Consider the following 57671-nt stretch of genomic DNA (forward strand, 5'->3'; position numbering starts at 1 on the left):
AGGAGATTATTAAATAATAATGGCTAAAAATAATAATAGTGGCGTTCATTGTTCATTCTGTGGAATGAGTAAAAATGATGCCCAAATGCTTATCGCTGGAGATGGAGCTCACATCTGTGACCGCTGTATCAATCAAGCAGGCGAAATTCTAGCGGAAGAATTGAAACAACGTAAGAGTAAAACATTACAAACTGCGTTAAAACTCATTCGTCCTTTAGAGATAAAAGAACATTTAGATCAGTATGTTATCGGGCAGGATGACGCAAAAAAAGTGATCTCTGTTGCTGTATACAATCATTACAAACGTCTAAATCAAAAAGTTGATCAAGATGAAATTGAAATTGAGAAGTCAAATTTAATTGTTGTAGGTGAAACCGGTACTGGTAAAACCTTACTAGCCAAAACGGTAGCAAAGATTTTAAATGTACCTTTCAGTATCGTAGATGCTACGGTATTAACGGAGGCCGGTTATGTCGGTGAAGATGTTGAAAGTATATTAACTCGTTTATTACAGGCGGCAGATTACGATGTTGCTGCAGCTGAACGCGGTATCATCTATATCGATGAAATTGATAAAGTAGCACGTAAAAGTGATAACCCTTCTATTACCAGAGATGTATCTGGAGAAGGTGTTCAGCAAGCATTGTTGAAAATCTTAGAAGGAACAGTTGTTAACGTACCACCTCAAGGTGGCCGTAAGCACCCTGATCAAAAAATGATTGCTGTCAATACAAGCAACATTTTATTTATCTGTGGTGGCGCATTCGATGGCATTCAAAAGAAAATTGCTAATCGTCTTCGTACACAGACAGTAGGTTACAGAATGAATGAGGATGATGCAGAAATTGATTTAAAAAATCTTTATAAATACATCACACCTCAGGATTTAAAAAGTTTTGGTTTAATACCGGAATTAATCGGAAGATTACCTGTATTAACGTATTTGAACCCATTGGATAAAGAGACACTATTAAGTATCTTGACAGAGCCTAAGAATGCGTTAATCAAACAGTACAGAAAATTATTTGAATACGAAGGAATTGAATTAAAATTTGATACCGAAGTCTACAACTTTATCGTAGACAAGGCTGATGAATTTAAACTTGGAGCTCGTGGTTTAAGAAGTATTTGTGAGGCTATTATGCTCGACGCAATGTTTGAAATTCCTACGTCAAAGGAAAAGACGAATCAAAAAGAACTGCATATTACGTTAGAATATGCGACGAAAAAATTTGAAAAGTCGGACATCAAAAAATTGCAAGTCGCTTAAATAAGAAATCCCTCGCTTACCGCGGGGGATTTTTTTTGACCGCACAAATTTCTTCCCATCGGCCCTCCTTCAAATAGGTTAAATTATTAAATTGATGAATTATGGCAAAAAGTAAAAAAAACGTAGATAGCCCTATCACACCAGGTCTGAAATCAAAAGAAGAAATTGTTCACAACTGGTTACCACGTTATACAGGAAGACCTTTAGAAGAGTTTGGTAATTATATTTTATTAACAAACTTCTCAAAATACGTCACTATTTTTTCTGAAATGCATGACAATGCACCTATTTATGGTGAAGATAAACCCATGCAAAGTGTTACGGCAGGCGGAATCACTATTATCAATTTTGGTATGGGGAGTCCGATGGCCGCAACCGTCATGGATCTATTGTCTGCTATTGCACCGAAAGCAGTCTTATTCTTAGGAAAAACAGGGGGATTGAAGAAAAAAATTGGTGTAGGAGAACTCATCTTACCAATTGCAGCCATCAGAGGAGAAGGTACATCCAATGACTATTTCCCCGCTGAAGTGCCTTCATTACCGTCATTTGCATTGCAAAAAGCAATATCAACTACTATTCGCGATCACTCCAGAGATTACTGGACCGGAACAGTCTATACAACCAACAGACGGGTATGGGAGCATGATAAAGACTTTAAAAAATATTTAAAAACGATACGTGCTATGGCTGTTGATATGGAGACAGCCACTATTTTCAGTGTCGGGTTTGCAAACAAAATTCCTACGGGTGCTTTATTACTTGTTTCCGACCAACCTATGATTCCAGAAGGCGTAAAGACTGCTAATAGTGATGTAAGTGTAACAGCGAAATATGTAGATGCTCATATCAGTATTGGCATTGATGCGCTTAAGCAACTTAAAAATAATGGGTTGACTGTGAAACATTTGAAATTCTAGGAAACAGACATTTTTTGGTATTTTTGCATAAACAAACAGTAAATTTATGTGGTATAATAACATTTTAGAAACAATAGGAAATACTCCTCTTGTTAAGCTAAACAAAATCACCAAAGATTTAAAAGGAACCATCCTAGCGAAGATCGAGACCAGTAACCCTGGCAATTCGATTAAGGACAGAATGGCACTTAAAATGATTGAAGATGCAGAGCAAGCTGGCTTATTAAAACCAGGAGGAACAATCATTGAAGGAACTTCTGGAAATACAGGTATGGGATTAGCCATGGCTGCTGTTGTCAAGGGCTATAAATGTATTTTTACCACAACAGATAAACAATCCAAAGAGAAAGTCGATGCTTTACGTGCCTTTGGCGCAGAAGTGATCGTTTGTCCCACAAATGTGGACCCTGAAGATCCACGCTCCTATTATTCAGTATCGAGTCGTCTGGAACGCGAAGTTCCCAATAGCTGGAAAGCCAATCAATACGACAATCCTTCAAATGCGCTGGCACATTATGAACAAACTGGTCCTGAAATATGGGAACAAACTGAAGGGAAAATCACCCACCTTGTCGTGGGAGTTGGTACTGGTGGTACCATTTCAGGTACAGCCAAATATTTGAGAGAGCAAAATCCTAATATTAAAGTATGGGGAATAGACACGTATGGGTCGGTATTTAAAAAATATAAGGAAACCGGTATTTTCGATAAAAATGAAATATACCCTTACATAACAGAAGGTATCGGTGAAGATTTTTTACCGCAAAATGTTGATTTTAGTTTAATTGATCTTTTTGAAAAAGTTACCGATAAAGATGCTGCATTAATGACGAGAGAACTGGCTCGTAAGGAAGGAATTTTTGCCGGAAATTCAGCTGGATCAGCATTAGCAGGTCTTATTCAATTAAAAGATCGCTTAAAAGAAAATGATGTTGTTGTCGTTATCTTCCATGATCACGGTTCGCGTTATATGGGGAAAATGTATAATGAAGATTGGTTAAGAGAACGTGGCTTTCTAGAAGATGAGAAACTCAACGCAAAAAGTATCTTAAAAAGAAGAGGTGAGCAAGCAATTGTAACAGCAGATGTTGAACAAACCGTCTTTGAAGCGTTCAACTTCATGAAAACACTGAATATTTCTCAAATACCTGTAACACAGCAGGGAATGGTGGTCGGAAAAATAACAGAGTCTGATATTTTGAATGCTCTTTTAGAAAATCCATCTCTGAAATCCTCGTCAGTACAAGAAGTGATGACAAAACCCTTTCCCTTTGTTGACTTAAATACATCGATTGATAAAATATCGGCTTTGATCAATAAAGATACTCAAGCTGTATTGGTAGAAGATGAATTCGGAAAAATTAATATCATCACACAGTATGATATTATCAATGCAATATCTGAAGCATAATTAAATAAAATTGTATAAAAAAAGCCTTATTGTTAATAACAATAAGGCTTTTTTTATGATAAGCAATTAAACTATGCTCCCATTGCATTCGCACTTTTGCGGAATGTATATGAGTTGAAAATTTGTCTTCTACCAAATCTTGGACGAGACTCAGCATTAATGAATTTCGTGTACACTGTTTTTGGAACACCAAAATACTCATAAGTACTTTTATCCTGAAATGTAACGCGTAATGTCTGACCCTTAAATTCAAAATCTTCAATAAAAAAGTTATTGATCGTATTGTTATACTCTTCTAAATTTGCTTCATGTGTCTCAGGAGAAATACTAACTAAGAAGTGGTAAGCCTCAATAATTTCTGTACTTTTTAACTCAGCTTCCTCTTTTTGTACTTCATCTTGAAATTTATCCGGATGCCAAGCTTTGATTAAGTCACGATATATCTTTTTTAACGTCGCTAAATCTTCATTTTTTGTAATACCAAAAATCTTTTTGGATTCACCTATTCTTTTCATAATATTTATTTTTCCCTATTCCAACCAAACCATATTGATTTTAGGATTTGCAAAAATACGTCAATTATATTTTAGAATGAACAATTGTATGTTAATTTTTTGTAATTTCATATTTTACATACATAAATTATGTATTTAACTTAGCAATACTGCCGAAAAGTCAAGTATAATCACCGCCCCTATGAGCTCATAACGAGCTTAATCTGTCACAAAAAGATTTCCGTTGTGCATAAATGCGTGTACATAAGACATTCTAGAGACTGCTTCGGCTGAGCAGGTCGCATCTACAAAAACAAGGTTAGCATCATCATTCGCTTTTGGCCATTGTTGTTTTCCTTCATCGTCTAAAGGCAAGAGTTGCTGTGTTGCAAAGCGTAGCGTACGTGAAAGCTGCAATTCGGTCGCATATCCGTATAGCTCTGCTATAAGGTTTGCTTTTTGCAGCATATTACCCGTACCAAATGTGCTCCAATAATCCTGTACATTATCATTTCCGATCAGCACATTTACTCCATGTTTTTTTAATGCTGGAATAGGCATCGGACGTCCTTTAAATGGCACAGAAGAAGCAATACCCACTTTTGCAAAAGCCAATTTCTCAGCAATCTCTTCAACCTCCTTTGCATTCAGTTGTGCTAAAGCAAAGGCATGGCTGATAAATGTTTTCCCCTGTAACTGAGGATTTTCAACTGCTTTATCGATCAGATATTGAATTGTTTTCATTCCCGAAGGACCTGCTTCATGAAGATGAATATCTATTCCTTTATTATTATCCAATGCCAACTGTACAGTAAATTCCATAGGCTTCTCTATGCTTCCATCAATACTGAGTGGGTCAAGTCCGCCTATAAAATCAACCCGATCAGACTTCGCTACTTCTTTCATAATAGGAGCAGAATCTGTATAATAAAGCCCGTGTTGCGGAAAAGCAACAAGCTCCGCTTGAAAGGAATCTTTTTGATGTTCGAGCGCTAGCAAAAGATTTTCAAAAGATTGAAGCCCAGAGGTCGGATCTACATTAAAATGGGTTCTCGCATAAGTTGTACCATATCCCTGCAATAAAGCAATGAGTTGCTCGGCACGTGCTGTGGAGGTTGTCAACAATCTGGGAATGATCTCTTGCTCATAAGCAATCATATCTGCAACCGTTTTTCTTTTTGGAGATAGTGCTTGCCATGGTAAACCAAATAAAGTTTTATCGATATGAATATGCATGTCTTTAAAAGCAGGCAACATCAGCCTTCCTTTCATGTCTACAGCTTCTTCAGCTGCATTATTAGCTTTTATAGCTATTATCTTTCCGTTTGCAATTTCAATACAGAAGAGATCAGTAAGAGTACCGATTACCTCTTGGTTTTCATATTCGAATCCGGTCTCTAAACGAACATTTTTTAGTGTGTAATGCCCTTTGGCAATTAATTTATGAGATGGCAACATAAGATAAATGATTATATAACAAATATAAAAATCAACTACTGACCGATTAGGTACAGATTATGCCAACTGTTGTCAAAATTATCCTTGTTCTTTAAATTGAGATGGTGTCATTCCGGTATGACTTTTAAAAAACTTCGAAAAACTGGCGTGATCATAAAATCCTAAATCATATACAATATCCTTAACACTCATTTCCGATATTTTAAGCAAACGTTTTGCTTCTAATAAAATACGGTCATGAATCAATGTCGATGCGGCGGTATTAATCACTTTTTTACTAACTATATTGAGATAATTAGCGGAGATATGTAATTTTTCTGCATAAAAAGCTACCGACCGATTTGATTTAAAATGAAGATCGATGAGCTGTACAAATTTTGAAATAATCGGATTTGAATGATATTTCTCAAAATCATTGAATGTAATCTCAAAAGACTTGCGCAATAACAAACCGATCAATTTGCTACGTGTCTGAATAATTTCCCAAAGAATATTTGTTTCTTGCAATTCCTGTTCTATAGCTCGAAATTCATAAAACAATGCTGTATAAAGCGATCTAGAAATTTGAAAAACAGGATGTTGCTGGTAATAAAGAGAGGAAAATCGAAGATCGGGGAGAAAACTTTCAAACCATTCACGGCTAATCATCAATTGATAACAGACCGTATCTTCATCAAATTGCCATTGATGAACCTGTCCTGGGAATAAAAAATGAACCTGCTGAGATTCGATCACATAATTTTTAAAGTCAATGCTGTGGGTACCACTCCCCTTCTCAAATAGCAGAATAATTAAAAAATCATGCTTATGTGGTTCAACAATATGACGAGCACCTCTGATCTCATGAAACAATAAATTTGTAAATCCTGAGGGTGCTTCAGTAAATTCTTGAATATTTAAAACTGGAAAATAATCGTGCTGGTTATCCATTTCTCCTCAAATTTAGTAATTCAATTTACTAAAAACAGAGGAGAATGGATTATAATCAACCATTTTTTTAATCTTGGGATATCTTCACCAATTCACCTTTATGTACCAAAGTCTCCACATCAGAGATCCGTGATACTGCTTCTGCAGAACAACTCGCCTTGATCAACACAAAATCGGCCTGATCTCCAACATTTGGCCATTGTTTTACACCCTTATCATTTAGAGGTAAAGTTCCTCCCGTTGCTATCTTTAAACTTCTTGACAATAAAAACTCTGACGAATATCCATACAACTGTGCCATCAGATTAGCTTTTTGCAGAACACTTCCCGTTCCAAAAGTATTCCAATGATCCACAATACTGTCATTTCCGGTCATTACCGTAACGTTATGTTTATATAAAGTAGGGATCGGCATAATTAAACCTCCAAAAGGAATAGTAGAAACAATACCGATTTGAGCAGCTCCTAATTTTTCAGCAATCTCCTCTTGTTTTACTTTATCAATCTTTCCTAATACAAAACAATGACTTAAAAATGTTTTACCCTTCAATGTAGGATTCTCATTAACCTTATCAATCAGATACTCCACTGTTTTCAATCCCGATTCTCCAGACTCATGCAAATGAATATCTATTCCTTTTTGGTTATCCAATGCCAACTGAACTGTAAAATCCATTGTTTTTTCAATTTGTCCATCAATAGAATACGGATCTACGCCACCTATAAAGTCAATATCCATTTGAGCAGCTTCCTTTAAATAAGGAACACTATCTGTATAATATACGCCGTGTTGCGGAAAAGCGACGATCTCAGCACTAAAACTTTTATGTTTGTTCTCAAGCGCTTTTTGTAGATTTTTTAGCGACTGCAACTTCGAAGTAGGTTCAATATTAACATGACTGCGTGCAAATCCTGTACCTTTCGACTGTAATAATTCGATCAGTTTCTCAGCTTTGAAAGTTGAATTCTTCAATAAATCGGGAAGTATTTTTTGTTCTAAAGCAATCATGCCCTTCACGCCGCCAGCTCCACGTCTTATTGCTTGCCACTTGTCACCATAGAAAGTTTTATCCAAATGGATGTGCATATCTCTGAAAGAAGGCAACATTAATAATCCTTTTGCATCAATAGCATCTGCGTTGGCTTGATTGGAACCGATTTTTGATATTTTACCATTTTCAACTTCAACATAAAACAAATCCGTTTTAGTACCAATTACATCAGCTTCATCATAAATAAAACCAGTTTCCAAACGTACATTCTTAAATTTCAGCATTTTACTTTTTATTTCTATATGCATTGGATTGATAGATTTAGCGCTCAATGTGCTTAACGGAAGAGATGCGCCAGCAACAGCTATAGCGGCATTTTGTATGAATTGTTTACGGGATAAATGGTTCAAATTATTCACTTTCTTTTTTTTGTTATAAAATTACAAGTAAACTAAATCAAAATAGAGGTACGTTTTATAACAATACTTGTCTGATTTATTCCAATTGATCTCGTAAGATTTCCATCGTAAAGTAACCATTAGTAATATCATCTTCCTTTAAGAAATCATGTTGCTCTTCACGAATCTTAACATAATATTTCCCTTTAAATAATGCCGGTAAAAGCTCTTCAATTTCATATACATCATCGACATCGATACCATATTTATCATCAATATGCGGAGAAATATGATGTTTAAAGAAAACCGTTTCTTTTGCGACTTCCTTTGCTTCCTCCAAGTTATAAGCAACAACCATTTCCTTATAATGATACTCTTCCATATCATTGGGTTTATACCCTCCCATATTAACAAAATAGAGTTTCAAGCTTCCATTGTTTACAGGCTCTTCCGAGATTGAAATTTGATAAGATCCGACTTTTGTCACTGCTCGCCAGGCATCAACATGAATCTCCCCTTTTGCCTCGGGCCAATAGGCTTCTATAGATGGAGCCAGTTCTCCCAAACGTTCCGCAATACCAAAATAGATATCATGCTGTTCAACATGTCTTCCAGATGGCTTACATCCTAATAATAACATAAAAAGATTCATATACTTCCTTCGATTAATTATACTTTTATTATCATTACTTTTATAAGGTACAATTAAAATCTAATGAGAACAAAAAATTTATTCCTTCTACTCATCATTGCTATCCTATTTCCTTATAGCACCAGTGCTCAGCATATTGACAAAAAATTAGACCGTCAATTAAGAGCCTTAACACAAGACTTTCATGGAGATATCGGTATCTATGTAAAAAATCTCAAAACCCAAAAAGAGGTACTTATCCAGGCTGACTCCATTTTTCCAACAGCCAGTATCGTAAAAGTTCCTATACTAGCAGGTATATTTGATAAAATCGAAAAAGGAGAATTGGCACTGGATCAAAAATTTACATACCGATCATCACAGCAATATGGCGGTTCAGGTCTGATGCAATTTTTTAAAGACAGCAGTGAAACAGATCTTGCCACTATGATAGGTCTCATGATTTCTTACAGTGATAATGTCACCTCTATTTGGAATCAGCAACTAGCAGGAGGAGGTTCGAACATAAACCAACTCATGGACCAGTTAGGTTTAGTCAATACAAAAGTTAATTCCCGTACCGAAGGTCGCAATGAGATCTGGAAAAAATATGGTTGGGGACAGACTACCCCCAGAGAAATGGCAACCTTAGTAGCGCTGATTTTCCAAGGTAAAGTTGTCAGCACAAAAGCATCGGATAAAATGTACCGTTATTTAGGAAATATCTTTTACAACGAACGATCCCTTTCTCAGATACCGGCATATGTAAAGACCGCATCTAAAACAGGCTCTGTTGATGAAGCCCGCGGTGAAGTTGTACTTGTAAATGCCCCTAGTGGTGATTATGTATTTTGTGTATTGACAAACAACATTAAAGATCAAAGCTGGACTAAAAATAATGAAGCTGAGGAACTCACCAGAAAGATCTCACATTTATTATGGAATTATTTTGAACCAAAAAAAACCTATACACCTTAAACTATAAGCTAAAGAATGAATAAAGCGAATTTTCAATTTTGAATATCATCTCGCTGTCGTAATTTTGATTTTTCTACATAGGTTCAAAATATTCTACTAAATTTACTTTATGAGTATCTTAACACAACATTTTGAGACGGTTCATAATACCGCACCATTTTCTAAAATAAATAACGAAGACTATATACCTGCATTTGATCAAGCTATTGCTAGCACTAGAACTGAAATTGATGCCATAGCAAATACCGTTGAACCTGCTACTTTCGACAATACGATTGTTGCATTGGCATTTTCGGGAATGTCTTTAGATCGTTTATCAACTATTTTTTTCAATCTACATTCAGCGGAAACCAACGACGAATTAGAACAGATCGCTCAAGATGTTGCTCCAAAACTTGCAGCACTTGGCAATGATATCACGCTTAATTTTGATCTGTTCAAAAGAATAAAGCAGGTTTATGATCAAAAAGAACAGTTGGATTTAACATTAGAGCAAACAACTTTATTAGAGAAAAACTATAAAGATTTTGTTCGCAATGGGGCGCTTCTGTCTGATGATAAAAAAGAGCAGCTTCGCGCTATTGATACCGAACTCTCGCTACTTAAATTAAAGTACGGGGAACACGTATTGGCCGATACCAATGCTTATGAACTTCATATTACAGATGAAGCTGAGCTTGCTGGTTTGCCAGACGGAGTCAAAGAAGCTGCAGCCGGATTAGCGAGATCTCAAGAAAAAACAGGTTGGATCTTTACCCTAGACTATCCAAGCTATATCCCGTTTGTCACCTATGCCGAAAATCGTGAATTGCGTAAAATAATCACTATTGCCGCCGGTAAAAAAGCATATCAGGATAATGAAAATAATAACGAAGAGATTGTATTAAAAATTGCGAAACTTCGATTTCAACGCGCACAACTTCTAGGCTATCAAACGCACGCCCACTTTGTATTAGAAGAACGTATGGCACAGAATCCAGATAAGGTAAACGCATTCTTAGATGATTTATTGACCAAAGCAAAACCAGCGGCAAAAGATGAATTTCACGAATTAAGCTCTTTTGCCAATGAAACTGATGGTATTGCTATTTTAGAAAAATGGGACGGAGCTTACTATGCTGAAAAATTGAAGCAAAAGAAGTTTCAGCTTGATGATGAGCAATTAAAACCTTATTTCAAATTAGAAAACGTACTGCAAGGAGCATTTGAAATTGCAGGAAAATTATTTGGTTTATACTTCAATGAAGTGCAAACTATTGACAAGTACCATAAAGATGTACAAACATTTGAAGTAAAAGATGATTTGGGGAATTTCATTGCAGTTTTTTATGCTGACTTTTTTCCAAGAAAAGGTAAACGCAATGGTGCCTGGATGACTTCATTTAAACCACAATATAAAAAAGATGGTAAAAATGAACGTCCACATGTTTCAATCGTGTGTAATTTCACTCCTGCTACTGAAACCAAACCGTCGCTTTTAACATTTAATGAGGTAACAACTTTATTTCATGAATTTGGTCATGCTTTACATGGTATGCTAGCAGATACCGTTTACCCTACGCTTTCAGGAACTGCGGTGTTTTGGGATTTTGTCGAACTGCCTAGTCAGATCATGGAAAACTGGTGTTATGAACAAGAAGCATTGGCGCTATTTGCTAAGCATTATGAAACTGGAGAACCTATCCCAATGGATCTTGTTACAAAAATTCGTGAGAGTGCTTCCTTTTTAGAAGGTATGGCTACACTTCGCCAACTCAGCTTTGGAAAATTAGATATGGGCTGGCATGGTCAAGATCCTACAGCGATCGATAACCTCAAAAATTTTGAGAATAAACAGTTTGCATCGACGCAACTCTATCCTGATGTTACTGAAAATGCAATGAGCACATCTTTTTCCCATATATTTAATGGCGGTTATTCTTCAGGTTACTACAGTTACAAATGGGCTGAGGTTTTAGATGCAGATGCGTTTGATTACTTTAAACAAAATGGCATTTTTAACAAAGAGATTGCAACTAAGTTTAAAAATACCGTTTTATCCAAAGGTGGCACTGAACATCCAATGAGTTTGTACAAACAATTTAGAGGCCAAGAACCGAAGGTAGAAGCTTTATTGAAACGTGCTGGTTTAATAAAGTAAATATTTGCCAATGCATAAAAAAAGGATGCTCTATGATCGTAAGGCATCCTTTTTTTATTATTCTTTTTTTTAAATAGTCCCTATTTTGTAGGCTCAGCTTTTTCGTCACCTGCCGTATTTTTATCGGTATTTTCTTTTGCAGCACTGACCGTTTTTGCATTATTATCGGGAGCAAGGCTTGGGTGTGTCACCGGACTTCCTTTAGCTTCAGAAGGTGATACAACAGGTTTAGCTGCTTCCCCTGATTTTGTGCTATCAGTAGCCTTTGGCGCTGCCTTTGTAGTAGCAGGTTTAGCTACTGGCTTTGATGCTGTTGCTGGTTTCGAAACATTAGTTGCTTTTGTAGCTACTTTTACAGGAGCTGGTTTTGATGCTGTTGTAGCAGGCTTACTTGCAGTTGCGACTTTTGGAGCTTCCCCTACCTTTGGCGCAGTTTTCGCAGGAGCTGGTTTTGATGCTGTTGCTGTAGGCTTACTTGCAGTTGCGACTTTTGAAGCTTCCGCTACCTTTGGTGTTGCTTTCGCAGGAGCTGGTTTTGCTGCTGGCTTCGATGCTGTTGCTACAGGTTTACTTGCAGTTGTGGCTTTCGGAGCTTCAGCTGCCTTTGGTGTTGCTTTCGCAGGAGCAGGTTTTGCTGCTGGCTTCGATGCTGTTGCTGCCGGTTTACTTGCAGTTGTGGCTTTCGGAGCTTCCGCTACCTTTGGTGCTGCTTTCGCAGGAGCAGGTTTTGCTACCGGCTTCGATGCTGTTGCTGCAGGTTTACTTGCAGTTGTGGCTTTCGGAGCTTCAGCTACCTTTGGTGTTGCTTTCGCAGGAGCAGGTTTTGCTGCCGACTTTGATGCTGTTGCTACAGGTTTACTTACAGTTGTAGACTTAGGGGCCTCAGTAACCTTTGGTGCTACTTTTGGAGGATCAAGTTTAGCGACTGGTTTTGATGCTGTTGCTACAGGTTTACTTGCGGTTACTGGTTTAGTAGCTTTTGGCTTATCATCGTCTTTTTTTACTTCGATATTTTTTTCTGCTACGGCTTTAATATCCTTTTTCTTACTTTTAGAGACTTCACCTTTTTTTAAAGACTTACTATCCTTTAATTTCTTCTTTTTATTCTTATCAGATTTAATTGCATCATCATTCTTATTAGAAGTAACTCGTTTGATCGTTTCATCTACATGAAAAAAAGGCAATTTTTCCTGAATCTCCGAAAGTGTTTCTTTCACTTTTTTATTCAGCTTTTTATATGCCTTTACTAATTTAGATTCCTCTTTTGAAGTCACTTTCTTAGATGATTTCTTTAGTTTGCGCGGTGTTTTCGATTTTTCTGCAATTGTTTTTACATTGCTTACATCAGCTGCGAACTTCTTTTTAGCAACTGGAGTAGACGCCTTTTTATTTGTCTTTTTCGAATTTTTAGATTTTATTTCCTTAGCCATGTAGATTTATTTTTTGATTCAATGAATATTTCATCCTTATAACAATTCTGATTAACAATTGTTTGTATATCAATATATGTAAGATACAAAATATATTGTATTCCAAGCGTGTATATTCCTTCATAATTGAAATAATATTTGTATTTTTGTAATCTACATAATTGGGGTCGACCGGAATTGACAGGATGGAGACGGTTATGTAAGCATGCAGTGCGTTGTTAGTAGAGCACTTTAATCGGAACTTTCACAATTACAACTGGCGAAGAAAACTACGCCTTAGCTGCTTAAGTTAGACTTAACATAGCTATTTGTCCCGTTAGATCCTGTTCTTTGGTTTAACATTCGGGGCATCGAACAATAGAACTGGCAGGTGTGATTTTGCTAATCACTTGTAAGACTCAGCAAATACGGCGTACGGTATAGGTCAGCAACTCACCTTCCCTCGCTCGACAATTAAAGAGAAGCTAAGCATGTAGAAAGCGTACACAGTACCATGACTGGACGAGAGTTCGAATCTCTCCGGCTCCACAAATAAAACCGCACTCAGTTTAACTGAATGCGGTTTTATTATTTTATGAGAAATTACAGCAAAAAAATGTACGACGTCGGGATCTAAACAAAATTGATTAATGAGAATGCTTACGAAGTAATCTCATACCCAGCACAATAGAACCACATATACATAAGTTGTACGAATTTATTATCTTTATTAAATGCAAACCGAATTTGAAAAACTTCTAATTGACTCCTTACTGCAGGGCAAAACACAGCCTGAAATTGCTCGCGAACTCAAAGAAAAGGGGCATAACCCTTACAGTTTATCATCAATTGAAAAAACACTAAATGATCTTAAGCGTAAGCATAATGCACATACCTTATTTCAATTAGGCGCAATCATTACCCTAAAAAGGTATATAAATAAAAAAGAGTAGGTATTAGCCTACTCTTTTATAATTTGATGCCTCTAATTCAATAAGACGTTCAATACCTTTTCTTGTAATATCATAGCATTCATAAGGACTTTGCCCAATTTCAGGCTTAAAACTTCTAATAAAACCAGTCCTTTCTAAGATTGCCAATTCATCTTGAAAAGATTCATTTACCATCAAGGGCTGAAGATCTTTGTCTTCTTTTACCAACTGTAATATTTTAACTGCTAACTGTCTCATATTTTTAGAATATTGGGAAAGCTGAATTACTTTTATCTAAATATACCAGTTTGCCCGTTCAAAAACAACAGTTTTAAAGTACTGTAAATCAAAAATAACATTTTAATAATCCATAAATTACAATCCGTTAATATCTAAAAAAGATTTCTTTAAAACTTTGTATCACGCCTAACTTTATTAAATGACACAGTTCCTATCAGTTGCTTATGTAATACTTGAACCATTGAAGAAGTACTAAACAAAAGAGATCTTTAGTGGCAATGATGTAATCATAAAAAAATGGTGTTGAAATATGGGAAACTATTCGAGTTTCCCATATTTCAACACTTTAACAAACAATAGTAAATACCCTGTTAGATATTAATAAATTACATTTTTTATACTCCACAAGTGTAAACTAAAAAGCGGACAAGACTAGCTGTCCACTTATTATCAGTATAAAACAATAGTAATCTGCTTCGATACTTATTCGCACGCAGTTCGGGAAAGCTTCGGGAAATATCAACTGTGCCTCTACTGTTCCTATTCTGTTTGTATACTGTGCCTCTACAAAAACAGTAGAGGCACAGTATAGGCAAGGTGGAAAAACAGTAGAGGCTTTCCGAAGAAAGGGCGAAATAGACCCGAATAAAGGCTGAAAGTGCATCGTCCTATTATAGCTATACAGATTTATAAATTATTATTGATATTATGATCCACGTTGTTTTATAAATACCGCTTCTGCTACACATAATTTATTTTTATTTTTGCAACGTTGCTTTTCCGGAATTTCCGCAGTTTTCCGGAGTATTTTCCAACCTGTTTTGGCGTTAGAAAATTTATGCTGCATATGTCAACTACGCAATTAAATAGAAATTTTAATTCAATTCAATAATTGATACCCCATTAAATAGATAACTTAATTATTTCCTTTCGGTAAATCGTGTAAATGCATGCTACATAATAACCCCGGCTCAAAAAAGAAAAGCTCAACAAAAGTTGAGCTTTTCTTTTTTGAGAGAAATTAAACCTTAAACAAGGTTCAAATAATCGCCGTATCGGTAATTAATCTGAATAACTATTGCTTTTTTCTTTTATATTCCCTGAAATACAAAAGGCTTAGCATCTAAAAATTTGTCTGATGTTTCTCCTGCATAAATTTGATTTTTATCCAATGCCAGTTTTTTTATTTTTCCATTCTTGCTAAAATCCAATTTTTTCAAATCTACCCAGATCGCATTCGGACTTAGTGCATCTTCAAAATAATAAACCAGATTCTTTTGGTCTGAAACTGTTCTCCATCTAGTTGTTGATAAATTAGGAAAACCCTCAGTAGAAATACCATAAGGTACGGAACATTGCCTAATTACACTAAACGCACTCGCTACAGCAATTCTGGTATTATCTGTTTGCGGGACAGCTTTAATATAATATGACGCTCTAACATAGCGATCCGCAGCGCGGTTTGTTCCAGGGAGAAATATATTTCCAGGAATACCTTTCCAATATTCATTTATCGCAAGTTGTTCTTCAAAAATCGGATCATTAGTCATTACAGTATAAGCAGGATCATGGTGTATGACTAATTTTCCGTTAATGTATTCAAGAATAGCATTGTCTCCACTAGCATCTGACATAGAAAGATGGACAGTAGTAAACTTATCTGTTCCTGGGATAAAGTCTGTAACAACAACAAATTCTTCTTTCTTAAAATGTTCGACAGCTTCAGCTACTGTCGCGAAGTTATCTAGCGCATATTGCGCCCATAGTGAAACAGCCAAGCCATTTTTCCCGGCAATATCTTTGGAAAATTCGGGATATTTAGAGCTTACTAGCCAAAGCATATTAGCAACCAGCCCCTTTTCATTCATCCCATCCGATATTGCAATGTCCCAAGAACTAGTCGTCATGCTCCCATATTTTGAAGTCCATTTAATCGTATTCTTTCCAGTACTTCCATCGCGCTCGATTCCTCTTGGGAATAGCCATAAGTTAGAAGGAATCGGAATGGAAAAATCCATACTTCGCGCTGTAATAATTGTGCTGTTTGGACCTTTATAAACCACTCTTGTACAACCTTCTGCTTCTATTGATGAGGCGATTAAAGTTGCGGTTAAAATCAAAGTGCTTCCAATTTGTTTAATACATGTTTTCATGACTACTAATTTTATTAAGATAAAAATGTTTAGTTCTTAGACTACAAAAGAAAAATAGATATGACACCTTCGTCATATATAATGACTCATCACTGCAATTTAAAAATATTTTTTCGATTAAAAAGAAATTACATATAAATTAAAAAAAATATCCTATAACAGTTGTTTTAAATCTACTTTATAGATGATAAAAATTAAATATTCGGTAGCAACTATCGTTCAATGTTACATAAAATGCTTATTTAAGTAAAACGAAGTAACTGACCTTGCGAAGGTCTTTTATTAAAACTAACACATATAAATAAAAAGGAATCTCTATTTTAACAAAAATGAAGCTTTGTTTCAAATTTTACAGATATTTACGACATTAAGGACCTATTCGTACCTTAAATTGAATAAAACTTATTACAGAAAGAATTACAAATACAATTTAAACCGAAATTTCAAAATATGAAAAAGTATTTATTGCTTTTGTTTACTGTCCTATCATTTGCAAACGTGATGGCGCAAAAGAACACAGATGTTTCCTTTCAATTACAGGGAATAGTCAACATACCAACTTATGATTCTACCAACCGAATGATTTATTTGACTTATCAAAGTAAAGGACAGGCAGTATTAGACAGTACAGTTATTAAAAACAACAAATTTCATTTTAAAAGTACTGCCGATGTAGATGTTCGTGCCACATTACAATTTACAAAGCCCAATACTTCACCCAATGCTTTAGCAGATCCTAATTCCTTATACTTATATCTTTCACAAAGCATCGTAAATATTAATGCAAAAGGCTACCTAAGAAAGGCAATAATTACAGGTTCAACCACCAACGATGATTATATGGTTTTCAAAAAACCTTATCTAAAGATTGACACTGCTTTAAGATTACTAGGATGGGAGAAGAGAAGAGTGAAACCAGAAGATACGAATCAAAGTAAAATTGTTGATGCAAAAATTGACAGTGTAAAAAACCACAAGCTTGCACAGCTTTCAGAGTTTTTATCAGCAGATATTACCAAACCATATGCGGCTGAAGCATTGCAAATGTATGTAAGCACTGATGGGTCTGCTTTTGACCTCGATAAAGCACAGCTATTTTTCGATCAGCTACCTAAGAAACAAAAAATAACTGTATTAGGTAAGGATATAACAGCCAGTTTAATAAAACTAAAACAAAAAATCGTAACCATCAATATTTTAAAGAATGTTGATTTTTTTGATGGCTATGCCCAAACTGTTAACAATTCTGTTCCTAGAGGTGTAACCCGCATCACTAATTCCGAATACCTATACCAGCTAAATCCGAGCGAAATAAAGCAAATCGGCAATAACCTTAAGGTTAAAGTTACAATCAAAGCGGGCTGTGATAATTACGATAGAATTGGCCGAGTGACTTTAGTCGTTATGCCAAAAGGTGAGAAATTTGACAAGGAAAAGGGAGAACAGTTTGAAATACTACGTATTATGACACCATTCATGTACCGAAGTCGTCATCCAGACCATATACCTTACGAAGCTCAAATAGATCAGATGATCAGTACGATCAAACAAACCGATAAAGAAATGTATCTCGTAACAGAAGTATTTGGAACTACCGGAGCAGGTCAAAGAGAAGTAATCGGATGCGATGGTTCATTATTAACGTTCAACGTATCTGTTGATTTAATAAGCGACAAAAAAACAACCTTATCTTCGGAAAAAGCAATTTCCCTATTAAGCTACTACAGTTTAGATGGAAAGGACAAAACAGCTGGAAAAAATAGTAAAGAGATAGAATTTGAATTATCTGAAGACACCAAGACGACTGTTCTTTATCTTATTTCATCTGGACATGGTGCAGCTGAAGGTGGAGAAGAATACAATTGGAGACAGCACATTATTGATCTGGATGCTAAAGAATATATACGTATAGATATGAACCAGGACTGTACACCTTACGAAATCTATAATACGCAACCTAATGGCATATATTTCGGAAACATCAGTAAAGAACGTCGTTCTTGGTGCCCAGGAGGCCCAGTTCCTACTCGTGTTATCAATTTAGGACCACAAAGAAAAGGTAAGCATAGCATAAAGATAGCAATACCAGATGCCGAATTTGAGAAAACAGACAGTAAATATTTAGTATCTGCTTATTTGATAACCCAATAATATCAATAATAAGCATTATTGATATGCAAAGGCTGTCTCTCAAGATAAGAGACAGCCTTTGTACTTAAATCGTAATATTACTTCAGCACTTTCAACAACTTCTACCTGTTTAAATTCTCCTTATAACTTTAGACAATTATTCTACCGCTTTATAGCTCTTAGCAGTAATATATGTGACAATAGTGCTATAGGAACGATAATTGTTGGCAGCAATGCATAGGGAAAACAAAGAACGGCAACATTGGGCTGATCAAAACTAAATTGCTGTATCGGTACCGGGGAGGAAAATATCCCTATAAGGACAACGGAAATCAGCGAAACAATACCAGCATAATTCCACAGTGTAAATACCCAATTATTCAAGATAGATTTCCTGAATAAGGAAATAACCAGAAACACAACACTGAATATCCCTATTATAATATCAAAATTAAAACCTTTAAAAGTCATAATCTGAGGAATTAGTTTTTCGAGATATAACTGATAAAGATAATACTCAATCACGATCCTAAGGGATTGAATTATCAATAATAACGTGACGTTTACCCGAGCACTCTTCACTTTTCGATATATAGCAAAATGCAACAAAATGCTACCGATTAAAGCCATTATAAATAATGGTGGATAAACCCTAAAAATACCTGAAAAAGACAGGCCACCAATGATCGTTGTCAAGATCCCATTCAGGATCAACATCGGCTTATTTCGCCCAATTGCAAAATAAAAAATAACAATGAAAAGAAACGCCAGTCCTAAAAAAAGAAAACCGAACATATTTTATGATAATATCTATATTTAAAATTTTAAATTATTACTATAAATTTAGTGATACCTTTTTAATAATTCTACTGCTTCAGAATAACGAAATTAAATAAATTTTAAAAAAACTTATCAAATACCGCTTAAGGCATTCAATAATGAATAAAAAATGCATGTTTTTGATTATATAGTACATTCTTCTAAAAATATCACGTGTTAAATTTGTTACTGGAATGTCTTGCCCTTATGGAGCAAGTTGTAATGTTTGTACATAAATCATACTGATATGATCACCAAGTTTTGCGATTATCACGCGCATTAAGTGCAAACACAAATTATAAACTTTAAAAATATTGAAATGAAAAAAATAGCATTTCTATTTACATTACTCTTTTATGTAACAATTGTTTGTGGTCAGCAAATCGACTTAAAAGGAGTCTGGAAATTCCAACTAGACCCTGAAGATGTGGGTGTAACAAAAAAATGGCAGTTAATAGACTTCACAGAAACACTAATCTTACCAGGTACCTTAGCCTCCAATAATCAAGGTTATACAATAGATAAGGATACAAAATGGACAGGACGCATTATTGATTCCACCTGGTTTAAATCAGATCGTTATGCAAAATTCCGTGAAAAAGATAATTATAAAACTATATTTTGGTTACAACCCAATAAAAACTATGTAGGTCCAGCATGGTATAACCGTGCTTTTACGATTTCCAAGGCTATGAGCGATCAGGAACTTGTATTGCATCTGGAGCGCGCTCATTGGGAAACCACATTGTGGATCGATGGCAAACAGATCGGTATGCAGAATGCATTGGGAATACCCCATGAATATAATTTGGGTAAACTAAAAGCTGGGAATCATCACATTAGCATACGGGTTGACAATCGCATTAAAAATATTGATGTCGGTATGAACGCCCACAGCATTTCCGATCATACCCAAACAAACTGGAACGGTATTGTGGGACAATTACACATACGTGCTATTCCAAAAATAGCAGTTACGCAAATTGCAGTGTATCCTGATATAGAAAAGAAAGAAGTACGTATCGTACTTCAAACAGATAATAAATCTCAATCTTCTAAAAATATAAACTTTATATTACAGGCATCTTCCAAATTCACGCCAAAAGTCCACAAACCTGCAAGTATTGAGGTTCGGGAGGTAATAGCTCCGGGGAAAAATAAAACGGAGATGGTCTATCCAATGGGAAATGATTTTTACAAATGGGATGAATTTACTCCATTTTTGTACCAACTTTCTGTAAAAATGCAAGATGAACACAATACGAAAGAGTACCAGACCTCGTTTGGAATGCGAAAACTAGAGATATCAGGGACACAATTTAAAATTAATGATCGATTGACATTCCTCAGGGGTACTTTAGACTGTGCTGTATTTCCACTAACTGGCTATCCGCCTACTGAAATAGCCGAATGGAAACGCATATACAATGTAGTCAAAAGTCATGGATTAAATCACGTCCGGTTTCACTCTTGGTGTCCTCCAAAAGCTGCTTTTGAAGCAGCAGATGAACTGGGTATATATATACAGGTAGAAGGTGGCGGATGGACTTTAGTGGGTGGAGGAAACGGTTTTGACAAATGGATATATGAAGAATCCGAAAGTATATTGAATACATACGGGAATCATCCTTCATTTATACTGTATACTTACGGAAACGAACCTGATGGAAAAAACCAAGGAGGTTTCTTAGGCAAACTTGTCGACCACTTAAAGAAACATGACAACAGACACCTCTATACATCGGGTGCAGGATGGCCGGATATTAAAGAGAATGAGTTTTATAATGCCATGTATCCGAGACTTTATGTATGGGGGGATGGTCTTAAAAGCTATAACAACGCCAATCCGCCTTCCACAGATTTTGATTGGTTGAACATCACTGGAAAATATAAAGTACCTTATATTTCTCATGAAGTGGGGCAATGGTGTGCATACCCTAATTTTAAAGAAATAGATAAATACACAGGAGTATTAAAAGCACATAATTTTGAAGTTTTTCAAGAAACACTTCAAGCAAACAAATTAGAACATTTAGCTGATAGCTTTTTGCTTGCTTCAGGTAGACATCAGGCAATGACCTATAAAGCTGATATTGAAGCTGCTCTGCGCACTCCTGGATTTGCTGGCTTCCAACTCCTTGGACTTAGTGATTTTCCTGGTCAAGGTACTGCATTGGTAGGTGTACTCGATGCTTTTTGGGAAGAAAAGGGGTACATATCACCTGAAGAATTTAAGACATTTTCTGGACCTACCGTACCTCTGATCAGGCTTCCTAAAATGGTTTACAATAATGATGAAAGTTTAGATGCATCTGTAGAAATTGCCCATTTCGGAAAAGATGATATCAAGGATATTGTTCCAATTTGGAATCTCACACAAGCTGACGGCCGTATTATAGCGAGCGGAAATCTCGATAAACAGACGATACCTTTAGGAAATGCGCATATTTTGGGTCATATCAAATATCCTCTTCGAGAAATCCTTGTGCCCATGCAATTGAAACTTACTGTACAGGTAGGATCAAATCGTAACAGCTGGAATATCTGGGTCTATCCAGCGGTTTCACTCTCTTATGAAGGCGATGTACACATAACCGACACCTTAGATCAACAAGCGTATAGCATTCTTGAAAAGGGCGGAAAAGTTTTATTTTCGCCCAGAGCAGGAAGTATTAAAAAAGGAAACGGTGGTGAGATTGTGATGGGATACTCCCCTATCTTTTGGAACACAGCTTGGACAAATAAGCAACCACCTCATGTAATGGGTGTACTGGTAGATCCTAATCACCCTGCTTTAAAGCTATTTCCGACAGATTACTATTCTGATTTCCAATGGTGGGGACTGGTCACCAATGCCAATGCTTTGAAACTGAAAGAGCTCGGCGAAGACGTTAAACCCATTGTACGAATTATAGATGACTGGTTTACAAACCAATCGTTAGGACTAATCATCGAAGGGAAAATTGGAAAAGGTAAAATAATAATTTCATCCGCAGATCTACTCCAAAATCCAAACAAAAGATTAGAGGTAACGCAAATGAAAAAATCAATATTGCATTATATGAATTCTGTGTCATTCAACCCTCAGAACAATTTTGAAATCGATAAAATCAAAAAACTGTTTCCGTAAAATCTGACTACAGATTAAGGCTACCTTCGTACCAGGTAGCCTTAATTGTTTAACAAACTTACTGTATTAAGCAAATATTGTCATCCTCAAAAAAATCACTATTTTTACCCAACAATAAGAGCAAAAGTGGGTTGTCCAAAGCATATAGCTATAGACCTTATATCAATGAAAATACCCAATAAGAAAGCAAAATATAAAAAACTGGCAATATGGACTATTGCTTTCGCTGTTATTATCCTGTTACCAGATACCTCGATGTACTGGCAACGTTTTAAATTACGAACTGAAACACTTCCCGAACTATACAAAGGCTATACCGAACTAGATAGCTTACTTGATGATTATTACGAAGTAGTAAGGATTAACGGAGGGTTTATCGAACCCGTATTACAGACAAATGACAGTACCATTATCATCATTACAGGAAATAGTTTAGAGACCGAAACTGAAGCATTCATTGAAAACAGCTGGTATAAAATCAATCTAAAGGGGCAATTAACTGATTCACTAAAACTTAAATTTCGTCAAAATGAAAATCACCATTTTGATACTTTTAATGATTATATCCTTGACACAGATCAGAATACCTATAATACTTGGCTTATAAATAACAACAGTAACGGTATTCCTATTAAAAACATAGCTGATAATAAGAGATTTGCACAAAAAGAAGTAGATAATTTATTGGATAAAGAAAAGTATCTTGCAGTCAGCTTTACTGATACGATTTCGGGAGAGGCTAAAAATGCACATAAACTCTTCTTTTTAAAAAATAAAACTTGGCATTATCTGATTACTGATTCTCTTTTTTATCATTCTTCAACTTACAACCAGAATGATAAAGAAGTAAAATATACAGTGACGCCTTACGATAGTTCAACGCTATTCCAACGAACATTTGTTCATAAAGAACATTGGAAAGAAAGTTCCTTTTGGAATATATCTCAATACCTGACATGGGGCACAGGGAATGGATCTTCTGGAAATGGGTGGGACGGTACGAGTTATTTCCAGATTACAATGCCCAAAAAAAACATATACTTTAAACAGTTTGTTACAGTAGACGAAGATGGAACACTAAGAGAAAGATTCAATTATTTCATCTATAAACCGATCGGCGGTGACTATCTGCTTCTGAATGATATAGAAAACAGAAGGAATTATCTCATAAGGCCAAAAAGTAAGTTCAACTAATAATACTCATATGAAACCTGTTTTACTTTGCATCATGTGGTTAGCAAGCATTGCTTCTTATGGACAGTCAAAACTTCCTCTTTTTTTAGTAGGAACATGGAAAATCAATAGTACAGAGCAATATGAACATTGGGATCAATTAAATGAGTCCACTATGAAAGGCTTTTCTTACCAGATGAAGCATGGGCAGATAATCGTTTCTGAATATCTGGAACTTAATCAAGTTAAAAAAGGAATAACCTTTATTGCCTCAGTCCTTAATCAGAATAACGGAAAAAGTGTACCCTTTATTTTTATGGAAAAAAAAGAAGGATATACTTTCGAGAACCCGAATCACGATTATCCAAAACAGATCGTTTACACAAAAATTTTTAAAAATGAAGTTCAGGTAACAGTTTCGGATATGAAACAAAAAACAAGCACATACCGCATATACAGACAGCATTTAAATCCATAACAATAATAACAAAGCTGTAAAATACTGCTATAACCACACGACTACATCTCTTGACGACAAACTTATGTTCTCCTCTTAAATGATACACAAGAAATTTGGATGTTGTGAAATAATAAATAACTTCCAATACTGAGATCTAAAAGTAAAAATCTTTACTATGCATTACACTAGTAATACCATCTTCAACAGATAAAGCATCATTACCGTAAGTGTTGTTGAAGCTACATATGAAAAATAAATCTCCTGCTTTTGTTTGAAATTCTTATCTTCAATACTTGACAGAATCTTAGGTTCATTAAAAGTGCCATATCTAATCCTAAGAAATAGGACGTAAACTATAGCCAATAGGAAAAACGTTCCGAATATAAATACTAATAGAACTGGAAAATTTGGCGCTCCTTTATAATTCCTTCCAAAGGTATCCACAAAAAAATCATAGATCTGCACATGATGTTCTAAATCAGAAAAGATCCAGAATAATAGAGGTGCTGTAATACTATGAAGTAAAATAAAAAAGAACCAATCAGATTTATCAAATTTTTGTCTTTCAAAAACTGGATGCGCTATCTTGTTATTCTTATTTAAAGCTCCGAGATTATAAATTTGTTTTGAGGCAATCGGATAACACATAAAACTGATTATACCACTTAATATCCAGAGTAAAAATTGTCCAGAACTCGATTTAGAATCAAAATAAGTATTACCAATATATACCGCTGCAATCCAGATCATTAAAAAGATAAAAACAGATGGAATTGCTATCAATAACAATTTACCGATTTGGAGCTTGTTTTTTGTAGGATCCATGTTAATTAATTCCTTTGTGTAGTCCGCTTAATATGTACTTAACAAGTATAACCAAATTCAACAGTTCTCTTTTAATTTAATTTAAATTCGCACTTCCTATCTTATATCCGTAGTACTTTCATTAAAACTGTTAACATTTTCCAACTTGCATTACAATCCGACTTTTTTCCAACCTCCATCTAATCTTTCTGCATCATCTACCATCCACGCATCATCATTTCGAACCAAGATAAAACGATACTGAAAATCAATATGGTCTTTGGTAAAAAGATAGATCTTATTTTTTGTTGACTGCTCACTATCCACAATCTTGTGCGTCGAATACGTATGGTTAGGTCCGTTGGAATAATATAAACCATCTGGTCGATAACCTTTACGAGTTTTATAAGTACAATGTTCCTGAAAAAGTAACTTACATCTTAAACTTATTTCATTCGTAAAACCATGTACAGCGGCATATTTCTCCCATTCAGTCATCGCATTAAAAAATAGCAGTAGTTTTTGGGAAGCATCAGTAATATCTTGTGAATTAACCGATTTCTTTTTCTTGGCCAAAGTTCTTTGTTCTTGCTCAAACTGCTCTAGTTGCTCCTTACTAAATAGATCATTCGCAACAATCTCAATCTTTGGATTACCTGCAATTGACATTAAACCTTCAAATGTAACAGCTGTAGCATCAATTCTCAATATACTAAGTTTAGGCAACTGCGCAACAATCTTCAACGTTTCATCATTTAATTGGGTATGACAGGCCCAAACACAGTTCAACTTTTTATGTCCAATAAAATATTCAAAGCCTTGCCCAGATACATTCGCCTGCGTAATAAACAAGTAATTTAAATTTGGCAGTTCAGCTAAATATTCAAGCGAGCGATCTGTTATACGGGTATTTTCAAGCGTAACATTGACCAATTTGCTAAGTTTAGAAATTTCCAAAATATCGTCATCCTGAACAGGACAATTTATAAAGGAAATTCCTAAAAGTCCTTTAGACTGTGTGATCTGCTTAATTTCATCTTTCGAAAGTATTCGATTTTTAAATTCGGCACTACCTTTTAATTTACTTAAATTCTCCATATTGAATCTAGGTTTTTGGACCTAATAAACTACTTAAAAGAACCCGACTACCATGTCGTTGCAATACTTTTTTTAAGATCTTGATCTGGGAGTTCTCATTTTCACATCAAATTATAGCTTAACAGCCTTCGTTGCAATAAAAGTGGGGAGATACTGATCTATTAAGAATCGTGGTCGAGGCTGCGAATCTTCTATAAAATCAGCAATCATAAATCCCGCTCGCAATTGTCCACCGATAAGATCCGCTAAAGTATGACCAAAAACCAATGCTTCCTGTCTTTCAATCTTTCTCTCAATATCGTCAGCATCCAAATCTTTCAGATCTGCATACGGCAACTTGAATTTGGGCCTAATTATACCGTCGGTAATTTCCTGGGGATTTCTATCCCCAATAAATACAACTGGATTAAAAAAACTAGCAAGTAAAAATCCATCTTTTTTTAGCACACGATAAGTCTCCTTCCATACTGGATTTACATCTTCGACATAATGATTTGATATCGGATGAAAGACAATATCAAATGAGTGATCATCAAATATTCTCAGATCTTTCATATTTCCCTGAATCGTTTCCAGAGAAAGTCCATCTCGCTGTGCAACGATTGAATCTTGTCTCAGCTGTTCTTCTGAAAGATCAAAAACAACAACCTTGGCACCTGCTGCTGCCAATATGGGAGCCTGCTGCCCGCCAGCTGAAGCAAGACAAAGTATCTTTTTATCCCTAATATCACCTAACCATTGTTTTGGTAAAGGCTCTGGGGTAAGATGTACATCCCATACACCTTGTTTAGCAGCATTAATTAAAGCTGAGCTTACCGGCTGAGACCATTCATTTTGATCCAATGCCTGTTTATTCCAGGCTGATTCGTTATGGCTTAAAAAATCTATTTCCCTATTTGTCATAAAGTTTAATCGTTAAATCCCCTAAAATAGCATCAGCATTTATACAATTCTTCTTTTTATATTATTCACAGAAGCTTAATGAAACAATATATGTACAAAAAAGGCATCCGATGGATGCCTTTTTTAACACTTCTAATTTTCTACTAACTTTTGGCAAAAATCTTCTTTCCCCCTGTCATAAGCAAAACTGCGGCCAAACCGGCAACTGCACCATAAGCTATTTGCTTTAATAATGAAGGAACCTGAGGTAAAAAATGATGCAAATAATCAATATTATGCTCAAAAATACCACCAGAGACTAAAATCAATGCAATTGTTCCAACTACTGCCAAGACTTTGATAACAACAGGTAAGGAATTAACCAATAAGTGTCCTAGCTTAGAAACAGCACCCTCATCATTAGATCTCTTGATCAGCTTATACCCTGCATCGTCCATACGTACAATCAATGCGACAATTCCATAAACACCAACAGTCGCAAATAAAGCAACTACCGCTACTGTTAAAATCTGAATGGTCAGACTCTCATTTAATACAGTTCCCAAAGCAATAATCACAATCTCTACAGATAAAATAAAATCCGTGGTAATCGCTGATTTCACTTTTATTTTCTCAGTTTCACTATTATTTTCTTCACTTTCCACAACCACTTCATGGCCTGTTTTCTGGCGATGAAAAAGGTACTCTATAATTTTTTCAACCCCTTCGTAGGCTAAATAGATACCTCCGATGATTAAAATAAACTTGATGGCAATAGGAAAGAAAACATTCAATAACAGTGCAATCGGAACAATTATAATTTTATTAATAAATGAACCTTTTGTAATAGCCCATAGCACAGGAATTTCACGAGAAGATAGAAATCCTGTGGCTTTCTCAGCATTTACAGCCAAATCGTCGCCTAGAATTCCTGCGGTTTTACTTGCTGCTATCTTACTAGTAACCGCAACATCATCCATTAAAGCAGCAATATCATCCAATATTGCAAATATACCTGAAGCCATATGTATTAAATATTTAGTACGGCAAAATATAAAATGATTTTATATTTCCCATTTTTTATTTTAAAATAAAAAGACATCTGCTATTACTAGATCTAATAATTTATTAATTGCTTTTTTTTCACCAATTTACAGCATTATTTATCATGCCTTCATATCATGAACGATAGAAACATAAAAAATAAAATTCTCAATTTTGCTAAAAAAGATGATCGGGTCCGCGCAGTTTTATTAAATGGTTCGCGTGCAAATCCTAAAATTAAGCCGGATCAATACCAAGATTTTGATCTATTATTTATTGTCACCGATATCGAATCTTTTATTGCTGACAAAGATTGGACCTCTTTTATTGGTAAAGTCTTGATACAGCAACTTCCCGATCAGATGTTGTTAGGAAATGATCCTGATGTAGATCGGATTACTTTTGCTTACTTAATGATTTTTGAAGATGAAAATCGAGTCGATCTAACTTTATTCCCTATCGATAAGTTCCACTCACATTTCAAAAGTGATAGTTTAACGGAAGTTTGGGTAGATAAAGATTTACTTTTTACTAAGATCGCTCCTGCTAATGATCATGATTATCATATCGCTAAACCTACTGAAAGAATGTTCATAGAGACATGCAATGAGTTTTGGTGGGTCTGCACATATGTTGCTAAAGGACTTGCCCGCCGGGAAATTCTATATGCCAAAGACATGATGGAAACAGTAATCCGTCCTATGTTCATGAATCTAATAGCTTGGCATATCGGGGTTGAAAAAAAATTTCAGGTTGCATTTGGTAAATCGGGAAGATTTGCAGAAAAACACCTTGATCCGAAATTGTACCAAAGCATACTGCAAACATATGCGGATGCGTCTATTGATAATAATTGGTTAGCACTAGTACAGATGATGACTCTTTTTAAAGACCTGCAAAAAGACCTAGCACTACATTTTGAATATAGAATCAATTTAGATGAAGCTAATAACAGTTACAACTATATTTTGAAGATAAGAAATTCGCAATAGTACCTTTAAAAAAATAATTGCACTATGCCATTTTAAAGAATTTGGTCATTACTTTTTACCAAAAGCCCCAAAAGTATTTAACTTTTGGAGCTTGCTTTATATTGATGTAAGTCTATTTTATCTTAATCAGCCAGATATCCGAACTTACCTGTTTGAAAATCTTCAAATGCCTGATTGATTTCTGCTCTAGTATTCATTACGAATGGTCCGTGACTTACAATAGGCTCTAAAATAGGCTCACCGCTCATAATCAATACTACCGCATGATCTAACGCCTGAACATTAAATTCCTCTCCTTCATTGCCAAACAGAACAAAATGGTCTGTAGGAGCATGATCTTTACCATTTATTAGCACATTTCCTTCAATGACAATCATGGCAGTATTATAATGTGCCGGAAAAGAAAAGGATGCTTTTCCTCCAGCTTCCAATTTTGCATTCATAACATGCATGGGTGTAAAAGTTGACGCTGGCCCTTTATTTCCCTGATACTCTCCTGCAATCACTTCAATCTCTCCTTGATCAAGTTTCACTTTAGTTTGCTCGTTATTTGCAATAGCTTGATATTTTGGTGTACTCATCTTATCTTTTGCAGGTAAATTGACCCACAACTGTACCATCTGAAAGTCTCCTCCGGTTTTACTCCATTCTGTTTCATGAAATTCCTTATGCAATATACCAGATGCAGCAGTCATCCATTGAACATCACCTTCTTTAATAACTCCGCCGCCACCAGAACTATCTCCGTGCTCTACACGACCTTTATAGGCAATGGTTACGGTTTCAAATCCACGATGTGGATGTACTCCCACTCCTTTTGGAATTTCACTTGGCGGAAAATGGTAAGTTGAGTTATAATCCAGCATAATAAATGGACTCATCCTACTAGCGGAAGCAATACTTGGTATTAAATTATGTACTCGAAATCCATCTCCAACAAAGTGAGCTGCTTGCGGTTTTGCAATAATTTCTACATTTTTCATATTCTTTTCCTTTTGTATACCACAAAGTTAGCGGAAGAAAGCCTCAAATTAATTGATGTAGGATAAGAAAAATCTAGGCTTAATTTTGTACACTTTATATTGATTTTAATTGGATGACATTAAAAACCAAGTTAAAAACACTATTAAAACGGTAAAAAACACCATACACAACCCTGACAATAATCTAATTTTGTTTTAAAATTAGATCATGATTCAGATTGCCATTTTTAGTGATATACACGGAAACCTTCCTGCACTGAATGCAGTACTAGCAGATATTCAATCAAAAAACATTTATTATAAATATTGCTTAGGTGATCTTGTGGACTTTGCTCCCTGGGGTAATGAAGTGATTGAACTGATCAAAAATGAAAAAATCCCCTGCTTAATGGGGAATCACGATGAACGTATAGCATTCGATTTACCCATCGTCCCATTAGAAAAACATGATGCTGAAGAAACTGCGAACCGTATAGTTGCCATTAAACACAGTCAGGAAACTATCACACAAGAAAATAAATTATTCTTGGGGCAGCTTCCTTACTTAATGCAGTTGGACTTTAAGGTGAAACATAAGCACTGGAAAGTTCAATTGATTCATGGAAGTCTAGAAAGCAATGAAGCATATCTTTATGCATCAGAACCCAACAGTACTTTTGAAGATATCTTCTTTAAAACACAAGCTGACATAGTCGTTATGGGTCATACGCATCTCCCTTTCATCAAGGATATTGGCAAAAAATGGGCAATCAACACAGGTTCCGTAGGAAGATCAAAAAAGATGTGCAAAGATGCAACTTACCTTTTAGTCGAACTTCATGAAGACCGAATACATGTCGAAATCATACAGGTTCCATTTGATATTATTGCGGTGGCTCATGAAATAAAAGCTAGTGGTATACCTGATTTTTATGCGGACTTTCTACTCTCTGAATAAACAGCCGTTAAACAAGAAAAGATGTATCTCTCTTTTCTTCAACATTTAATAGTTTAATTCTTAATCTCTGACAACTCAAAATGAACGGGCTGTACTGGGTAATCCTGACTGTCTGTTTTTACTTTACTGATCTTTAGAATGACATCCAGTCCTTCATATATTTCTCCAAAGACGGTAAAATCATGATCTAAACGGGGCTGTCCTCCAATTTTTAAATATGTTGCTCTTTGCTCAGGAGTATATTTTATTTTTTTCTTCACTTCCAGATCATCAAGCTCTTTTGCTATTATTTTTTTTCCTACGACAAAATAGATCTGATTAAGGAAAGAGGCCTTCTCCGCATTTCCATCCCTTCCTGCTCCCAATGCTCCAACTTTATGAAATGCTCTTGGGTCAAACTCAGCCGCTAGACGAGGTTTTTCTCTGGCCGGATCCGCAGATTCACGCTTCTCAATATCAATATCATGCTCTCCCCCCTGCACTACAAAATCTGAAATAATACGATTGAATAAAGCGTCTTTGTACACCTGAGTCTTGATTGCATTTAAAATTAAATCCCGATGAGCTGGTGTATAGTCATATAAGACAACTTTAATATTGCCATACGCTGTCTTAAAGAGCAGCTTGTGCGTTTGACTTTTGGCAACCGTTGCAAAAAATAAACATAAAAGAGAAAGGATGATATTTTTCATATGCTAAAATTTAAATGAAGGTAATTTATTTTTTAATAAATAGTAAAGCAGAAGTTATAATTGTTCAAAAAAGATGAATAAATATGATAATTTGAACTTTTACCAAACAACAATGCCCCCAAGCGATGTCCAACTTTATAACTGATTTGATCATTTTATGAAAAGCTAGCTACCGAACGATCACAAATAAGGGAAATTTAATGAACATTTGGATTCAAAAATATACATTTTACCATCAAGACATCAGGTATATACTGTAAACGAAGTAGTTAATATAAATATGAAATGATATAAAGAATTAATTTAACTAAACACTACTATATAATTGAAAAGTAATATGATTTGATTTAACATTGCGAAATTTGCAATCATATTACTAATCATTAAAACTTAAATTGAACATACAAGGTTTAGTCATTATATTCATTTGCTCTAAACAAAATAAAAACTAAAAATAATAGCAAAAAAATATTTATCTATGATACCGCCAACAATCCACTTATAATCAAGATTTACTATTTAAAAAAGCATTTTAACTCCCCTACAAGAATGAGCATGACAAATATTCTCTTATAAAAGCGAAGTGTTATAATCAAACCATAAAACAGGAATTGATTAGTTTCAGCTAGCAAAGTGTTTAACTAAGATTGCCCGGTGCTTAATTGCTGTTGATAAACATGAAATCATAAAAACTCATTTAAAACTTTGTCAGAGGACATTAATACGACAAAAAAAAGTCACAAAATATTAATAATCAATATATTAAATACATAAATTAAAACAAATTATTTACACGATTTTAATTTTTAATGCTATCATATACTATTTAAAACATGCTGTAAATGACAATTTGTATAGTACTTACATACAGCATCAATGAAGCTTAAAAAAATCATTAAAGACATTCTTTAAATATTTAACGACTTCAATAGCTTTTAATTAAACTCAATTTAAAGCCATGTAACGCCATATCTAAATTTCAGTCAGTCTTTTATTAAAAAGAGTTTAAAGCGACTTTAAAAAGCTTTATTTACACCTTAAATTCAAAAAATAAAACTAACATTACTAAATGCTTTTCACATTTCGTAATTTATATCACAAACCAAGGCTCCAGAGCATGGCTGTTAGGTGAGCTTTTTAACAAAATACCTCACACTAAATCACTCTTACATCCTGACAATCTTATACATAATACATTAAGTTAACAAACATCGTAAGGATTGAATTTTCACTTAAAATATATATAAAACAATATATAAGATCACTTTACTGCCATTATATAAATAAATAATTCATCCAAATCAATACTAATTATTCAAGATATGTTGTATTTTATCCATTCTCAATCTATTTCCCTACCTCCCCCCTATCCTTTCAAGACAGGAGAATTTACTGGTATTTCCATTCCCGAACGAATACATCACTAGTCTAATCCATCTACAGCTTTCCTCAGATAAATGATGACGGATAAATGAATAGTAGATTTTTTAAAACAAATAGCAAAGGTTTTAAAAATTGATTTTATTCTAAAAGAAGAATTTGGTCATTGCTGTATACATAAAATTTGAAGCAAAGCAAAGGCAGACAATTAGATCCGTCTTAAAAATTTCAGAAAAAAGACAAAGCCTAGGTGACTTTGTCTTAGATATGATAATAATGATAATCTTGATTGTTTATTTAATGGTATACAAATTAGTTTATATACCGATGAAAAGAGAGCTCAAACTATCAATTTTTATCAATCTTGCTTACTACTAAATGCAAGAGTATTGAACAGCAACTTTAGAATGCGCAGCATCTCCACCAAAGGGAGGATTCATTTTTTTTATAGAAACATCTATTGTTTTTGCAAATGAAAAATGATCATGTATAGCCTTTAGTATTTCATGAGCAGCAGATTCTAATAACTTCCTTTTGGGTTTCATGACCCGATGGATGATCTGATACAAAATCTCATAATTCACGGTCTTATCTAAATTCTCGTGGTCATCAATACCTGCATCAAACTTTACTGAAACGTTTACCAGAAATTCATTACCTAATATTTGCTCTTCTACATAAAATCCAATCGGAGCAAATACGCGAACATCTTCCAAAAAAACGGTTTGTACTATCTTCATCCTACAAACCTATATTTTTATTCTGAATAAAACAGAATATGAGTTCAATTTCCTGTCACATAGAAAGTCCAATTATGCAGACTATCATCCAAGAGGGTATACATATTTTAGAATGGCGAATTTCTAAAACTCATATCCACTCACAAACGTCCCCCGTGTAAACTTACATTTTTCTTAACAAACCTGAATGCGCGATGACATATGAGAGTTTATTCTCTTATTGAGACAGAAAAATTTAATGAACAGACACAACCTCTACTTCAAAAATTAGTGTAGCATTTCCGCCAATTTCTTTCGAAACACTTAATTCTCCATATCCGAGCGAAGATGGTATATACAAACGCCATTTACTGCCTTCTTTCATGAGCTGCAGTGCTTCTGTCCATCCAGCTATCACTTCATTCACTGGAAAAGATACAGGTTTCTTCTTCTTGGCGGTTGAGTCAAAAACAGTTCCATTGATAAGGCGTCCTTCATAAAAACATTTTACACTATCGGTTAGTTTAGGACTCTTACCATTGCCCTCTTCTATTACCTCATACTGCAAACCAGAAGGCAGGCTGACCACAGTATCACGCAATGCATTTTCTTTAAGAAATGCTTCACCTTCTACCAAATTTTTTTTTGCCTCTAAGCGTAGCTTTTTTAAATATCCTGTCGCGTTAGCCATATTTTTTTATTTCAAACATAGATAATTTTGTTTTATCTATAATAATAACTGCATCTCATGCGAAACAAAATTATCGATCTCCCCTCTGTTGTAGGGAATTATTTTACTTAGGAAAGATATCAATCTCTACCTCATCATTCAATTTCCAGTCGAAAACAACTGAAATAGGCCAATGGTCGGACAAAGGTTCGCCATACTGATCGACAAACTTTTCTTTCTCTACTTCATAAACTTTTGGAATTAACGTCAGCTTATCATTACTTCTGAACATGACTTTATCGATCGATTCTGATTCATTATTAATATCCATAATATCAACACATAAAAACAAGGGGTCAATAATTGGAATCACATGATCACGTTGCAAGGTGATCCAGCAATCTTCCAGCTTTGTCTTATCCATAAACTCCACCAAGTTGTCTTCAGAGAATGAGAAGTGAGAATTAAAATCACCGGCAACTATGATTGCCTTTCCTACCGAAAACTTATTGATGTAAGTAGCCAACTGCAGATAATTAGCCCGTCTAGCCTTTGCTGCACGCGGATGATCCTGAGAGTTAGCATGAATATTATAAAAATCAACCTCAACACCTAAGCCTAAATGCACAGTACAATGACTAAAGCCTTTTGGTGTTAAACGATCTGATCCCGTCCTATTCTGCCATTCAATTCGCTTAAAATTGGTTATCGGATATCGGGACAAACTATCCAGGCCATCCCCAAAAATAGCTAAACCCATACTGATGGTACGGTAAGGGTGAGAATTACCACCTTGGTATAAGTAGGTATTGTAATTAAAATCTTCTTGAATATGCACAATGTCAAAGTCATTACATAGCATACCTATAGTCGCGATACTAGTAGATCGATTTGTTTTGGCTGCCGAAATAACTTGAGGTAAACCTGCAATATTATAAGTTATAATAGAAAAATTGCCCGATCTATCATCGGACAATTCATATTCTTGTTCATGTATAAAAACACGGACTTTCCTTCGTATCAAAGATTTCCATAACTCATGTAGGTATTGAAAAAACATATATGCTTACAACTAGTCTATTTTCAATGACAAATATAGAATGCCCATATTAAATTACAATAACCCTACGATTAAACTTCATTAAATCATTTTTGTTTACAGCATCTGGTCAATAGCATCCCATAATTTAATCCGCTTTTGTAGAGCAATTTTTGAAACCTCTTCCACTTGCTTCCACTTTACAGGATCAGCCTCACAAAGCTCCATAATCATCTTCATTGCCAGGGGACCATGTTCATCTGCATCTAATTCAATATGTCTTTCAAAATAATAAAGCAGTTTTTCCAAATTTGAATTTGGAAAATTGAGCTGGATCTCTTTTAAAATAGAAGAAAACATATCCGGTATCAAATCTTCTCTTCCGAAAGTAAACGCAGCTGCGATTTCATGAGCTGTTCCATTTGCAATAACATCAAAAGTAAATATTAAAAATTCTTTAATGTTCGGGTGCAAAGTACTTTCGGCAATAACTTTTAAAATATCACCACCTTCATAAACATCTTTTAGAAAATTATTAACTTCACTACTGTCTCCCCCCAGTGTATCTAAAGCATCCAGATACATTTCAAAATGGCTCAATCTACGACCGTCTATATATTCATCGGATTCCTCGGCAACAACAATTTCATTAATTAAATATCTGGTATTCGGAAATTTTGAAGGATACCATGGCGTTGTTGTACAGGTTAATTTCTGCTGTAATGCTTTCAATAACGACATAAAATCCCACACAGCATATATATGCCCTTGCATAAACACTTGAAGATCTTCAATAGTTTTTATTTTATAATAAAGGGGGTGTGCAAGTAATTGATTTCGCTCGGTAGCAATGAAGGCATTAACATTATTGATGTATTCCATATCTTATGATTTGAAAGCAAAAATAGGTTCTCAAAATGAAAACTCTTCTGTTTTAAAAAAAATTGACGTCTTATTTACATATGATCACCTATGCTTGTTTAGGTCCAGCTAAAAAATAGAAAAGCTTGAAGTGGGGAACCTCAAGCTTATCGTTAGCCATATATTAACCTATTTTATGAAAAGTATTTGTAATTAAAACGACCGACTTATTAAATTATTGTGCTTCGTTTTATTTTTTTTATAATTATTATCAAAATTAATATTTGCTAATAACTGCTATCCTCCGTCAATATACCAATATTAAAGCTGACCTATATAAAAACGGTAGCATCGAGGTTTTTATTATGGCTCAAAAAAAATAAAGTAAATTCCAGTGAATATTAAACTTCTAAGGTATATTTATTGTTGTACAAGAGTAATTCAATTAAAACACAATCGATATGGCAGATTTCAATTTAGAAGACTTTGTAAATATTTTAAACAATAAAGAGGTTTTTCAGTACTTGATTGATAAGAAAGTAATCAAGGAAAAAAAGTTTTTAGAGACATATGAATACGAGAAGGAATTACATGAGCTGCAAATTGAGCTAACGGCGATTCAAAATAAAGTCATAGCAGACAATATACGTGTTTTGGTTATTTTTGAAGGTAGAGATGCTGCTGGTAAAGGTGGTGCTATAGAAAGATTGGTAGAATATTTAAATCCTAAAAAATTAAGGGTAGTCAGCCTCCCTAAACCGACTGCAGAAGAATCAACTCAATGGTATTTTCAACGCTATTTCAAACAGCTGCCCAATGCAGGGGAAATTGTTTTCTTTGACAGAAGCTGGTATAACCGGGCTGTTGTTGAACCAGTTTTTGGTTTCTGTACTCCAGAACAACACACGCTATTTTTAAAACAAGTTAATGAAGTAGAAGAACTTTTAATACAGGATGGAGTTATCGTCATTAAATTCTTTTTAAGTATATCTAAAGAAGAGCAGGCGAAGCGACTGGAAGAAAGGAGAACAGACGTTTTAAAACAATGGAAAATTGGCCCTCTTGACCAACAGGCTCAAGAAAAATGGAGTGATTATACCAGTTATATCAAGACATTATTTAAAACTACCGGCACCAAATTATCACCGTGGATAGAAATTGAAACTGATAATAAGAAAAAAGCCCGTCTTGAAGCGTTCAAAATCATCATTAATCAGATTGCAAATCAAAAGAGAGAAAAAACAGAAGATTTTGTTAAAATCCATAATTAAATTCGAAATCGGAAAAGAGTGCGTTATTTCGTCTCTTTTCCGCTAATTGAACCTTCTACTCCTATTACTTTAATTACTTTATCACCCAATCTTGTTATATCCGACTTAAGCCCAACCATAACAGTCATAATATTGATTGGAGTTTCCTGTATTTTATTAAATGAATGTAAATAACCGATTTCCAAACCCAGGAAAAAACCATTAAATCGATAATCAGCACCAACCCCGAGTTTTCCCGAAAAAGAGAATTTTTTCTGATTTTCAATTTTAGCGATACTGTTGATAGCATCGACTTTCACTCTTGGTTCTGTCAAGAATCCAACACCAGGACCTGCATAAGCATAGGCATTTAATTTCTTTAGCTGTTTACGAATACCCCCAGCTAGGGAGAACATGTAAAAATTAGCATTCGCATCCTCTATCTTATAAGGATACTGATTGTCCTGAATCTTTTGCTTGTAATCAAACGATAATGTATACAAAGCTGGATATAGGTAATACTTTGGATTTTTCAATGAAATATCTAAACCTAAACTTCCTGAAAACTTTGGAGACAGAACATCTTTTGTCTTACCTAATGGAAAGCCCATTCCTGTTCCACCAAAATAATACACTTTGCGGTAATGAAGTGTATCTACACCCGACTGGGCAAAAACAGAGCAACACAAGAACAAACAAAATACAGTTGTTAAAATACTCTTCATAAAAAACGAATCTATTATTGTATTACAATAATAGACTCTAAAAGTTTTATATATGATCAATTATATTAAAAATAATTTTTTGACTGTGGTCCCTGACTAAACAATAAATCCACAATGCTCAAATCTGAATAAAATCCATTTTTCTCCTCAAACACTTGGTAATAAGGTTTTGGGTTTAATAAGAGACTTTCTTTCTTGGGATGGATATGGTCTCTAAAATCTAACGCATCTGGAACAGATCTAAAATATTCTTCTGTAAACGACAACTCACGCTTTAATTTCAATGATTTTAACAAAAGTTCAAGCTGTGCAATATTAAAATCAAAGAGAAAATCGAACTTCTTATTATAAAACTGTGCAAAATCATCTTCATAATATTCAAAATAAGCAGAATTGCGATATGCTGCTTGAAGACTCAACCAATGTAATCGCTGCCAATCAAACTCATAAGAAATACGTTTTTCCGACATTGGTGAACGTTCCTTTTTACTATGCTGTATAGGCACAATTAATTCCTGTATACCATTTGCTGTTGCAATCCGTGTTCTAGAACGATAAGTTTGTTTTTGAAAATTATCATGCTTCTCAATCAAAACAGGTAATGCATTTTGTTGGATACAATGAAAATAAGAAACCGGCGGAAGGTAGCAAGTCGTTAATAATAAATGAGTTGACATAAAAAAACGTTGAATTTTACTTTATCTACTGCAAAAATAACTTAAATTAGGGATATTTGCAGGTAAGATTTACAATAGTTACAACGTTTACATGAAACAAAAAGCATTAGCAGCACTTTTATACCTTTTCGCTTTGATGCCATTTTGGTTCATCTATATGATATCCGATGTGTTATACTATGTATTCTATTATGTCATAAGATATCGCAAAAATGTCGTATTTGATAACCTTAGAAATTCTTTTCCTGAAAAAAGTGAAGAAGAGATCATTAAAATAGCGAAGAAATTTTACCGTTTTTTCCCTGATATGATTCTGGAATGTTTAAAGTTCAAAAACATCAGTCTTGCCGAAGTAAAAAAAAGAATCACACTCGTTAATGAACATGAACTAACTCGGCACCTCGATCAAAATAGAACCGTCATTGCTGTCACTGCACATTATGGCAATTGGGAATATGGCATTCACCGTTTAGGTGCCATTACTGAAGCTCCTACCCTCATTGTATACAAGCCACTTAATAATAAAACCATAGATAATGTTTATAACCAGATTCGTTCTCGATTCGGAGCAATCATGGTTCCTATGAAACAGATTGTGCGACATCTGGCCAAATTAAGAGGAAAACCAAGTGTCAGCGTTTTTGTAGCAGATCAGGCTCCATTATATTCCGATGCCGACTATTTTCTGCAATTCCTTAATCAGGAAACGCTTGTTTACACAGGTGTTGAAAGAATTTCTAAAATGACAAATGGTCCTGTAGTTTTTTGCCACATCGGAAGAAAAGAAAAAAGAGGATATTATTTTTGTAAATTTACAACATTAATTGAGAATCCATCTTCTTACTCCGAAAAGGAAATCACCCATATCCACAATGCTTTTACGGAAAAAATAATCCGTGAAGAGCCACAATATTGGCTTTGGACGCACAGAAGATGGAAAAGAAAACGTAGAAAATGAAAAATTACCCTAAAGTAGCAGTTGTTATTTTAAATTGGAACGGGAGATTTTTCTTAGAAAAATTTTTACCTTCTGTATACAACAGCAGTTACCCTAATATAGAATTTATAATTGGAGACAATGCTTCTACAGATGACTCTTTATCATTTGTACGTGCTTCATATCCTAAAATTACCATCTTAGAGAATAGCGAAAACTACGGTTTTGCGGGTGGTTATAATCATATCCTTTCGCGTGTGGAAGCAGATTATTTTGTATTGCTTAATTCTGATGTCGAGGTTACACCAAACTGGATAGAACCTGTCATCGAAATGCTCGAAAGGGATACACATCTTGTTGCCGCACAACCGAAGATACTTGCTTTCCATAATAAAGCAAAATTTGAACATGCCGGCGCCGCAGGTGGATACCTCGATCGGTATGGCTTCCCATTCTGCTGTGGACGTATTATGGACAAGGTAGAATATGATCTTGGCCAATATGATGATGAAAAAGAAATATTTTGGGCTTCAGGAGCCTCCCTATTTATCAAAAGTTGGGCTTGGAAAGAAGCACAAGGATTAGATGAAGATTTTTTCGCCCATATGGAAGAAATAGATCTTTGTTGGCGCTTAAAAAAAATGGGATACCGTATTGGTTATTGCCCCGACTCTACTGTATACCATGTAGGAGGCGGAACATTAAATGCCAGTAACCCACAAAAGACTTATTTAAACTTTAGGAACAATTTGTTTATGTTGCAAAAAAACCTACCCATAGAGCAATTATTTACAGTTATATTTATCCGTTTCTGGTTTGATTTTGCAGCCTTATTGAAATTTGCTTTTGATCGCAAATTTAAAGATGCTTGGGCTGTTAGCAGAGCACATCAGGCTTTCTTCCTGAATATTTTCAAAAACGCTAAAAAGAGAAAAAATCATATGCCAACAGAAAATAAAACTGGACAATATAAAAAATCAATAATTACTGATTTCTACCTAGATAAGAAGCAAAAGTTTTCTGATCTGGATCAAGAGAACTTTTTTTAAACCTTTTACTAAGAAGATGTAAAAACGCATAAAAATGCAGCTCTCATCAATAGCTGCATTTTTCATTAATTTATGTTTACAAATTGATCAAACGTACTTTTTATTTGTAAATTCGCAACATGTCATCCATGGATATTGAACAAAAAATAACTTCACTAACGCAAGAGCTCAACCATTATAATTATCAATATTATGTGTTAGCTCAAAGCCTTATTTCAGATTATGATTTTGATCTGAAAATGAAAGAATTGGAAGCCTTAGAAGCACAATACCCTGAATTCGCAGATCCCAACTCGCCCACACAACGTGTTGGTGGTGATGTAACGACAAAATTTGAAACCGTTAGACATCGCTGGCCAATGTTATCATTAGGCAATACTTATAATCAAGACGATCTTCGTGATTTTGATCAACGAGTACGTAAAATAATCGGCGATAACTTTGAATACATCTGTGAATTAAAATTTGATGGCTTGTCCATCAGCCTTACTTATCAGAATGGTAAACTGGTAAAAGCGGTCACGCGCGGAGATGGAACACAGGGCGATGTAGTGACCAATAATATCAAAACAATAAGGAGCATTCCTATTCATCTAAAAAAGGGAAATTATCCTGAAGAGTTTGAAATAAGAGGTGAAATCTTTATGCATAAAAGTGCGTTTCTGCGCCTAAATGCAGAGCGGGAAGAGAACGAGGAACAAACTTATGCTAATCCACGTAATTTTGCTGCAGGAACAATCAAGCTACAGGACTCTGCCGAAGTCGCCAAAAGGCCTTTGGATTGTTTCTTGTACTTTTTATATTGTGAAAACAGAAATAAACTATTCCATAATCATTGGGAAAGCCTCGAAGCTGTCAAAGAATGGGGATTTCACGTTTGTGAACACACTCAAAAATGCCAGACGCTAGATGATGTTTTCTCCTTCATCAATTACTGGGATGATAAAAGACATGACCTGAGTTATGAAATCGACGGTATTGTCATTAAAGTAAATGATTATGGCGCACAAGAGGAACTGGGATTTACAGCAAAGAATCCACGTTGGGCTATTTCTTATAAATTCAAGGCTGAACGTGTTGAAACCCAACTCGAATCCATCAGTTACCAAGTCGGACGTACTGGAGCAGTTACTCCCGTTGCCAATTTAAAACCTGTTAGTTTAGCAGGCACAACTGTAAAACGAGCTTCTTTACACAATGCGAATGAAATCGCAAGACTTGATCTTCATGAGGGAGATACTGTTTTCGTAGAAAAAGGTGGTGAAATCATTCCGAAAATACTTGCGGTAAATGCAGATAAAAGATTGTCATCTGCAAAACCATATGCCTATCCGACACATTGTCCTGAGTGCCACACCGAACTGATCCGTCAGGAAGGTGAAGCTGTTCATTATTGTCCAAATGAAGATGGATGCCCGCCTCAGATTATAGGAAAAATGCAACACTTCATTGGCCGTAAAATGATGGATATCGAAGGATTAGGCGATGAAACTATTGAAACTTTCTATAGGAAAGGGATTCTTAAGAATGTTGTTGACATTTATGGCTTAAAAGATCATGAGGATCAATTACAGCAATTGGAGCGTTTTGGACAAAAATCTATCGACAATATGTTGAAGGGAATTGAGAAGTCCAAAGAAAAGCCATTCGAAAAATTACTCTTTGCATTAGGGATTCGACATGTTGGCGAAACAATTGCTAAAAAACTAGCACAACATTTCAAAACAATCGATGCGATTAAGGCTGCTTCTGTTGAAGAAATAGCTACTGTGCAAGATATCGGGATCCGTATTGCGGAAAGTATACACGAATACTTACATGTACCAGCCCACGAAGAGTTAATAGCAAAACTAAAATCTTACGGTTTACAGTTTGAAATTGAAGAGAAAGAAGTAATTTTGGACAGTAATGCATTAACTGGCCAAACATTTCTGATATCGGGTGTATTTACAAATCATTCGAGAGAAGAATTAACTGCAATTATTGAAAGCAATGGGGGTAAAATGGTTTCCAGTATTTCTGCGAAATTAAGTTACCTGGTAGCTGGAGATAAAATGGGGCCTTCAAAATTAGCAAAAGCAGAAAAACTAAACATCAAGATGATCACTGAAGATGAATTATTAGCTTTGATCGCAGATACAACAAGTATATAAATTAAATATTAATCTTTACAAACAACACAATGAACGAGCTTCATGGAGCTGGTGTAGCATTAGTTACACCTTTCAACGCAGATGGAACAGTTGATTTTGATTCTTTAGCACAGCTAATTGACTACCAAATTGACTCAGGTATGAATTATTTAGTCTCTTTAGGTACTACTGGTGAAGTAGCAACATTAACGAAAGACGAACGAAAGCGTATCTGGGATTTCACTGTCAAACAGGTGAATGCTCGCGTACCATTGGTTGCGGGTATCGGAGGAAATAATACCGCAGAGATTGTAGAGCAGATCAAAAATTTTGATCCTACAGGATTCTGTGCTATACTATCCGTATCTCCATATTATAATAAACCCGTACAGGAAGGAATATATCAGCACTATAAAGCAATAGCTGAGGCTTCTCCCCTACCTATTATTTTATATAATGTACCAGGACGTACAGGTAGCAATATGACTCCTGCCACGACAATACGTTTGGCAAAAGATTTTAAGAATATCGTTGCAACAAAAGAAGCTTCTGGCAACTTTGCTCAATTTAACGAGATCTTAAGAGATAAACCAACTGATTTCTTACTGATTTCAGGTGACGATCCTGCAACCTTACCTATGATGGCTTTAGGTGCAGTGGGAATCATTTCTGTTGTTGGAAATGCATATCCAGCTCAAGTTTCAAAATTAGCTGCATTATGTACTGCAGGTAGTTTTACGGAAGCTAGAACAATCCACAATGCGTTGCTTGAAATAACAGATCTTTGTTTTGTTGAAGGAAATCCTTGTGGGGTTAAATATATCCTACAAGAAAAGGGTATCGGTCAAGATTATGTACGCCTACCTTTAATACCGGTATCAGCAAACATTCAGACTGCTATTAAAGCAGAAATGCAAAAACTAAAATAAAATACCATACTATAATCATTGTATATTTAAAATCTATTAATTATCTTTGCACTTCCGTAAGTACGGAGAAAAATTAATAAACATAATTATTTAACAAAATGCAACAGTACGAATCTGTAATCGTTCTTACCCCGTTGCTTTCTGAAGATGCTGCGAAAGAAGTAATCGCAAAATTCAAAAACATCTTAGCAGAAGGCGGAGCCGAAATTGTCGCTGAAGACAATTGGGGTTTGAAAAAATTAGCGTATCCAATCCAGAAAAAAACAACTGGGTTTTATCACTTAACTGAATTCAAGGCTCCAGGAGAATTAATCAATAAATTAGAGGTTGAATACAAACGTGATGAGCGTGTAATGCGTTTCTTAACTATTGCTTTAGACAAACATGCTAAAGCTTATAGCGAGAAAAAACGTAGCGGTGCATTCAACAAAAAAGCGGAAACTAAAACTGAGGAGGGATCAAACTAATGGCTAACGAAAATATCCAATACGTAACTGCCCCTAAAGTAGAGGACAATCGTAAAAAGTATTGCCGTTTCAAAAAGAATGGTATCAAATACATCGATTATAAAGATGCTAACTTCTTGATGAAATTTGTGAATGATCAAGGTAAAATTTTACCTCGTCGTTTAACTGGTACGTCATTGAAATTCCAACGTAAAGTAGCTCAAGCGGTTAAACGTGCTCGTCACATCGGCTTGTTACCTTACTTAGCTGATTCATTAAAATAAGGAGGACTAGAGAACATGGAAGTTATTTTAAAACAAGATATCAAAGGCTTAGGTGAGCAAAATGATATCGTAAATGTAAAGCCAGGTTACGGTCGTAATTATTTAATCCCTCAAGGATTTGCTATTCAAGCGACTGTATCAGCAAAGAAAGTTTTAGCTGAAAACATTAAACAAGCTCAGTTCAAACAAGATAAAATTAAGAAAGACGCTACTGAATTAGCTACTAAATTGGAAACTATCAAGTTATCAATCGGTGCTAAAGCTGGTGAAACTGGTAAAATCTTCGGTAAAGTAAACAGCATTCAAATTGCTGATGCTTTGAAAGCTAAAGGTTTTGATGTTGACCGTCGTCGTATTACTTTCGAAGTAGAACCTAAAGAAATTGGTGAATACTTAGCAAACTTAAACTTACACAAAGAAGTGAAAGTTCAAGTTCCTTTCGAAGTAATTGCTGAGTAATTCTTATTCAGTTTAACATATAGAAAAGGAGATAATTTCGGTTATCTCCTTTTTTTATGACGTAGATCGCGCTTATATTGAAGCAGTCTGTCTATCTACTGGAATAAAAGATGGTAATCATAAATAATATGATTACCATCTTTTATATTATGAATATTCCCTAGATGAGTTTTCCGTATTTCTTTTCAATATGAAACTGCTTTATTATTTTATAATACCGCTCTTTTTCATTCATCCTTATGATGAAATTTATATAAAAGGATTTCAATAAAATGAGTTCATGCATAAAGCTCAGCTATAAAATTCATAATATCGGGATTACAATTTTAACATAAGACCTACTGCTCCACCACCAAACAATGAATTTCTGTTTTTATCTCGTCCCCAAACCTTCCATAAGGTTTTCCCAGCCTGTGTAACTGCATCATCTTCTTTACTCACGTAATTAAAGCTAGGGGCTACAAATACGGATAGTTTTTTATTTAGACGTAGCTCAGGAATCAATCTAAAACTAGAATGGTTATTGGATAATAATTTAAACTTATCTGTAAACTGATTTCGGCTGGATATCTCAGCTCGTAGCATAAATCTGCTGCCGTGTAAAAAAATCGCTCCTAAACCTGCTTCAAAAGCATAACGGGCAGTGTTATCATCTTTCAATGATACATGCGCTCCTAAAATGCTGTAAAGAACACGACCACCAGATCGGAATTGCACACCTAAATATGCATCTTGATCAATAGCAACAGAAATACTCTTCTCACCATTTTTAATTAAATTTAATAAGCCAATTGGATAGTCGCTGCTATCTGCAATATTAACTAACCCAGCAAGCTGAATACCTTTTACTTTATTGCCAATGTTGGCTATACCTGCAACTTGATTGCTGACAGTACCTTTACTTTGATTAAATCCACCTGCTAGTTGTGTCGCTCCTGTCCCTTCTTTCATCATATTGCCAATTCCAGAAATTTGAACTCCTTTCACCGTATCGGCCTTATTTAGTCCTCCCGTTAACTGCACCCCTTTGACATCACCAAATACTTGATTCGATATTCCTGCTACCTGCACACCATTTACATCGCCTCCTACGACATTGAACCCTCCTACTAACTGTACTCCTTCCATGTCATATTGATTGAGATTAAAAACTCCACCAATTTCTAAACCTTTTACCCCCGCGGTAGACCCCCCAAGGATATTTATTGAAAATTTATTAACAATCTGTGAGCGGATAAAACCATGCGAACTTAATCCCGGAGTCATCGATATCTGATATGGACTATATAGGAAAAGTCCGCCAAGGTTCATATTTTGAATACTTTGCGCCGGTGATAAAAATACTCGTCCAAAAAAAGATCGATAAAAACCATTGTCTTGCTCATATCCCGTAAAGTAACCATACTTTCTTTTTTTATTGCCAACTTCTGTATCGATGGGAAAAATCACTAAAACACTTGTATCACGAAACATTGCTTTACTTACATTAACAGCAATCAAACTAATTTTTTTCTTAACATCAAGTTCGAAATAACCATTTTTATCGGTTAAAGTAGAAAGTAGTGCATCGCGATCAAAAATACTAGCGTCAGAAATGGGTGTGTTAGTTCGAATATTTTTGATATAGCCCGTAATAACAACTTTATTTTTATCCTGCGACTGCACTTCAACGTCTACTGCCATACGTTGTGGCGTATATTGTATAATAATATGCTTGCCAATTTCCTTAAAACTATATTCCTTTCCTAACGTATGATCCAAAAAACCATATAGTGATCCCTTATATGCCGATACTTGAATCACACTATCCGTCTGCAGTATATTGCTATTAAAAGAAAACAAAGTACCATGCTTTTCATTCAGCACCTGAAAAATTTGAGCTACTGTCATATTCGAATAAGCAGGTATTTGAATATGGGTCGCTAACTGTTGTTGTGCATCCGCTTTTGAAAAGCTAAACAAAACTAAAAATATGAATAGGTAACTAAACTTTTTTAAAAGTGGAATCTTAGTGATATGATTGATAAATTTTACCAAAAACATGATTATCTAGTTATATGAATAATTGAATCTTTAATAATAACCTTACATTTAAATGTGTCCGATATGACCTGTAAAATTTGATTTAGACTATTTTGTTGAAATGTTGCCGTTAACAAGAGCTTTTTATCTGCTTCGCGATCAATAACAATTTTTTGATCATATGCCTTAATTAATAGTTCTACGACACGCTCTAACTTGGTATTTTCGAAGACAAACTCACGATCTACATAGTATTTATAAAACAAGTCTGGCATCTTTTTGACTGATACTTTAGTGGTATCACTATCTTGGATCGTAATCATTTCTTTAGGATGCAAGTAAACCTCCTTATTGCTGTATGAAACTTTGACCAAACCTGTTGCTACAATTACTTCGGTAGCTCCTTCATAACGACGCACATTAAAACTCGTGCCCACAACAGTAATCTGGCTCTTACCTGATTTAATCACAAAAGGATGCTCTTTGTCTTTAAACACATCAAAAAATACCTCTCCTTTCTCTAATTTTACATTTCTCCTTTTACTCATCCATGTTCGGGAATAAACAATTTCTGAGTTCTTATTAAGTGTAACCTGAGAACCATCTGGCAGTGAATCTGAAAGAACAGCGGTAGCACTAAAAAGATTTTTTTCTTGCTTATAACTATTATTAAATAAATAAAAGCCTAATGAACAGATGACCAGCACTCCAGCCGCTGCCCACCAGTTCCATTTCATCATTACTGTTTTATTCTCAGCAACTTCTATTACTCCAGCAACTCTTTTTTCTTTAGCGAATTTAAAATTTTCCCAAGCTCGATCGACATCTACCTCTGGTGCTTCAAGTGGTTTAGGTAAACGGTCCCACATATCTTTTATTTTTAAATATTCAGTTCTATTCCTAATATCTTGTTCCAACCAGTTTTTGATTCTACTATTTTCTTCTTCATTGGTTTCTCCAATGATGTATTTTTCTAGCAATTCCTTATTCATAATATATAAATGATATAAAAAATAATTACAGTTAAATAATCCATCAGCTCAAGACGTAAGTGTCGCAACGCTTTGGTCATATGTCCTTCAACAGTTTTAATGGAAAGATCCAATGTCTGAGCAATATCTTTATATTTCATCTCTTGAAAACGGCTCAGCTCAAAAACAGTACGACTCTTTTCAGGTAGCTTAGCTAGTGCTACTTGTAGTTTTTGATCAAGATCTTTTGCACTTTGATCGACAGCAGGAACAACTTCTTGCCTACTTTGCTGATAAGATTGATATTTCATCTTTCTCTGCTCTTTTTTTAAGAAATTCATACTTTCATTATAGATAGCACGATATAAGTAAGCTTTTAAAGATGTATGTACTTCTTCCTCCCAATTTTTCTCCCATAGACGCAAGAATACTTGCTGTACGATCTCTTCAGCACTCTCACTATCTCTCAAATAACGAAATGCAGAACGGTGCAATTCCTTATAGTACAAACGAAACAGTTGCTCAAATTTCTTTTCTTTATTTTCTGACATTGATTGAATTTTCCGGATTCATGAAACAATCTACTTTTATTTATGACAACTGAACTGGCCTATACCCTTACGCTAATTTCATTTCTTTTTATTGATTCAAATTTAAAATATATAAAACGATAATAATTTAATTTTTTTCAAGGGTATCGTGATGTTATGTTGTCATAAAGGAAAGACGAATAATTAATCAATACACATACAAATACGTTTAGAAAAATGAAAACAACATTAAAAACTGCCCTTATGGGATTGACACTATTAGGATTGTCCACCGCAGCAAAAGCACAAGAAGTTACTTATGGACTTCAAGTTGGAAGCAATTATAACATGACATCTTTTGGTAACAAATCCGTCAAAGATAATAATGGGAAAGTGGGTGTTTCTGTCGCTGGGTTTGCCCGTATTGGAAATGAATTATTCTTTCAACCGGGTTTAGGAGTGAGCTTGTTACGTAAAGAATATACTTTTGACAAGAATGAGAAAACGCCAAAATTCTATCAGATAAATTTACCGCTTCAGATAGGATATAAGTTGATCAATGATGGCGATTTTAATTTACGTGCTATGTTGGGACCACAATTGAATTATGACATTAAAACCGTTAAATCAACAGCAACTACTGATTATAAAAAGTTTTCTTTTGATGGTCGAATTGGATTAGGTCTTGAAATTAGCAAATTGACATTAGATGCCTATTACAGTCATGGATTTAACAGTATTGATAAAACTCTTGATGCTAAAAACAGAACGGTAGGCATCATGGTAGGCTACAAATTTTAATTAAAATAATTTTCAAATCACGAGCGTTATCCTAAAGAATAACGCTCGTTTTTTTTGTAAAACTGATCATTACAATTTAACAATGATTTAAAAAAACTATTTATTATCGATCATCTTTATACGGCCTTCTTCCTGTGTTACAAGTTGTTTTTCGACAGCTATGCCAATCGCATAACGCATCGAAAATTCAATTTGCTTACCCATTTTCTGAAAATCAAATTGACGAGCCAAGTATCGGACTAAATCATCTTCAACGATACTTAAATTCTGTTCGACGGCTTCTTGCAATGCTACTATAATTTCCTCTGGGGCTATATCTTCTGAATTTCTTCCTATTCCAGCATTTGACCGATAATAGTTGATATCAACCACACTTTGTTCCTTCCAATAAAATGGTTGACGGTGTTTGGTTACATGCGAAGGAACATCTACTATTATTTCAGATAGAATTCGCTCGATTTTAACACTAGGTTTCGCTTCCCAATGTTCCATAATACGCTTATATAAAAAAGACTTACTTATGGGTGATTCATGATGAATAAGCAACTCCATCTGTTTATGGATCAATGCCCTATTTCCAAGATCTTCTAAGCCCTCTGCTCCGATAGCAAATGCTTTTGGCAAATGAGTGCTCTCATAAGGGATCTGTTTAGAAATTATAGGAGAATAATCAATTTCTTCAATATGATATCCATTCTGATGAATACTTTCTGTGACATTAGCTACAATATGGTCATGCTCTTCTGTTTTTAATAGCAATGCATTAACTTTTTCCAAAATAGATTCAACTATAAGGTCAGCATTCTCAATCCAATCCAATGTCCAGATTCTAAAAATATTCCAACCTAAACTTTCCAACATTTTTGGTAATACCAGTTCGCGGTCGTTGGTAGTTTCCGCTTGAAAATAATTAAGTCCATCTAATAAAATCGATAAAATATAGCGTTTGGGATGTTCGGGATGAACAATACCTAAATCAACTCTATAGTCAGATGTTCCTATATTGACATTGACGATTAATCCTTCGGCACGTAATCTATTTGCGATATTTTGGGTTAAATTAGCATGATTATCTGTCGTGGTTATTTGGCTAGCATCTAATACAAGGTGTCCTTTTTCGGCAAAAGTCAGAAAATTTTTCAAACCCGCGACTCCTTCTGAAGCTGTACGATTTAAGTTTATCTGATCAGATCTAAGTGTTGCAAAAACTTTCATTTCCTCTCGAGCCCGAGTTACCGCAACATTCAGCCTTCTCCAACCACCTTCCCTATTCAACGGTCCAAAGTTCATACTCACTTGACCATTTTCATCTGGTCCATATCCAATTGAAAACAAAATCACATCTCGTTCATCACCTTGAACATTTTCTAGGTTTTTAATAAAAATAGGTTCATCACTTTCCGTAGCCCATGCTTCCAGCTCCGAATCAAGTCGATACAACTCGTTTAGCTTATCTTCTATAAGATTCTGTTGCACTTGACTAAAGGTGACAATACCGACACTCTGTTTTCGAGTTTTTTCATTCTGAAACCGTCTTGCGACATCTTCAACGATGGCCTGTGCTTCGAATTTATTCTGTCGGGTTTTACCCTTATCATAATGACCTGATACACGCTGGTAAGTGACACGACTATTTAGATCATCTGCTGATGGAAATGTTAATAATTTATTGTCGTAATAATGTGCATTACTAAAAGCAATAAGACTTTCGTGTTTACTTCGATAATGACGTAACAAATATTTAGAAGGGAATGATAAAGAAAGACAGTCATCTAAAATACTTTCAAGGTCCTCAATTTCCATATTTTCCTCATCTACTTTATTCGTCATGAAGAATGATGTTGGAGGCATCTGTTTTGGGTCACCTACTATAACCGCATGTTTAGATCGAGCTAAAGAACTAACAGCTTCACAAGTGGGTAATTGAGAAGCTTCATCGAAAATTAATAAATCAAACTGGTCCGGATTTACCTCAAAATATTGAGCCACTGAAATTGGACTCATAAGCATACACGGAGCTAAACGAGGCAGTAGTGCTGGAATTTGATCGAATAGCTTTCGAATGCTTACACCACGTCCCCGATTTTTAATGGCACGCTGTAAAATTGCTATTTCAGATCCTTGAAGAGCTTCAATAGTATTATTTGGCAACCGTTCATTTAGTCGTAACAATAATTCCTTTTTAGTCAATTCAGTGAAAGAATTTGCAATTTGTTTATACTTTTCGATCTTATCTTCAAATAATCGGACATTAAACATATTAAGTGCTTCATGCGAAGCGATCACTTTATTGGCCAGATTGTAATGAATGATATAATCAAAATGTTCCAAAAGATGTTCTTGTTTAAGATCATCTTTTTCATACAATTCAATAAACCAGTTTAAATCTAATGATATGGCTTTTTCTTTTGTTTTCGAATAATTTGTCCAATTCTTTAAATAATCAATCTGATCAATAATACCAGACATTTTACCTTCGATTTCAGTCAGCCAATCGACCTGAACAGGATAAGACCGAATATCTAATTGCGTTAAAGTTTGAAAATCATTACTCTTAATAAGTAGTGTACCCCATATCTTTATTAAACTTTGTAAAGTATATTCTTGATTTGGGATCAATTGGGTTGTTTTTGTTTTCGACTTTTCAATCCACTTTTGTATAATATCAGTTACGGTAACATTACTTAATGCTATTAATTGTCCATTAATTATTTTCAGTGTCTCAATTTGCTCCTGCACAAGTTTTAAATTAGTATCTTCTTGCAGGTAAGAGCTGCCTAAGCCTTGGTGGATTGCCTCATACTCTTTAGACTCAACTACTGCTCTTATTTGTTGAAAGGCATTGACATAAGCAAAAAATTGATCGAAGGTTTCATCTTCATGTAAAGGGGTGGTACTAAAAGCTGACAAACCTTTCTTTACTTTTCTTTTTTTAAACCATTTCGGTAAAAACCAGGTTTTTTTTGCCTCATTCCATAAAGATTCTAATGCTGTCAAATTAGTATCGAGCACGCTTTTGTGAGCATGATTTAATAAAACCTGACGTCTGCTCTGATATATTTCAAAATCAGAGATCCATTTCTGTAATCGCTCTTCTTGCGATTTACTTAATAGCATCTTCCAAAGCGATAAATCCGTCTCAGGAAGTTCCGTTAAGGACTTAATAAGCTGATCGAATAAATATAAATCTGACCAAGATAAGTTCTGAATCGGCATATCAAAATTTGATATGAACTGACGTAGCAATTGCCCATACTCCAACAGAGTATGATTTAATTCTACAGCAGAAGATACAACTTCCTGTTGGATAGCACTTGAGTATTGCACAAGAGCAATACCTTTGAACGGATTCTGACTAGGATTAGTGATAATCTTTGAAACAGAATTTAAATCGATTACCAGATCTCGCCATGTTCGCCATTTCTCATTTGTCAAAGAATCAAAAAATGTTTTAGGGAGATCGATTTTAGCGAACTGATAAGATTCTAATGTTGTCAATGCTGTAATACTATCGTACAAACTCCAGCCAATAGGTTGCTGTTTATGCAATTGGCTAATATAAATCTGTAACTCTTTTTTAGCATTTATTAAATGATTGGCCTCATCTTGAAAATTAAAATTACCCTTCAACTGTGGCTGTTCCAAAGTTTCTGCAAGCTGTGAAAGTACATCTGATTTCTTTGCTTTATTGGAGTGTAGTTCCAAACAGAAATTGGATAGACCTATTGCTGCCAATCGCTTATATACAACATCTAATGCTGCCTTCTTCGCAGCAACAAACAGTACTTTTTTGCCCTGATAAAGTGCATTTGCAATAATATTAGTAATTGTTTGGGATTTACCTGTCCCAGGAGGACCATGTAAAACAAAACTTTGATTCTGATTAGAAGTGAAAATTGCTTCTAATTGGGATACATCTGTTGCTATAGGCAACGCTAAGGCAGATGGGTTTATATTGTCAAAATCTAATGGAACTTCCTCTTTTCCAATATCTAATCGCAACTGGCCATCGATAAGGCTACGAACAATGCTACTTTTTACAATTTCTTCAGATTGGTGTGCAATATCATTCCAAAGAATTAATTTGTTAAAAGAGAAATTACCCAAAATCACCTGATCTGCAATATCCCATCCCTTAAGTCCCATGATTGCTCGTCGCATCTGTGCGATCAATTGTGCAACATCGATTCCTTTTCCATCTTTAGGAAGTTCTTCGAGATCTCGGAGATCCAAACCGTGTTCTTGACGAAGAAACTCTAATAAGGTAATATTGATCATCGCCTCTTCTTCGCGGCTTCTGAGGACAAATTTACTATTGATAGAGCGTCGCGTCAGTTCAACCGGAATTAATATAATTGGAGCAGATCGAACTTGGGCAAGCGTTTTTTTATCCCTCCACTGTAACAGTCCTATAGCCAAGAATAAAGTACTGGAGCCGTTCTCTTCTATCGATAATTTGGCATTGCGGGATATATGAGTCAGAATTGTATCTAAATCATCAGCATGATAATAAGATAATAAACGGTTATGTGCTAATTCTTCTTTTGCCAATTGATATGCTGGCGATGAAGGATGTAATGAAGGATTCAAGATATTGTACTGCTTCATTATGGGAGCATCTGCACTAGCACTGATCGAAAAACTTTTACCATCAACTAACAGGTCTTCCAGGTCATGAATATTTACATCCATAATCTGCAACATATTTTTGGTCATACGCAAATTAAGAAGATTGTTGCGCAATGACAGGTCTAACAGCTTTCTTTCCCAGACCTTCTGCTTACTGATGGATTTATTACCATTTCCCTCAAATTCTTCATAAATTTTTCCTACCTCAATCGTTTCTTCTTGCATCTTCAAATCTACTTGATTTCGTATAAATTCATGCTCGAGATCGAAAGAATCATCTATCTTTAATGGAAGCGGTTTGATACCGCTGGCACGCGCACGCTTTATATCGATGGAAAGTAAGAAATCATTCCTTTCTATCAGGCTCGCTTCCGCAAGATCAATTGCTTGATTAAAGTTAATACTAGTTCCTTTACAAACACTTGTTGATTCAACAACAACAATTTCACTTATTCCTTTAGCAAAACGTTTAGTAATAGCGGTTTTATCTTCGTTAATAATCTGCGCAAATCGATCTTGATGAAGCCAACATCCTACGAAAGCATGTCCTTTAGTAACTATTATTATTGGATTCAAATCAATCGCCTCCAAACATGCTGCGTATAGTAAACTAATATCAATACAATTACCAAAACGTTTTTTTGCAATAACATCAACCATTCTCAGCCGTTGCCCATTCTTTTCAAAACTAGGCGGTAATGCGCTGTATACTATTTCCTGCGCTTGCAAAGCATGGTATATCGCCCGCATCATTTCAAGAATCCGCGATGGGTCTGTAGCTTGGTAGCCCTCAAATTTAACAGGCAAATTTTGCTGTTCTAGATAGGCAATCGCCTTATTTTTAACCGCATAAATGTAAGGATGATTAGGTGTAATATAAGATGCTAATAATTCTGGAAGAGTATTAAAACCTCCAAAAAATGATAAGGGTTGCAACGCTATAGATACTACTTCTTCTATTAATAAATTTTCGTCCTGATAAACTCTAATTTGAAAAGTACTTCGTTCGACCTCGCTTAATTGAAGGAAATAAATTGGCTTAACAATAATTTTATCCGTGGGTATCTTAACAGATAATCCAACGGGTAGATAGGCTAATTCATAAGAAAAAGGTTCCATCCACGCTCCCTCAGAATCAATTTCAATTCGGATTTTTTCTAAAATTTGATCGCTCTTAGAAGAGAGCATCAAATTGCTCAAAAAAGTAATCTGATTTTGATACATAGAAAGATTTAAAAATTCTGCTACATCTCTTTCTATATAAACCTGTTTCATATTATCCATTCGCATTTTATCTTATTCTCTAATATAAAAAAGATCGTTAACAGTTTAGTATCTTTTATCTTAAATAATTATCATTTCAGATTATTGAGCAATAAAAACGGGTATTTTCACTGCATGTCGCAATTTATTTACAGTTTCTCCGAAAACAAAATCCTTAACTCCCGTATGGCCATGGCTACCAACAATTAACAGGTCAGCTTCATATTGTTCACATATCTTCGCAATAGAAGCAACCCGATTATTATAACCCAGTTCAAAATTAACTTGATAGGCTCTATCGGAAAAGAAATGTGCATATTTCTGTAATCTTTCCAGATCTTGTCTAGACTCTAAGTCATCCGTACTTTCTCCCGTATATTTCACGCCTGCACTTTCAACAATATGCACCAAGATAAAGTGAGAATTCGTATTAGCTATAGAAAGGGCGTACTGTACTGCTTTTGTATCTGAAGTTGAGTAGTCCAAAGCAAGTACAACTTTATTGAACGATATGGGTTCATCAAACTTTAAATCTTCAAATGGGGGATGGACATCCAATACAATTGCTCTATTTTTATGAAGTATAGGATAAATAAAGGTCATAATCAACAAAACGATCATACCTGCGGCCCCAAGAATTAATAAAACAGTTAACCATAGTATATCATATTTAATAATCCATGTTGAGATTTCCTCATATACCAGTTTGATATTAAGTACAGCGATGATAATAGCTATAAGCCATGCCAATATTTGCATATAAGGCTTAATAACGAAATTTCCCATCTTTTCCTTATCACTTACAAAATGAATTAATGGAATAACTGCAAATGCCAACTGCATACTTAATATAACCTGGCTAAAAATTAATAAAGAGCCAACTTGAGATTCTCCAGCAATTAATATGACCAATACTGCTGGTATAATCGCTAATAATCTAGTAATAATTCTTCTAAGGGTGGGACTGATCCGTAATCTCAAATATCCTTCCATTACAATCTGTCCCGCAAGGGTTCCTGTTACGGTAGAACTTTGACCTGCCAATATCAACGCTACTGCAAATAATTTAGGTGCGAGATCTGTTCCTAATGTTTTCCCCAATAAGTGATAAGCATCTTCCAGATCTGCTACATCATGCATTCCGTTTTTATGAAAAGCGGCTGATGCGAGGATAAGAATAGCAGCATTAACCAGAAAGGCGAGATTTAAGGCAATTGCACTATCAAAAAAATTATATTTGAGTGCTTTTCTTATGGAATGGTCATCTCTGTCTATTTTTCGCGTTTGTACCAAGGCTGAATGTAAATACAAATTATGGGGCATTACAGTAGCTCCGATAATTCCTATTGCAATATAAAGTGCAGCGCTATTGGGTAAGCTTGGAATAAAGCCGGTCATTACTTCACCGAAATCAGGTTGAACTAAAAACATCTCTACCATAAAGCACATACCAATCATCGTAATTAGACCAATAATAAAAAGTTCCATCTTTCTCATTCCTAATTTCTGTAGATACATAATCAAAAATGTATCTGCAAAACTGATTAATACGCCCCAAAGGATATCTATTCCAAAAAGTAAGTTTAATCCGATCGCCATTCCCAATACTTCAGCTAGATCACAGGCCGCAATTGCAATTTCTGCTAAGATATATAGCACAAAATTCATGCGCTTTGGGTATGTCTCCCGATTGCACTGTGCGAGATCTTTTCGTCTTACTATTCCTAAACGGGTACAAAGACTCTGCAAGAGTAAAGCCATGATATTACTCATCAATAAAACCCATAATAGGGCATAGCCAAACTGACTTCCCCCGGCTAAATCTGTAGCCCAATTCCCAGGATCCATATAACCTACACTAATTAAATAGGCCGGTCCAAAAAAACTGAGGATTTTTTTTATTTTTGATTTGCCCTTACTGATTTCAACACTTTCGTGCACATCTGAAAGAGATTTTTCATGCTGGTAAGGATCTTTACTCATTAGGATTGCTATGTCGTTAATATGCCATCTATCTTGCGGAAATAAAGATATAAATCCTAAAACGAAAAACTACATTTTTATCTTTTTATTAGAAATCAAAAGACAACTGTCCCTCTTCTTTAGGAGGTTTAGGAAGATTGCCAAATTTAAATTCTTCTATTGTATCATATTGTTTTCTAATGGGATTAAATCTTCGCAAGAAAATACTAGAACAAAAAAAATCTAAATCTATTGCTTTGAAATTTTCAAAAGCTACAGCAAGCTTATCCTGATCCAACTTACGCCCAACTGTCAAATGAGGTTCAGTACTTTTAAACATTTCCGTATCAAAATCGATACTGGTTATGGCCTGCATTTTATTTTTCAAGAACTGTTTAGATTTTAATGCTGGAGCAATGAAAAAAGCACCATTTTT

General features: G+C 35.0%; 50 protein-coding genes and 1 other RNA gene (2 of these 51 only partly in view). 23 read left to right on the plus strand and 28 right to left on the minus strand.

Annotated elements, in window-relative coordinates; all coding sequences use genetic code 11:
* The 4 genes from clpP to ACFS6I_RS02920 form a co-directional block, all read left to right on the plus strand.
* Window positions 1–17, plus strand: partial view of an ATP-dependent Clp endopeptidase proteolytic subunit ClpP gene (gene clpP, locus ACFS6I_RS02905; RefSeq protein WP_132773685.1) — the final stretch only. It extends 685 nt beyond the left edge of the window; 17 of the gene's 702 nt are visible here — the last part of the coding sequence; the start codon falls outside the window, past its left edge; the stop codon is at window positions 15–17.
* 2 nt (window positions 18–19) lie between these two features.
* Window positions 20–1270, plus strand: coding sequence for an ATP-dependent Clp protease ATP-binding subunit ClpX (gene clpX / locus ACFS6I_RS02910; protein WP_132773687.1), 1251 nt, complete (start codon window positions 20–22; stop codon window positions 1268–1270).
* Between the two features lie 101 nt (window positions 1271–1371).
* Window positions 1372–2190 carry an AMP nucleosidase gene (locus ACFS6I_RS02915; protein ID WP_021188870.1) on the plus strand — a complete coding sequence of 273 codons (819 nt, stop codon included), beginning with the start codon at window positions 1372–1374 and terminating at the stop codon, window positions 2188–2190.
* A gap of 46 nt (window positions 2191–2236) precedes the next feature.
* Window positions 2237–3601 carry a pyridoxal-phosphate dependent enzyme gene (locus ACFS6I_RS02920; RefSeq protein WP_380918073.1) on the plus strand — a complete coding sequence of 455 codons (1365 nt, stop codon included), beginning with the start codon at window positions 2237–2239 and terminating at the stop codon, window positions 3599–3601.
* Window positions 3602–3672: 71 nt separating this feature from the next.
* Here the strand turns inward: ACFS6I_RS02920 and ACFS6I_RS02925 are convergent, their stop codons facing one another.
* From ACFS6I_RS02925 to ACFS6I_RS02945, 5 genes are all read right to left on the minus strand, one after another.
* Window positions 3673–4116: a KTSC domain-containing protein gene (locus tag ACFS6I_RS02925; RefSeq protein ID WP_132773691.1), complete on the minus strand. Its 444-nt coding sequence runs from the start codon at window positions 4114–4116 to the stop codon at window positions 3673–3675.
* Window positions 4117–4314: 198 nt separating this feature from the next.
* Window positions 4315–5553 carry an amidohydrolase gene (locus ACFS6I_RS02930; protein ID WP_380918075.1) on the minus strand — a complete coding sequence of 413 codons (1239 nt, stop codon included), beginning with the start codon at window positions 5551–5553 and terminating at the stop codon, window positions 4315–4317.
* 78 nt (window positions 5554–5631) lie between these two features.
* On the minus strand, window positions 5632–6483 hold the full coding sequence (locus ACFS6I_RS02935; protein WP_132843299.1) for an AraC family transcriptional regulator: 852 nt from the start codon (window positions 6481–6483) through the stop codon (window positions 5632–5634).
* A gap of 67 nt (window positions 6484–6550) precedes the next feature.
* Window positions 6551–7894, minus strand: coding sequence for an amidohydrolase (locus tag ACFS6I_RS02940; protein WP_346596847.1), 1344 nt, complete (start codon window positions 7892–7894; stop codon window positions 6551–6553).
* A gap of 76 nt (window positions 7895–7970) precedes the next feature.
* A complete protein-coding gene (locus ACFS6I_RS02945; protein WP_132773696.1) occupies window positions 7971–8525 on the minus strand; it encodes a DUF1543 domain-containing protein in 555 nt (184 codons plus the stop codon).
* A gap of 63 nt (window positions 8526–8588) precedes the next feature.
* Here ACFS6I_RS02945 and ACFS6I_RS02950 point away from each other — a divergent pair, with 63 nt between their 5' ends.
* The gene (locus tag ACFS6I_RS02950; RefSeq protein ID WP_380918078.1) at window positions 8589–9482 is read left to right on the plus strand and encodes a serine hydrolase; all 894 of its coding nucleotides are present in this window, start codon (window positions 8589–8591) and stop codon (window positions 9480–9482) included.
* Between the two features lie 109 nt (window positions 9483–9591).
* Window positions 9592–11622: a M3 family metallopeptidase gene (locus tag ACFS6I_RS02955; RefSeq protein ID WP_380918080.1), complete on the plus strand. Its 2031-nt coding sequence runs from the start codon at window positions 9592–9594 to the stop codon at window positions 11620–11622.
* Between the two features lie 80 nt (window positions 11623–11702).
* Here the strand turns inward: ACFS6I_RS02955 and ACFS6I_RS02960 are convergent, their stop codons facing one another.
* Window positions 11703–13052 carry a hypothetical protein gene (locus ACFS6I_RS02960; protein ID WP_380918082.1) on the minus strand — a complete coding sequence of 450 codons (1350 nt, stop codon included), beginning with the start codon at window positions 13050–13052 and terminating at the stop codon, window positions 11703–11705.
* A 163-nt stretch (window positions 13053–13215) separates the two neighbouring features.
* On the opposite strand from ACFS6I_RS02960, the gene ssrA reads away from it, so the two are divergent.
* Together ssrA and ACFS6I_RS02970 are read left to right on the plus strand one after the other, a co-directional pair.
* Window positions 13216–13583: a transfer-messenger RNA gene (gene ssrA, locus ACFS6I_RS02965) on the plus strand.
* A gap of 182 nt (window positions 13584–13765) precedes the next feature.
* Window positions 13766–13984 (plus strand): helix-turn-helix transcriptional regulator, encoded by a 219-nt coding sequence (locus ACFS6I_RS02970; RefSeq protein WP_132773706.1) that lies wholly within the window; start codon window positions 13766–13768, stop codon window positions 13982–13984.
* A gap of 3 nt (window positions 13985–13987) precedes the next feature.
* On the opposite strand, the gene ACFS6I_RS02975 is transcribed toward ACFS6I_RS02970, so the two are convergent.
* The 3 genes from ACFS6I_RS02975 to ACFS6I_RS02985 all read right to left on the minus strand — a co-directional run bounded on the left by ACFS6I_RS02975 (window position 13988) and on the right by ACFS6I_RS02985 (window position 16356).
* A complete protein-coding gene (locus ACFS6I_RS02975; protein ID WP_021190509.1) occupies window positions 13988–14221 on the minus strand; it encodes a hypothetical protein in 234 nt (77 codons plus the stop codon).
* Between the two features lie 688 nt (window positions 14222–14909).
* The gene (locus ACFS6I_RS02980; protein WP_380918085.1) at window positions 14910–15050 is read right to left on the minus strand and encodes a hypothetical protein; all 141 of its coding nucleotides are present in this window, start codon (window positions 15048–15050) and stop codon (window positions 14910–14912) included.
* A 244-nt stretch (window positions 15051–15294) separates the two neighbouring features.
* A complete protein-coding gene (locus ACFS6I_RS02985; RefSeq protein ID WP_380918087.1) occupies window positions 15295–16356 on the minus strand; it encodes a linear amide C-N hydrolase in 1062 nt (353 codons plus the stop codon).
* Between the two features lie 450 nt (window positions 16357–16806).
* Between ACFS6I_RS02985 and ACFS6I_RS02990 the strand changes: the two genes are divergently transcribed.
* Entirely contained in the window at window positions 16807–18507 is a 1701-nt protein-coding gene (locus tag ACFS6I_RS02990; RefSeq protein WP_380918089.1) for a peptide-N-glycosidase F-related protein, read from the plus strand.
* A 141-nt stretch (window positions 18508–18648) separates the two neighbouring features.
* Here ACFS6I_RS02990 and ACFS6I_RS02995 read toward each other — a convergent pair whose 3' ends face one another.
* Window positions 18649–19281 carry a hypothetical protein gene (locus ACFS6I_RS02995; protein ID WP_380918091.1) on the minus strand — a complete coding sequence of 211 codons (633 nt, stop codon included), beginning with the start codon at window positions 19279–19281 and terminating at the stop codon, window positions 18649–18651.
* A gap of 343 nt (window positions 19282–19624) precedes the next feature.
* Here ACFS6I_RS02995 and ACFS6I_RS03000 point away from each other — a divergent pair, with 343 nt between their 5' ends.
* The 3 genes from ACFS6I_RS03000 (at window position 19625) to ACFS6I_RS03010 (ending at window position 24086) form a co-directional block, all read left to right on the plus strand.
* The gene (locus ACFS6I_RS03000; RefSeq protein WP_380918093.1) at window positions 19625–22435 is read left to right on the plus strand and encodes a sugar-binding domain-containing protein; all 2811 of its coding nucleotides are present in this window, start codon (window positions 19625–19627) and stop codon (window positions 22433–22435) included.
* Between the two features lie 165 nt (window positions 22436–22600).
* Entirely contained in the window at window positions 22601–23629 is a 1029-nt protein-coding gene (locus ACFS6I_RS03005) for a hypothetical protein (protein ID WP_380918095.1), read from the plus strand.
* Window positions 23630–23639: 10 nt separating this feature from the next.
* Window positions 23640–24086, plus strand: coding sequence for a DUF6265 family protein (locus tag ACFS6I_RS03010; protein WP_380918097.1), 447 nt, complete (start codon window positions 23640–23642; stop codon window positions 24084–24086).
* A gap of 162 nt (window positions 24087–24248) precedes the next feature.
* Here the strand turns inward: ACFS6I_RS03010 and ACFS6I_RS03015 are convergent, their stop codons facing one another.
* The 4 genes from ACFS6I_RS03015 to ACFS6I_RS03030 all read right to left on the minus strand — a co-directional run bounded on the left by ACFS6I_RS03015 (window position 24249) and on the right by ACFS6I_RS03030 (window position 27877).
* Window positions 24249–24893 carry a hypothetical protein gene (locus ACFS6I_RS03015; RefSeq protein WP_380918099.1) on the minus strand — a complete coding sequence of 215 codons (645 nt, stop codon included), beginning with the start codon at window positions 24891–24893 and terminating at the stop codon, window positions 24249–24251.
* Between the two features lie 150 nt (window positions 24894–25043).
* A complete protein-coding gene (locus tag ACFS6I_RS03020; RefSeq protein WP_380918101.1) occupies window positions 25044–25970 on the minus strand; it encodes an NTF2 fold immunity protein in 927 nt (308 codons plus the stop codon).
* 111 nt (window positions 25971–26081) lie between these two features.
* Window positions 26082–26873 (minus strand): class I SAM-dependent methyltransferase, encoded by a 792-nt coding sequence (locus ACFS6I_RS03025; protein WP_208699245.1) that lies wholly within the window; start codon window positions 26871–26873, stop codon window positions 26082–26084.
* Between the two features lie 143 nt (window positions 26874–27016).
* Window positions 27017–27877, minus strand: a complete 861-nt coding sequence (locus ACFS6I_RS03030; protein ID WP_132843274.1) for a DUF808 domain-containing protein — start codon at window positions 27875–27877, stop codon at window positions 27017–27019.
* 156 nt (window positions 27878–28033) lie between these two features.
* On the opposite strand from ACFS6I_RS03030, the gene ACFS6I_RS03035 reads away from it, so the two are divergent.
* A complete protein-coding gene (locus tag ACFS6I_RS03035) occupies window positions 28034–28888 on the plus strand; it encodes an aminoglycoside 6-adenylyltransferase (RefSeq protein ID WP_380918104.1) in 855 nt (284 codons plus the stop codon).
* Window positions 28889–29010: 122 nt separating this feature from the next.
* On the opposite strand, the gene ACFS6I_RS03040 is transcribed toward ACFS6I_RS03035, so the two are convergent.
* Window positions 29011–29871 carry a pirin family protein gene (locus ACFS6I_RS03040; RefSeq protein WP_339423198.1) on the minus strand — a complete coding sequence of 287 codons (861 nt, stop codon included), beginning with the start codon at window positions 29869–29871 and terminating at the stop codon, window positions 29011–29013.
* Window positions 29872–30079: 208 nt separating this feature from the next.
* On the opposite strand from ACFS6I_RS03040, the gene ACFS6I_RS03045 reads away from it, so the two are divergent.
* Entirely contained in the window at window positions 30080–30808 is a 729-nt protein-coding gene (locus ACFS6I_RS03045) for a metallophosphoesterase family protein (RefSeq protein ID WP_380918106.1), read from the plus strand.
* 53 nt (window positions 30809–30861) lie between these two features.
* Here the strand turns inward: ACFS6I_RS03045 and ACFS6I_RS03050 are convergent, their stop codons facing one another.
* The 5 genes from ACFS6I_RS03050 to ACFS6I_RS03070 form a co-directional block, all read right to left on the minus strand.
* A complete protein-coding gene (locus ACFS6I_RS03050; protein WP_380918108.1) occupies window positions 30862–31500 on the minus strand; it encodes a peptidylprolyl isomerase in 639 nt (212 codons plus the stop codon).
* Window positions 31501–33254: 1754 nt separating this feature from the next.
* Window positions 33255–33620, minus strand: a complete 366-nt coding sequence (gene folB / locus ACFS6I_RS03055; RefSeq protein ID WP_380918110.1) for a dihydroneopterin aldolase — start codon at window positions 33618–33620, stop codon at window positions 33255–33257.
* Window positions 33621–33855: 235 nt separating this feature from the next.
* Window positions 33856–34290, minus strand: a complete 435-nt coding sequence (locus tag ACFS6I_RS03060) for an FKBP-type peptidyl-prolyl cis-trans isomerase (RefSeq protein WP_380918112.1) — start codon at window positions 34288–34290, stop codon at window positions 33856–33858.
* A gap of 103 nt (window positions 34291–34393) precedes the next feature.
* Window positions 34394–35293, minus strand: a complete 900-nt coding sequence (locus ACFS6I_RS03065) for an endonuclease (RefSeq protein WP_380918114.1) — start codon at window positions 35291–35293, stop codon at window positions 34394–34396.
* Between the two features lie 132 nt (window positions 35294–35425).
* On the minus strand, window positions 35426–36190 hold the full coding sequence (locus ACFS6I_RS03070) for a DUF3050 domain-containing protein (protein ID WP_380918116.1): 765 nt from the start codon (window positions 36188–36190) through the stop codon (window positions 35426–35428).
* Between the two features lie 440 nt (window positions 36191–36630).
* On the opposite strand from ACFS6I_RS03070, the gene ppk2 reads away from it, so the two are divergent.
* On the plus strand, window positions 36631–37440 hold the full coding sequence (gene ppk2, locus ACFS6I_RS03075) for a polyphosphate kinase 2 (protein WP_380918118.1): 810 nt from the start codon (window positions 36631–36633) through the stop codon (window positions 37438–37440).
* 23 nt (window positions 37441–37463) lie between these two features.
* Here the strand turns inward: ppk2 and ACFS6I_RS03080 are convergent, their stop codons facing one another.
* Entirely contained in the window at window positions 37464–38144 is a 681-nt protein-coding gene (locus ACFS6I_RS03080) for a hypothetical protein (RefSeq protein ID WP_380918120.1), read from the minus strand.
* Window positions 38145–38209: 65 nt separating this feature from the next.
* Window positions 38210–38821, minus strand: a complete 612-nt coding sequence (locus tag ACFS6I_RS03085) for a WbqC family protein (protein ID WP_380918122.1) — start codon at window positions 38819–38821, stop codon at window positions 38210–38212.
* Window positions 38822–38912: 91 nt separating this feature from the next.
* Here ACFS6I_RS03085 and ACFS6I_RS03090 point away from each other — a divergent pair, with 91 nt between their 5' ends.
* From ACFS6I_RS03090 to rplI, 7 genes are all read left to right on the plus strand, one after another.
* A complete protein-coding gene (locus ACFS6I_RS03090) occupies window positions 38913–39779 on the plus strand; it encodes a lysophospholipid acyltransferase family protein (protein WP_380918124.1) in 867 nt (288 codons plus the stop codon).
* Window positions 39776–40807: a glycosyltransferase family 2 protein gene (locus ACFS6I_RS03095; RefSeq protein ID WP_380918126.1), complete on the plus strand. Its 1032-nt coding sequence runs from the start codon at window positions 39776–39778 to the stop codon at window positions 40805–40807. Before ACFS6I_RS03090 ends, ACFS6I_RS03095 begins: the two co-directional genes overlap by 4 nt.
* Window positions 40808–40926: 119 nt before the next feature.
* The gene (gene ligA / locus ACFS6I_RS03100; protein WP_380918128.1) at window positions 40927–42960 is read left to right on the plus strand and encodes an NAD-dependent DNA ligase LigA; all 2034 of its coding nucleotides are present in this window, start codon (window positions 40927–40929) and stop codon (window positions 42958–42960) included.
* 29 nt (window positions 42961–42989) lie between these two features.
* Window positions 42990–43868 (plus strand): 4-hydroxy-tetrahydrodipicolinate synthase, encoded by an 879-nt coding sequence (gene dapA / locus ACFS6I_RS03105; RefSeq protein WP_380918130.1) that lies wholly within the window; start codon window positions 42990–42992, stop codon window positions 43866–43868.
* 98 nt (window positions 43869–43966) lie between these two features.
* Complete coding sequence (gene rpsF, locus ACFS6I_RS03110; protein ID WP_021191489.1) at window positions 43967–44335, plus strand: 30S ribosomal protein S6; 369 nt, start codon at window positions 43967–43969, stop codon at window positions 44333–44335.
* Window positions 44335–44598, plus strand: a complete 264-nt coding sequence (gene rpsR, locus ACFS6I_RS03115; RefSeq protein WP_021191490.1) for a 30S ribosomal protein S18 — start codon at window positions 44335–44337, stop codon at window positions 44596–44598. The genes rpsF and rpsR overlap by 1 nt, the downstream gene beginning before the upstream one ends.
* Window positions 44599–44613: 15 nt before the next feature.
* On the plus strand, window positions 44614–45057 hold the full coding sequence (gene rplI / locus ACFS6I_RS03120) for a 50S ribosomal protein L9 (RefSeq protein WP_021191491.1): 444 nt from the start codon (window positions 44614–44616) through the stop codon (window positions 45055–45057).
* A 318-nt stretch (window positions 45058–45375) separates the two neighbouring features.
* On the opposite strand, the gene ACFS6I_RS03125 is transcribed toward rplI, so the two are convergent.
* The 3 genes from ACFS6I_RS03125 to ACFS6I_RS03135 are packed head-to-tail and all read right to left on the minus strand — an operon-like array spanning window position 45376 to window position 48601.
* The gene (locus tag ACFS6I_RS03125) at window positions 45376–47100 is read right to left on the minus strand and encodes a hypothetical protein (RefSeq protein WP_380918133.1); all 1725 of its coding nucleotides are present in this window, start codon (window positions 47098–47100) and stop codon (window positions 45376–45378) included.
* A 2-nt stretch (window positions 47101–47102) separates the two neighbouring features.
* On the minus strand, window positions 47103–48071 hold the full coding sequence (locus ACFS6I_RS03130) for a FecR family protein (protein ID WP_380918135.1): 969 nt from the start codon (window positions 48069–48071) through the stop codon (window positions 47103–47105).
* Complete coding sequence (locus tag ACFS6I_RS03135; protein ID WP_021191495.1) at window positions 48068–48601, minus strand: RNA polymerase sigma-70 factor; 534 nt, start codon at window positions 48599–48601, stop codon at window positions 48068–48070. Before ACFS6I_RS03135 ends, ACFS6I_RS03130 begins: the two co-directional genes overlap by 4 nt.
* Window positions 48602–48817: 216 nt before the next feature.
* On the opposite strand from ACFS6I_RS03135, the gene ACFS6I_RS03140 reads away from it, so the two are divergent.
* Window positions 48818–49381, plus strand: coding sequence for a porin family protein (locus ACFS6I_RS03140; protein ID WP_380918137.1), 564 nt, complete (start codon window positions 48818–48820; stop codon window positions 49379–49381).
* Between the two features lie 96 nt (window positions 49382–49477).
* Here the strand turns inward: ACFS6I_RS03140 and ACFS6I_RS03145 are convergent, their stop codons facing one another.
* The 3 genes from ACFS6I_RS03145 to ACFS6I_RS03155 form a co-directional block, all read right to left on the minus strand.
* A complete protein-coding gene (locus tag ACFS6I_RS03145; protein WP_380918139.1) occupies window positions 49478–55294 on the minus strand; it encodes a DUF4011 domain-containing protein in 5817 nt (1938 codons plus the stop codon).
* Between the two features lie 81 nt (window positions 55295–55375).
* Window positions 55376–57256 carry an Nramp family divalent metal transporter gene (locus ACFS6I_RS03150; protein WP_380918141.1) on the minus strand — a complete coding sequence of 627 codons (1881 nt, stop codon included), beginning with the start codon at window positions 57254–57256 and terminating at the stop codon, window positions 55376–55378.
* 88 nt (window positions 57257–57344) lie between these two features.
* Window positions 57345–57671: the 3' portion of a 2'-5' RNA ligase family protein gene (locus ACFS6I_RS03155; protein ID WP_380918143.1), read on the minus strand. 255 nt of this gene lie beyond the right edge of the window; the window shows 327 of its 582 coding nt (coding positions 256–582); its start codon lies beyond the right edge, outside the window — the gene reads right to left on this strand; its stop codon occupies window positions 57345–57347.

Source organism: Sphingobacterium anhuiense, assembly GCF_042686355.1.
Lineage (GTDB): Bacteria > Bacteroidota > Bacteroidia > Sphingobacteriales > Sphingobacteriaceae > Sphingobacterium > Sphingobacterium anhuiense.

Coding starts and splice junctions, on each gene's coding strand:
- clpX (WP_132773687.1), top strand. CDS start 20: ATGGCTAAAAATAATAATAGTGGCGTTCATTGTTCATTCTGTGGAATG.
- ACFS6I_RS02915 (WP_021188870.1), top strand. CDS start 1,372: ATGGCAAAAAGTAAAAAAAACGTAGATAGCCCTATCACACCAGGTCTG.
- ACFS6I_RS02920 (WP_380918073.1), top strand. CDS start 2,237: ATGTGGTATAATAACATTTTAGAAACAATAGGAAATACTCCTCTTGTT.
- ACFS6I_RS02925 (WP_132773691.1), bottom strand. CDS start 4,116: ATGAAAAGAATAGGTGAATCCAAAAAGATTTTTGGTATTACAAAAAAT.
- ACFS6I_RS02930 (WP_380918075.1), bottom strand. CDS start 5,553: ATGTTGCCATCTCATAAATTAATTGCCAAAGGGCATTACACACTAAAA.
- ACFS6I_RS02935 (WP_132843299.1), bottom strand. CDS start 6,483: ATGGATAACCAGCACGATTATTTTCCAGTTTTAAATATTCAAGAATTT.
- ACFS6I_RS02945 (WP_132773696.1), bottom strand. CDS start 8,525: ATGAATCTTTTTATGTTATTATTAGGATGTAAGCCATCTGGAAGACAT.
- ACFS6I_RS02950 (WP_380918078.1), top strand. CDS start 8,589: ATGAGAACAAAAAATTTATTCCTTCTACTCATCATTGCTATCCTATTT.
- ACFS6I_RS02955 (WP_380918080.1), top strand. CDS start 9,592: ATGAGTATCTTAACACAACATTTTGAGACGGTTCATAATACCGCACCA.
- ACFS6I_RS02960 (WP_380918082.1), bottom strand. CDS start 13,052: ATGGCTAAGGAAATAAAATCTAAAAATTCGAAAAAGACAAATAAAAAG.
- ACFS6I_RS02970 (WP_132773706.1), top strand. CDS start 13,766: ATGCAAACCGAATTTGAAAAACTTCTAATTGACTCCTTACTGCAGGGC.
- ACFS6I_RS02975 (WP_021190509.1), bottom strand. CDS start 14,221: ATGAGACAGTTAGCAGTTAAAATATTACAGTTGGTAAAAGAAGACAAA.
- ACFS6I_RS02980 (WP_380918085.1), bottom strand. CDS start 15,050: ATGCAGCATAAATTTTCTAACGCCAAAACAGGTTGGAAAATACTCCGG.
- ACFS6I_RS02985 (WP_380918087.1), bottom strand. CDS start 16,356: ATGAAAACATGTATTAAACAAATTGGAAGCACTTTGATTTTAACCGCA.
- ACFS6I_RS02990 (WP_380918089.1), top strand. CDS start 16,807: ATGAAAAAGTATTTATTGCTTTTGTTTACTGTCCTATCATTTGCAAAC.
- ACFS6I_RS02995 (WP_380918091.1), bottom strand. CDS start 19,281: ATGTTCGGTTTTCTTTTTTTAGGACTGGCGTTTCTTTTCATTGTTATT.
- ACFS6I_RS03000 (WP_380918093.1), top strand. CDS start 19,625: ATGAAAAAAATAGCATTTCTATTTACATTACTCTTTTATGTAACAATT.
- ACFS6I_RS03005 (WP_380918095.1), top strand. CDS start 22,601: ATGAAAATACCCAATAAGAAAGCAAAATATAAAAAACTGGCAATATGG.
- ACFS6I_RS03010 (WP_380918097.1), top strand. CDS start 23,640: ATGAAACCTGTTTTACTTTGCATCATGTGGTTAGCAAGCATTGCTTCT.
- ACFS6I_RS03015 (WP_380918099.1), bottom strand. CDS start 24,893: ATGGATCCTACAAAAAACAAGCTCCAAATCGGTAAATTGTTATTGATA.
- ACFS6I_RS03020 (WP_380918101.1), bottom strand. CDS start 25,970: ATGGAGAATTTAAGTAAATTAAAAGGTAGTGCCGAATTTAAAAATCGA.
- ACFS6I_RS03025 (WP_208699245.1), bottom strand. CDS start 26,873: ATGACAAATAGGGAAATAGATTTTTTAAGCCATAACGAATCAGCCTGG.
- ACFS6I_RS03030 (WP_132843274.1), bottom strand. CDS start 27,877: ATGGCTTCAGGTATATTTGCAATATTGGATGATATTGCTGCTTTAATG.
- ACFS6I_RS03035 (WP_380918104.1), top strand. CDS start 28,034: ATGAACGATAGAAACATAAAAAATAAAATTCTCAATTTTGCTAAAAAA.
- ACFS6I_RS03040 (WP_339423198.1), bottom strand. CDS start 29,871: ATGAAAAATGTAGAAATTATTGCAAAACCGCAAGCAGCTCACTTTGTT.
- ACFS6I_RS03045 (WP_380918106.1), top strand. CDS start 30,080: ATGATTCAGATTGCCATTTTTAGTGATATACACGGAAACCTTCCTGCA.
- ACFS6I_RS03050 (WP_380918108.1), bottom strand. CDS start 31,500: ATGAAAAATATCATCCTTTCTCTTTTATGTTTATTTTTTGCAACGGTT.
- folB (WP_380918110.1), bottom strand. CDS start 33,620: ATGAAGATAGTACAAACCGTTTTTTTGGAAGATGTTCGCGTATTTGCT.
- ACFS6I_RS03060 (WP_380918112.1), bottom strand. CDS start 34,290: ATGGCTAACGCGACAGGATATTTAAAAAAGCTACGCTTAGAGGCAAAA.
- ACFS6I_RS03070 (WP_380918116.1), bottom strand. CDS start 36,190: ATGGAATACATCAATAATGTTAATGCCTTCATTGCTACCGAGCGAAAT.
- ppk2 (WP_380918118.1), top strand. CDS start 36,631: ATGGCAGATTTCAATTTAGAAGACTTTGTAAATATTTTAAACAATAAA.
- ACFS6I_RS03080 (WP_380918120.1), bottom strand. CDS start 38,144: ATGAAGAGTATTTTAACAACTGTATTTTGTTTGTTCTTGTGTTGCTCT.
- ACFS6I_RS03085 (WP_380918122.1), bottom strand. CDS start 38,821: ATGTCAACTCATTTATTATTAACGACTTGCTACCTTCCGCCGGTTTCT.
- ACFS6I_RS03090 (WP_380918124.1), top strand. CDS start 38,913: ATGAAACAAAAAGCATTAGCAGCACTTTTATACCTTTTCGCTTTGATG.
- ACFS6I_RS03095 (WP_380918126.1), top strand. CDS start 39,776: ATGAAAAATTACCCTAAAGTAGCAGTTGTTATTTTAAATTGGAACGGG.
- ligA (WP_380918128.1), top strand. CDS start 40,927: ATGTCATCCATGGATATTGAACAAAAAATAACTTCACTAACGCAAGAG.
- dapA (WP_380918130.1), top strand. CDS start 42,990: ATGAACGAGCTTCATGGAGCTGGTGTAGCATTAGTTACACCTTTCAAC.
- rpsF (WP_021191489.1), top strand. CDS start 43,967: ATGCAACAGTACGAATCTGTAATCGTTCTTACCCCGTTGCTTTCTGAA.
- rpsR (WP_021191490.1), top strand. CDS start 44,335: ATGGCTAACGAAAATATCCAATACGTAACTGCCCCTAAAGTAGAGGAC.
- rplI (WP_021191491.1), top strand. CDS start 44,614: ATGGAAGTTATTTTAAAACAAGATATCAAAGGCTTAGGTGAGCAAAAT.
- ACFS6I_RS03125 (WP_380918133.1), bottom strand. CDS start 47,100: ATGTTTTTGGTAAAATTTATCAATCATATCACTAAGATTCCACTTTTA.
- ACFS6I_RS03130 (WP_380918135.1), bottom strand. CDS start 48,071: ATGAATAAGGAATTGCTAGAAAAATACATCATTGGAGAAACCAATGAA.
- ACFS6I_RS03135 (WP_021191495.1), bottom strand. CDS start 48,601: ATGTCAGAAAATAAAGAAAAGAAATTTGAGCAACTGTTTCGTTTGTAC.
- ACFS6I_RS03140 (WP_380918137.1), top strand. CDS start 48,818: ATGAAAACAACATTAAAAACTGCCCTTATGGGATTGACACTATTAGGA.
- ACFS6I_RS03145 (WP_380918139.1), bottom strand. CDS start 55,294: ATGGATAATATGAAACAGGTTTATATAGAAAGAGATGTAGCAGAATTT.
- ACFS6I_RS03150 (WP_380918141.1), bottom strand. CDS start 57,256: ATGAGTAAAGATCCTTACCAGCATGAAAAATCTCTTTCAGATGTGCAC.